Annotated in this window: 53 protein-coding genes (1 of these 53 only partly in view); 23 read left to right on the forward strand and 30 right to left on the reverse strand. The window is 69.8% G+C overall.

Going from position 1 to position 57,063, the window contains the following annotated elements:
- Positions 1-69 precede the first annotated feature (69 nt).
- A complete protein-coding gene (locus tag KRR39_RS10160) occupies positions 70-681 on the forward strand; it encodes an NADPH-dependent F420 reductase (protein ID WP_216941903.1) in 612 nt (203 codons plus the stop codon).
- Between the two features lie 19 nt (positions 682-700).
- On the opposite strand, the gene KRR39_RS10165 is transcribed toward KRR39_RS10160, so the two are convergent.
- Together KRR39_RS10165 and KRR39_RS10170 are read right to left on the reverse strand one after the other, a co-directional pair.
- Entirely contained in the window at positions 701-847 is a 147-nt protein-coding gene (locus KRR39_RS10165) for a response regulator transcription factor (protein WP_254185654.1), read from the reverse strand.
- A complete protein-coding gene (locus KRR39_RS10170; RefSeq protein ID WP_216941905.1) occupies positions 844-1,407 on the reverse strand; it encodes an MEDS domain-containing protein in 564 nt (187 codons plus the stop codon). The genes KRR39_RS10165 and KRR39_RS10170 overlap by 4 nt, the downstream gene beginning before the upstream one ends.
- A 138-nt stretch (positions 1,408-1,545) precedes the next feature.
- Between KRR39_RS10170 and KRR39_RS10175 the strand changes: the two genes are divergently transcribed.
- From KRR39_RS10175 to KRR39_RS10205, 7 genes are all read left to right on the forward strand, one after another.
- On the forward strand, positions 1,546-3,273 hold the full coding sequence (locus KRR39_RS10175) for a DEAD/DEAH box helicase (protein ID WP_254185655.1): 1,728 nt from the start codon (positions 1,546-1,548) through the stop codon (positions 3,271-3,273).
- Between the two features lie 86 nt (positions 3,274-3,359).
- A complete protein-coding gene (locus KRR39_RS10180) occupies positions 3,360-5,639 on the forward strand; it encodes a PP2C family protein-serine/threonine phosphatase (RefSeq protein ID WP_216941906.1) in 2,280 nt (759 codons plus the stop codon).
- 509 nt (positions 5,640-6,148) lie between these two features.
- Positions 6,149-7,570 carry an MFS transporter gene (locus KRR39_RS10185; RefSeq protein WP_216941907.1) on the forward strand — a complete coding sequence of 474 codons (1,422 nt, stop codon included), beginning with the start codon at positions 6,149-6,151 and terminating at the stop codon, positions 7,568-7,570.
- A 133-nt stretch (positions 7,571-7,703) separates the two neighbouring features.
- Positions 7,704-8,174 (forward strand): nuclear transport factor 2 family protein, encoded by a 471-nt coding sequence (locus tag KRR39_RS10190; protein ID WP_216941908.1) that lies wholly within the window; start codon positions 7,704-7,706, stop codon positions 8,172-8,174.
- Between the two features lie 186 nt (positions 8,175-8,360).
- Positions 8,361-9,455: an IS30 family transposase gene (locus KRR39_RS10195; protein ID WP_436972054.1), complete on the forward strand. Its 1,095-nt coding sequence runs from the start codon at positions 8,361-8,363 to the stop codon at positions 9,453-9,455.
- 131 nt (positions 9,456-9,586) lie between these two features.
- Entirely contained in the window at positions 9,587-9,946 is a 360-nt protein-coding gene (locus KRR39_RS10200; protein WP_216941910.1) for a YciI family protein, read from the forward strand.
- 113 nt (positions 9,947-10,059) lie between these two features.
- Complete coding sequence (locus KRR39_RS10205) at positions 10,060-10,623, forward strand: dihydrofolate reductase family protein (RefSeq protein WP_216941911.1); 564 nt, start codon at positions 10,060-10,062, stop codon at positions 10,621-10,623.
- 64 nt (positions 10,624-10,687) lie between these two features.
- On the opposite strand, the gene KRR39_RS10210 is transcribed toward KRR39_RS10205, so the two are convergent.
- Entirely contained in the window at positions 10,688-10,999 is a 312-nt protein-coding gene (locus KRR39_RS10210; protein ID WP_254185656.1) for an ArsR/SmtB family transcription factor, read from the reverse strand.
- A 134-nt stretch (positions 11,000-11,133) separates the two neighbouring features.
- Here KRR39_RS10210 and KRR39_RS10215 point away from each other — a divergent pair, with 134 nt between their 5' ends.
- Positions 11,134-12,333 (forward strand): MFS transporter, encoded by a 1,200-nt coding sequence (locus KRR39_RS10215; protein WP_216941913.1) that lies wholly within the window; start codon positions 11,134-11,136, stop codon positions 12,331-12,333.
- 170 nt (positions 12,334-12,503) lie between these two features.
- Here KRR39_RS10215 and KRR39_RS10220 read toward each other — a convergent pair whose 3' ends face one another.
- The 10 genes from KRR39_RS10220 to KRR39_RS10265 form a co-directional block, all read right to left on the reverse strand.
- Entirely contained in the window at positions 12,504-12,761 is a 258-nt protein-coding gene (locus KRR39_RS10220; protein ID WP_216941914.1) for a hypothetical protein, read from the reverse strand.
- A gap of 216 nt (positions 12,762-12,977) precedes the next feature.
- Positions 12,978-15,032 (reverse strand): CARDB domain-containing protein, encoded by a 2,055-nt coding sequence (locus KRR39_RS10225; RefSeq protein WP_216941915.1) that lies wholly within the window; start codon positions 15,030-15,032, stop codon positions 12,978-12,980.
- 363 nt (positions 15,033-15,395) lie between these two features.
- Positions 15,396-15,749: a hypothetical protein gene (locus tag KRR39_RS10230; protein ID WP_216941916.1), complete on the reverse strand. Its 354-nt coding sequence runs from the start codon at positions 15,747-15,749 to the stop codon at positions 15,396-15,398.
- Entirely contained in the window at positions 15,746-16,159 is a 414-nt protein-coding gene (locus tag KRR39_RS10235) for a hypothetical protein (RefSeq protein WP_216941917.1), read from the reverse strand. The genes KRR39_RS10230 and KRR39_RS10235 overlap by 4 nt, the downstream gene beginning before the upstream one ends.
- Positions 16,160-16,272: 113 nt before the next feature.
- Positions 16,273-17,037 (reverse strand): MIP/aquaporin family protein, encoded by a 765-nt coding sequence (locus KRR39_RS10240; protein WP_216941918.1) that lies wholly within the window; start codon positions 17,035-17,037, stop codon positions 16,273-16,275.
- 198 nt (positions 17,038-17,235) lie between these two features.
- Entirely contained in the window at positions 17,236-18,696 is a 1,461-nt protein-coding gene (locus KRR39_RS10245) for a DUF2252 domain-containing protein (RefSeq protein WP_216941919.1), read from the reverse strand.
- Positions 18,697-19,048: 352 nt separating this feature from the next.
- On the reverse strand, positions 19,049-21,646 hold the full coding sequence (locus KRR39_RS10250) for a putative bifunctional diguanylate cyclase/phosphodiesterase (RefSeq protein WP_216941920.1): 2,598 nt from the start codon (positions 21,644-21,646) through the stop codon (positions 19,049-19,051).
- Between the two features lie 3 nt (positions 21,647-21,649).
- Positions 21,650-23,269 carry a S8 family serine peptidase gene (locus tag KRR39_RS10255; RefSeq protein ID WP_216941921.1) on the reverse strand — a complete coding sequence of 540 codons (1,620 nt, stop codon included), beginning with the start codon at positions 23,267-23,269 and terminating at the stop codon, positions 21,650-21,652.
- Positions 23,270-23,560: 291 nt separating this feature from the next.
- Positions 23,561-23,911: an STAS domain-containing protein gene (locus tag KRR39_RS10260; protein ID WP_216941922.1), complete on the reverse strand. Its 351-nt coding sequence runs from the start codon at positions 23,909-23,911 to the stop codon at positions 23,561-23,563.
- Positions 23,912-24,079: 168 nt separating this feature from the next.
- On the reverse strand, positions 24,080-24,667 hold the full coding sequence (locus KRR39_RS10265) for a hypothetical protein (RefSeq protein WP_216941923.1): 588 nt from the start codon (positions 24,665-24,667) through the stop codon (positions 24,080-24,082).
- Positions 24,668-24,949: 282 nt separating this feature from the next.
- Between KRR39_RS10265 and arr the strand changes: the two genes are divergently transcribed.
- Entirely contained in the window at positions 24,950-25,384 is a 435-nt protein-coding gene (gene arr / locus KRR39_RS10270) for an NAD(+)--rifampin ADP-ribosyltransferase (RefSeq protein WP_216941924.1), read from the forward strand.
- A gap of 264 nt (positions 25,385-25,648) precedes the next feature.
- On the opposite strand, the gene KRR39_RS10275 is transcribed toward arr, so the two are convergent.
- Genes KRR39_RS10275 through KRR39_RS10290 form a run of 4 tightly spaced genes read right to left on the reverse strand, consistent with a single transcriptional unit; the run spans position 25,649 to position 29,225 of the window.
- A complete protein-coding gene (locus tag KRR39_RS10275) occupies positions 25,649-26,536 on the reverse strand; it encodes a TauD/TfdA dioxygenase family protein (RefSeq protein WP_216941925.1) in 888 nt (295 codons plus the stop codon).
- A gap of 24 nt (positions 26,537-26,560) precedes the next feature.
- A complete protein-coding gene (locus KRR39_RS10280; RefSeq protein ID WP_216941926.1) occupies positions 26,561-27,406 on the reverse strand; it encodes an ABC transporter permease in 846 nt (281 codons plus the stop codon).
- Positions 27,403-28,194 (reverse strand): ABC transporter ATP-binding protein, encoded by a 792-nt coding sequence (locus KRR39_RS10285; RefSeq protein WP_216941927.1) that lies wholly within the window; start codon positions 28,192-28,194, stop codon positions 27,403-27,405. Before KRR39_RS10285 ends, KRR39_RS10280 begins: the two co-directional genes overlap by 4 nt.
- On the reverse strand, positions 28,191-29,225 hold the full coding sequence (locus tag KRR39_RS10290; protein WP_216941928.1) for an ABC transporter substrate-binding protein: 1,035 nt from the start codon (positions 29,223-29,225) through the stop codon (positions 28,191-28,193). Before KRR39_RS10290 ends, KRR39_RS10285 begins: the two co-directional genes overlap by 4 nt.
- 271 nt (positions 29,226-29,496) lie before the next feature.
- On the opposite strand from KRR39_RS10290, the gene KRR39_RS10295 reads away from it, so the two are divergent.
- From KRR39_RS10295 to KRR39_RS10310, 4 genes are all read left to right on the forward strand, one after another.
- The gene (locus KRR39_RS10295) at positions 29,497-29,871 is read left to right on the forward strand and encodes a VOC family protein (protein ID WP_216941929.1); all 375 of its coding nucleotides are present in this window, start codon (positions 29,497-29,499) and stop codon (positions 29,869-29,871) included.
- Between the two features lie 78 nt (positions 29,872-29,949).
- Positions 29,950-30,999: an ABC transporter ATP-binding protein gene (locus KRR39_RS10300; protein ID WP_254185657.1), complete on the forward strand. Its 1,050-nt coding sequence runs from the start codon at positions 29,950-29,952 to the stop codon at positions 30,997-30,999.
- Positions 30,996-32,333 carry an ABC transporter permease gene (locus KRR39_RS10305; RefSeq protein ID WP_216941930.1) on the forward strand — a complete coding sequence of 446 codons (1,338 nt, stop codon included), beginning with the start codon at positions 30,996-30,998 and terminating at the stop codon, positions 32,331-32,333. Before KRR39_RS10300 ends, KRR39_RS10305 begins: the two co-directional genes overlap by 4 nt.
- 59 nt (positions 32,334-32,392) lie before the next feature.
- Complete coding sequence (locus KRR39_RS10310; RefSeq protein WP_254185658.1) at positions 32,393-35,143, forward strand: bifunctional YncE family protein/alkaline phosphatase family protein; 2,751 nt, start codon at positions 32,393-32,395, stop codon at positions 35,141-35,143.
- Between the two features lie 118 nt (positions 35,144-35,261).
- Here KRR39_RS10310 and KRR39_RS10315 read toward each other — a convergent pair whose 3' ends face one another.
- Positions 35,262-35,804 (reverse strand): CHAD domain-containing protein, encoded by a 543-nt coding sequence (locus KRR39_RS10315; protein ID WP_302053588.1) that lies wholly within the window; start codon positions 35,802-35,804, stop codon positions 35,262-35,264.
- 117 nt (positions 35,805-35,921) lie between these two features.
- Positions 35,922-36,341, reverse strand: a complete 420-nt coding sequence (locus KRR39_RS10320) for a hypothetical protein (RefSeq protein WP_216941933.1) — start codon at positions 36,339-36,341, stop codon at positions 35,922-35,924.
- A gap of 189 nt (positions 36,342-36,530) precedes the next feature.
- On the opposite strand from KRR39_RS10320, the gene KRR39_RS10325 reads away from it, so the two are divergent.
- Positions 36,531-37,061 (forward strand): DUF4326 domain-containing protein, encoded by a 531-nt coding sequence (locus tag KRR39_RS10325; RefSeq protein ID WP_302053573.1) that lies wholly within the window; start codon positions 36,531-36,533, stop codon positions 37,059-37,061.
- A gap of 197 nt (positions 37,062-37,258) precedes the next feature.
- Here the strand turns inward: KRR39_RS10325 and KRR39_RS10330 are convergent, their stop codons facing one another.
- From KRR39_RS10330 to KRR39_RS10340, 3 genes are read right to left on the reverse strand one after another with little or no spacing between them, the layout of a single operon-like run.
- Complete coding sequence (locus tag KRR39_RS10330) at positions 37,259-38,044, reverse strand: hypothetical protein (protein ID WP_216941935.1); 786 nt, start codon at positions 38,042-38,044, stop codon at positions 37,259-37,261.
- A gap of 4 nt (positions 38,045-38,048) precedes the next feature.
- A complete protein-coding gene (locus tag KRR39_RS10335; protein ID WP_216941936.1) occupies positions 38,049-38,936 on the reverse strand; it encodes a DUF2705 family protein in 888 nt (295 codons plus the stop codon).
- A complete protein-coding gene (locus KRR39_RS10340) occupies positions 38,933-39,898 on the reverse strand; it encodes an ABC transporter ATP-binding protein (RefSeq protein ID WP_216941937.1) in 966 nt (321 codons plus the stop codon). Before KRR39_RS10340 ends, KRR39_RS10335 begins: the two co-directional genes overlap by 4 nt.
- Before the next feature lie 274 nt (positions 39,899-40,172).
- Between KRR39_RS10340 and KRR39_RS10345 the strand changes: the two genes are divergently transcribed.
- Positions 40,173-40,727 (forward strand): STAS domain-containing protein, encoded by a 555-nt coding sequence (locus KRR39_RS10345; RefSeq protein ID WP_216941938.1) that lies wholly within the window; start codon positions 40,173-40,175, stop codon positions 40,725-40,727.
- On the opposite strand, the gene KRR39_RS10350 is transcribed toward KRR39_RS10345, so the two are convergent.
- Positions 40,728-41,099, reverse strand: coding sequence for an ATP-binding protein (locus KRR39_RS10350; RefSeq protein WP_216941939.1), 372 nt, complete (start codon positions 41,097-41,099; stop codon positions 40,728-40,730).
- 192 nt (positions 41,100-41,291) lie between these two features.
- Between KRR39_RS10350 and KRR39_RS10355 the strand changes: the two genes are divergently transcribed.
- On the forward strand, positions 41,292-42,008 hold the full coding sequence (locus KRR39_RS10355; RefSeq protein WP_216941940.1) for a GAF domain-containing protein: 717 nt from the start codon (positions 41,292-41,294) through the stop codon (positions 42,006-42,008).
- Between the two features lie 637 nt (positions 42,009-42,645).
- On the opposite strand, the gene KRR39_RS10360 is transcribed toward KRR39_RS10355, so the two are convergent.
- Entirely contained in the window at positions 42,646-44,358 is a 1,713-nt protein-coding gene (locus KRR39_RS10360) for a GAF domain-containing SpoIIE family protein phosphatase (RefSeq protein ID WP_216941941.1), read from the reverse strand.
- A 399-nt stretch (positions 44,359-44,757) separates the two neighbouring features.
- A complete protein-coding gene (locus tag KRR39_RS10365; protein ID WP_216942525.1) occupies positions 44,758-45,348 on the reverse strand; it encodes an NAD(P)-dependent oxidoreductase in 591 nt (196 codons plus the stop codon).
- 922 nt (positions 45,349-46,270) lie between these two features.
- Here KRR39_RS10365 and KRR39_RS10370 point away from each other — a divergent pair.
- Positions 46,271-47,095: an alpha/beta fold hydrolase gene (locus tag KRR39_RS10370; protein WP_216941942.1), complete on the forward strand. Its 825-nt coding sequence runs from the start codon at positions 46,271-46,273 to the stop codon at positions 47,093-47,095.
- 215 nt (positions 47,096-47,310) lie between these two features.
- Here the strand turns inward: KRR39_RS10370 and KRR39_RS10375 are convergent, their stop codons facing one another.
- Both KRR39_RS10375 and KRR39_RS25615 read right to left on the reverse strand, forming a co-directional pair.
- Complete coding sequence (locus KRR39_RS10375) at positions 47,311-48,012, reverse strand: hypothetical protein (protein ID WP_216941943.1); 702 nt, start codon at positions 48,010-48,012, stop codon at positions 47,311-47,313.
- 433 nt (positions 48,013-48,445) lie between these two features.
- On the reverse strand, positions 48,446-48,580 hold the full coding sequence (locus KRR39_RS25615) for a hypothetical protein (RefSeq protein ID WP_302053574.1): 135 nt from the start codon (positions 48,578-48,580) through the stop codon (positions 48,446-48,448).
- 1,249 nt (positions 48,581-49,829) lie between these two features.
- Between KRR39_RS25615 and KRR39_RS10380 the strand changes: the two genes are divergently transcribed.
- The 4 genes from KRR39_RS10380 (at position 49,830) to KRR39_RS10395 (ending at position 53,865) form a co-directional block, all read left to right on the forward strand.
- A complete protein-coding gene (locus KRR39_RS10380; RefSeq protein WP_216941944.1) occupies positions 49,830-50,348 on the forward strand; it encodes a VanZ family protein in 519 nt (172 codons plus the stop codon).
- A gap of 302 nt (positions 50,349-50,650) precedes the next feature.
- Positions 50,651-51,262, forward strand: a complete 612-nt coding sequence (locus KRR39_RS10385; protein ID WP_216941945.1) for a hypothetical protein — start codon at positions 50,651-50,653, stop codon at positions 51,260-51,262.
- Complete coding sequence (locus KRR39_RS10390; RefSeq protein ID WP_216941946.1) at positions 51,259-52,137, forward strand: CPBP family glutamic-type intramembrane protease; 879 nt, start codon at positions 51,259-51,261, stop codon at positions 52,135-52,137. Before KRR39_RS10385 ends, KRR39_RS10390 begins: the two co-directional genes overlap by 4 nt.
- A 45-nt stretch (positions 52,138-52,182) precedes the next feature.
- The gene (locus tag KRR39_RS10395) at positions 52,183-53,865 is read left to right on the forward strand and encodes an alpha-amylase family protein (RefSeq protein WP_216941947.1); all 1,683 of its coding nucleotides are present in this window, start codon (positions 52,183-52,185) and stop codon (positions 53,863-53,865) included.
- 67 nt (positions 53,866-53,932) lie between these two features.
- On the opposite strand, the gene KRR39_RS10400 is transcribed toward KRR39_RS10395, so the two are convergent.
- From KRR39_RS10400 to KRR39_RS10410, 3 genes are all read right to left on the reverse strand, one after another.
- Complete coding sequence (locus tag KRR39_RS10400) at positions 53,933-54,865, reverse strand: GMC family oxidoreductase (RefSeq protein WP_254185659.1); 933 nt, start codon at positions 54,863-54,865, stop codon at positions 53,933-53,935.
- A 10-nt stretch (positions 54,866-54,875) separates the two neighbouring features.
- Positions 54,876-55,442, reverse strand: coding sequence for a GMC family oxidoreductase N-terminal domain-containing protein (locus KRR39_RS10405; protein WP_216941949.1), 567 nt, complete (start codon positions 55,440-55,442; stop codon positions 54,876-54,878).
- 168 nt (positions 55,443-55,610) lie between these two features.
- Complete coding sequence (locus tag KRR39_RS10410) at positions 55,611-56,555, reverse strand: EamA family transporter (protein ID WP_216941950.1); 945 nt, start codon at positions 56,553-56,555, stop codon at positions 55,611-55,613.
- A gap of 73 nt (positions 56,556-56,628) precedes the next feature.
- On the opposite strand from KRR39_RS10410, the gene KRR39_RS10415 reads away from it, so the two are divergent.
- On the forward strand, positions 56,629-57,063 hold the beginning of the coding sequence (locus KRR39_RS10415) for a LysR family transcriptional regulator (protein WP_216941951.1). 480 nt of this gene lie beyond the right edge of the window; only the first 435 of its 915 coding nucleotides appear in the window; its start codon is at positions 56,629-56,631; its stop codon lies off the right edge, out of view.

Here is a 57,063-nt window from a genome sequence, read left to right on the forward strand (position 1 = left end):
CGGTTGTGCAACCTGAAACGAACGGTGCCTCTCCCGGCACCCGCCCACGCACCACGAAGGGACCTCATCATGACCACCATCAGCATCATCGGCTCGGGGAACATGGCCGCCGCCATCGGCACCCGGGCAGCGAAGCACGGCCACACGGTCGAGCTCTTGAGCCGCAACACCGCCAAGGCTCAGGCGCTCGCCGACCAGATCGGCGAGGGAGCCACCGTCGGCACGTTCGGCGCCACGCCGGCAGGTGACATCGTCATCGTCGCCGTCCCGTACACCAGCGTGGTCGATGCGGTCGCGAAGTACGGCGAGGCGTTGGCCGGCAAGATCCTCGTCGACATCTCCAACCCGTTCAACGCCGACGCCAGTGGACTCGTGACCACCAGCTCGGCTGCCCAGGAGATCGCGGCTGCCGCGCCCGAGAGCGCCCACGTCGTGAAGGCGCTGAACACCATCTTCGGCCACGTCCTTGCGAAGGGCACACCGCTGGACGCGTTCATCGCGGGCGACAGCGCGGAAGCGAAGTCAGCTGTCGCGGAGTTCCTGGAGAGCGTGGGGCTGCGGACCCTCGACGCAGGGGGGCTGCCGGCGGCCGCGATCCTCGAATCGGCCGGCCTCCTGCTGGTGGGGCTGGCGCGCAATGGGGCCGGCTTCGACCTCGCCCTGGGCGCCGAGGTCCACTGAGCAGCGCGGGGCGTCGAGCTCAGACGAGCCGTGTCCGGTGTCGTATGGCGAGCACGGTCAGCTCGACTCGGGAGTGGATGCCGAGCTTCGTGTAGATGTGCTTCAGGTGCGCGTCGACGGTGTGCGGTGACACGAACAACCGCTGGGCGATGTCCTTGTTGATCAATCCCTTGGCGACGAACCCGGCGATCCGCAGCTCGCCCGGGATGAGCGACGGCCACGGGTCCGGCACGTGTGCGTCGGGGGCGCAGCGTTCAGGGGACGTCTGTCGGGGTCGGCCACCTCTGCGTCGTACTCAGCCCGGGTCGCGAAGTGCGGGTTGTCGAGAACCGTTTGATCCAGGAGCACGACGGGGTGGGTCTTGAGCACGGCAACGAGGTGGTCGAGCCCGAAGCGCTGCAGGTCGTACAAGCACAAGAAGACCGCCGGCTTCCGGTCCACGATGTCGTTGAGGGCCGCCTCGTAGACGAAGAAGTCATCGGCCCCATGCGGCTCCAGCAGCACCCCGGGCCACGGCATCTCCCCGGTTGCCCGCAGCAGTCCAGGCCCCCCGGCGGTCACCTCGTCGAGGGTGTCCGAGAGCACCGAGGTCATGTGCTCGACCGAGAACTTTCCGGACTGCAGGTAGACCTCCGCCGCCGGGCGCACGTCGAACCGATGCGTCGGTGGGTCCGCGACGCCGGCCTCGCCGACCGCCTGGGCACGCGCGTTGGTCGGCAATAGCACTGCGAGTCAGGACGGCATTTCGTCGTGCGTCCTCCAGCGACGGTCGCCCGAGCACCGGGTGGACCGGCGCGTCCGGCCGCACAGCGGACGTGGGCGAGCCGGCCCCCTCCGAGAGGGAGACCCCGATAGCGTCCGGGGATGCCCAGTCGTCGCCTCTCCAGCGCTCGTCGACGCAGCGCGTCGCCGGGGCGGGGCGGGACCCGACAGCGACCGTTGCCGTCCGCGGGGCCGGGCGAGCGGCTGTGGGTGCTCGACGTCCCCTACGGGACGCAGGTCGAGGGCGCCACCTGGCACCCGGCCGTCAAGGCCCACCTGTCCGTCGGGCGCGCTGTGCCCGCGCACCTCGCGCCCTACGCCCCCGGGCCGTACACGCTCGGTCGGTTCATCGAGAACACCCTCAACCCCGACAACCCGACGCCCAGCCCCGAGCCGACCGACGCGCTCGAGCCCCGCAGGAGCCAGTTCGAAGCGGCCGATGCCATCGCGGCGCGCGCCGCGGCGGGTGGACGGCAGTTCCTGCTGGCCGACGAGCCCGGCGTAGGCAAGACGATCGCCGCGGTCCTCGGGGCGACGGCGGTGGGCGACCTCCGCGGCGCGCGACGGGTGCTCGTCGTGGCCGACCGGCCAGCCGCGATCACGATCGGCCACTGGTGCCGCACGATCACGGCGCTGGGCGACGGGGGTCTGGAATGGGTCGTGATCACGTGGGACCGGCTGGAGAAGGTCAAGGACCACACGTGGGACGTGATCATCGCGGACGAGGCCCACGCGCTGCGACGTACGACGACGAAGCGGTGGAAGCACTGGGCGCGGATCTCGGGGCACGGTCGGCCGCACGACAAGGCGCCGTTCGTCATCGCGACCACCGCGACCCCCGGACACACGCCCCTGGAGCTGCCGTACCTCGCTCCGGCCTTCGCGCAGGTGCTCGACGAGCCGATGCGAGAGTGGACCTCGGCGGCGCAACCCGGGGCCGTGTTCGCCACCGCACTGGCACGCCACGGCGTCGGGGTGGAGCAGGGGCGCTACGGCGCGACCTGGATCACCGACGCGGCGCGGCGTGCCGCGGACCTCAAGCTGGTGCGCGGCTGGCTCGCCGACGAGCGGCCGCCGGCGATGCTGCACCGCGCCGCGCCGTGGGGACCGGTGCCGATCTCCGGCATGCCGGTGGCGCTCACACCGGCGGAGCGGGCTGCGTACGAGGCCGAGTGGGGGGAGTTCTGTCGTGAGATGGACATCGCGCGACGTGGCCGCAGTGTCGCGAAGGGTCGGGCCGCACTGCTGCGCTTCCGGCAGAAGGCCGGGCTGATCCGTGTCGACTCGACGGTCGCCTGGATCGTCCAGCAGGTCCAGGCCGAGCGCCAGGTGGCGTGCTCGGTCGAGTTCGTCGCGACCGCCGCCGACCCGATCGCCGACCGGCTGCGTGACTCCGGCATCGAGGTGGCCGCGATCTACGGCCGTGACCGGTTCGACCCCGAGGCCGAGCGGCTCCGGTTCCAGACCGGGCTGGCGAAGGTCTGCGTGTTCACCACGGTCGCCTCGATCAGCCTGCACGCCGGCGAGACCCTCGCCGACGGCCGCCGGGCGAGCACCGAGCCGCGGGTGGGCGTCTTCCACCAGGCCCGCTTCTCGGGCATCGCCGGGCGGCAGGTGACCGGCCGCACCCACCGCGACCACCAGGTCTCGCCGTGGCACATCGCGTACGCCGAGGGCACGGTCGAGGAGCAGGTCGGCAAGGTGATGGTGGAGCGGATCGCGGCAGCCTCCGACACGGTGGGAAGCGATACCACCGGTCTCGCCGACCTCGCCCGGCTCCTCGGGGCCGACTGGCTGCCGGCCACGACCCTGACCGAGGGCGGCACCTGACCGGGGCTCCGCTCAGGAAACGGGCATCAACTGTGTGGAGCCACCACGCAGCCGGGAGCGCGTCGGCGCGCGAGCCGTCGAGGACCATGGCGGCCAGCGACGGCTGTGTAACCGTCCCGGTCCGGGTCCGCTTTCCTGCTGTCCGGATGCGGCGTAGCGTCGCCAGTACCGGGTCTGCATCGCTCCCCATCCGGCGGGCATTCGCGGCAACCGCACCGCGGGAGCGGGCCCAGACCCTGCGCGGCTCTCAGGACCCTGGAGTCAGGCCTATGCAAACCCGTGTCGACGTCGAACGGGAGTGGTGGCTCGCGGGTGTGCTGCTGCTGGTGGTCCTGGTGGCACTCGACGTCCTCCTGGGACATCAGATCAACGGCGCCTACGCCGGCGCCGCAGTCCTGACCGCTACGAACGCCGGCGTGCGACGCACCGCGAGCGTCGCAGGGCTGGCCGTGCTGGCGTCGGTCGCCTCAGGGGTGTGGAACGCCAACCTCGGCGGAGCCGAATGGGCGATCCGCTTCGCGGCGTGTGTGCTGATCTGCGGCCTCGCGGTGGCGGTGGCCTCCGTGAACGACCGCCGGCGCAGCCGCCTGGAGCGCACCACGGAACTGGCGCAGCGCGTGCTCGACGCGCTCGCTGTCGAGCTCACCGGGGCCCGCACGGTCAAGGAGGTGGCCGATGGCTTCGTGGGACATGCCGTGGCGACGTTGGGCGCCACCTCGGCGATGGTCCTCACCCTCGACGCAGACGATGTGCTGCGCACCGTCACCTGGCACGGCCGCGGCGGGACGGGCGCGGACCAGTTCCAGGAGGTGCCGCTCTCGGGGAACCTTCCAGGCGCGGTGGCCGCGCGGGAGGGTGCGGACCTGCACTACCGGTCCCGGGCGGAGATCGTGTCCGCATTCCCGGCCCTGGCGGGGTACTACCCCACCGACCGCAGCCTGCACCTGTTGCCACTGCACCGCGACGCGACGACCCACGGGCTACTGGCCCTCACCTTCCCGCCGGACCTGTTCACCCCCGCCGAGGACGGCTTCCTTCACTCGCTCGCCGGGGCGTTGACCAGCGCCATACTCCGGGCCGAAGAGCTCCAGGACCACGACGCCGCCACCCAGCGCATCGCCTTGCTGGCCGAAGCGTCGATGACGCTGTCGCGCAGCCTGGACCTCGAGACGACCCTCGCGGAGGTGGGTCGGTTGCTCGTGCCCCGCTTCGCGGACTGGTGCTTGCTGCAGCTGCTCCGGGACGGGCAGCTGGAGACGGTGACGGTGCAGCACCGCGACCCCGACACCACCGAGTGGGCGCGCTCCCTGACCAGCGCCTTCCCCACCCGCATGGATGCCCCCACCGGCGCCCCCAATGTCGTGCGCACCGGGCAGAGTGAGATCTACCCGTTCCTCCCGGCCGAGCTTGTCGAGGCGAGCGCCGTCAGCCCGGAGCACTTGGCGATCCTGCAGCGGCTGGGCTTCACCAGCGCGATCGTCGCCCCCCTCACCGGGCGCGATGGCGTGGTCGGTGCGCTGACGCTGATCCACGCCGAGTCGGGCCGCCGCTACCAGGACGCGGACGTCGCGTTCCTCGAGGAGATGGCCGACCGGGTGGCGCTCGCCCTCGACACGGCCGCCACGTTCCAGGACCAGTCCCAGCGTCTGGCCGGGGTCACCCTGGTCGCGGAAGCCGCGCAGCGGGCGATCCTGGCGCAACCGCCCGCGCGGATCGGTCCGGTCTCGCTGTCGGTCCGATACCTGTCCGCGGCGGCCGAGGCCCAGGTCGGTGGCGACCTCTACGAAGTCGTGCCCGCAGGCTCTTCGGTGCGCCTGCTGGTCGGTGATGTGCGAGGCAAGGGCCTCTCCGCGGTCCGCACCGCCACCGTCGTGCTCGGTGAGTTCCGTGCCGCGGCCGCCGGACCCGGTGACGTCGCCACCGTGGCCCGCGAGATCGACCGACGGATCCCGCCGTACCTGCTCGACACCGAGGAGTTCGTGACCGCCGTGCTCGTCGACATCGCCCACGACGGCCACTTCCAGGTCGTCTCGTGCGGCCACCCCGCACCCGTGCTGCTGACCGCCCAGGGCGACATCGAGGAGGTTGAGCTCGACTCCTCACCCCCGCTCAGTCTCGGCGTGAATCCGCTGACCGCACACGGCAAGCTCGCCCCCGGCGACCGACTGCTGCTCTTCACCGACGGGATGATCGAGGCCCGCTCCCCCACCGGAGAGTTCATCAACCCCGCCCCGTTCCTCCCCGCCCTCGCCCGAGGAGAGTTCAACTCCGCACTGGACGCCCTCCTGGCGTCCTTGACGCAGGCGGCCGGGCACCGGCTCGACGACGACATCGCCCTGCTTCTCGCCTGTTACGACCCGAACTGAGGCAGGACGCTTCCTGACCTGCCGATGTGCTCGACGCGACACGTCGTGGGGATGTGACCGTGCAGAGAACGGATTGACCTGGTCGCCTGCTCGTTTCCGCTCTTCGCGTCAAGGACGTGGGCATCAGGCAACCCACTGGTCACGGTGTCCATCACGATCCTCAACAGCATCGGCCTCGTGACGTCCTCCTCTTCGTCCTGATGTGGAGGCGTGCTGCTTCACCATCGGACCCACCCACCCGCCGGCCAGCCCCCGCCCGCTTCGTCAGGCGGGGGTCGTCTTGTTGTCGAGGTGCCGCTTTCTCTCGTGACACGAGTGCCTCGACGCCGGCCGGCCGTCTCGGACTGAGAATCTCGACGGCCTCGGAATGCAGTCGTACAGTTTCTGACGCGCCCCCTCGGATGTCGGGCTGCTCCGGCGTCGGAGGGGGTGCGCCAACGTCCCGGGGCTCGTCTCTAGCTCGACGTCGACGTCGAGCGCCTCGCGCTCGTCTCTGGCACGCTTCCGGGGTGAGGACAAGGGACACCGACCGCAGCCGTTGGATCGCCCTGGTCGTGTGCTGCAGTGCGATGTTCATGACGCTGCTGGACGTGAGCGTCACGAACGTGGCGCTCCCCTCGATCGGCGACGACATGGGGGCCGGAGCGTCTCAGCTGCAGTGGATCGTGTCTGGCTACACGCTCGCGTTCGGGCTGGTGCCCGTGCTCGGCGGCAAGCTGGGCGACGACCACGGACGCCGGCTGATGTTCCAGATCGGGGTCGGCGGCTTCGTCGTCACGTCGGCGCTCTCGGGACTCGCCCCCACGGCCGGCTTCCTGATCGCCGCCCGGGTGCTGCAGGGGCTGTTCGGCGGCTTGATCAACCCGCAGACCTCCGGGCTCGTCCAGCAGATGTTCAGCGGCGCCGACCGCGGTCGCGCCTTCGGGGTGCTCGGGACGACGGTCGGGCTCGGCACGGCGATCGGACCTCTCGTCGGCGGTGCCCTGATCGCTCTCGGCGGCCCCACCCTCGGCTGGCGGCTGGTCTTCTTCGTCAACATCCCGGTCGGCCTCGTCGTCATCGCACTCTCGCGGCGGCTGCTGCCCCCGCCCAACGAGACCACCCGCCACCGGCTCGACGTCCTCGGCGCCGCGCTCCTCGGAGGAGCCACCTTCTGCGTCCTCTTCGCTTGCGTGGAGTACGACGCACTGCGGGACGCCCGGCTGGCGTGGCTGGTCGTCCCGGCAGCGGTCCTGCTCGGCCTCTTCGTTGGCCGGGAACGACGGCTCACCCTCGAGGCGCGCGACCCGCTGGTCGACCTGCGGCTGTTCCGGCGACCGTCGTACGTCTCCGGCATCACGCTCGCACTGACGTTCTTCCCTGCCATCGCCGGACTTCCGCTCGTCCTTGCCCTCTTCTACCAGCGCGGGCTCGGCTACACCGCGCTGGAGTCGGCGCTCGGAGTGACGGCGTACGCCGTGGGAAGCGCCGTCTCAGCAGCCCTCTCAGGTCGTGTGGTCACCCGCATCGGGCGCAAGCTGGTGGTGGCGGGCGCGATCACGTTCGGAGTCGGGGCGATCGCCCTGGCGGTGGTGGCCCTGCACATCCCCACCAGCCACGCGACCCTGGCCCTGGCACCGCCCTTGTTCGTGATGGGCTGCGGGCAGGGAATGCTCATCACGCCCAACCAGACGCTGGCGCTCGTGGACGTCGACCCGCTCATGGGGAGCGCCGCTGGGGGCGTTCTCCAGACCGGGCAGCGAATCGGCCTCGCGATCGGCCAGGCTCTCATCGGCGCCGTCTTCTTCACCTCCCTCGCCGATGACAGTGTCGCGTCGTACTCACGTGCACTGGGTCACGCGGTCATCGCAGCGATTTGCTTCGTCTCGATCGCGGTGGCCATTGGTGTTCACGACCTGCGACGAACGAGTCGTCGCGAAGCCCGGACCTGATCGGGTGTCCGGATCAGTCGCCCGGATCAGCCCCGCAGGTAACCCGGTGTGGGTGCGTCTCACCGCCACCGGCAAAGGTACTAGCTGGAGCCGCTGTAGCGTTCGACAGCAGTGATCCCAGGAGGTGCCACCGATGGACGAACGTCCGCCCTTCCCGCCGTTCACGGCCGAGACCGCCGCACAGAAGGCCCGAGCAGCCGAGGATGCCTGGAACACCTGCGACCCGGAGCGGGTCTCGCTCGCCTACACCCACGACAGTCGTTGGCGCAACCGGGACGTGTTCCTGGAAGGTCGCGACGACATCGTGGCGTTCCTGCATCAGAAGTGGGCGCGCGAGCTGGAGTACCGGCTGATCAAGGAGGTCTGGACCTACGGCGACAACCGCATCGCCGTTCGGTTCGTCTACGAGTCACACAACGTCGAAGGCCAGTGGTTCCGGTCGCACGGCAACGAGAACTGGGAGTTCGACGAGCACGGCCTGATGCGCCAGCGGCACGCCAGCATCAACGACATCGCCATCGACGGCGCAGACCGGCTCTTCCACTGGGACCGTCCGGGGCCTCGACCCATGGACCACCCCGACCTGACCGAGCTCGGGCTCTAGGCGCGTTCTGCCGCCGCGATCCGGACGCCGAAAGTTGTGCCGTCTCGAGCCGAACGTCCCGACATGCCGGTGGTCTCAAGGGGTCGACGCAACGCTTCGTGATTCGGTGATCTCGAGGTGGTTGTGGTGGGTCATGGCGATTACGAGAGGTTGACGCCCGAGGCGATCGACCAGGTGTGGTTGCGGATGCGGTCCGGTCAGGCTGCGAAGCCGACGGCACGAGAGCTGGGACTGTGCACCGGGACGGTGCGCGCGTACCTGATCCGCTGTGGCGGGATCAGACCCGAGCCGCGACGACGAGCATCGGGGCGGCTGAGTCTCGCGGAGCGTGAGGAGATCTCCCGTGGTCTGGCGGCCGGACGCTCGGTCCGGGCGATCTCTGTCTCGGTAGGCCGGTCGCCCTCGACGGTCAGTCGCGAGGTCAACACCAACGGTGGCCGGCGCCGGTATCGGGCTGCGCGCGCGGACCTCGCGGCGTGGTCGCGGGCGACCCGGCCCAAGCCGTGCAAGCTGGCCGACAACCCGACGCTGCGTGCCATCGTGGAGGAGAAGCTGGCCCGTCGTTGGTCCCCGCAGCAGATCGATGGCTGGCTGAAGCTGACCTACCCGAAGCGTCCGGAGATGCAGGTGTCGCACGAGAGCATCTACCGCACCCTCTACGTCCAGTCCCGCGGCGCCTTGCGCAAAGAACTGACCCGGTATCTGCGCACCGGCCGGGTGATCCGCCGCCCGAAAGGCGTCCGTCTGCCCGATGGTCGAGGTGGGCGCCCGAACACGCTGCACATCTCACAGCGGCCGGCGGAGGTGAGCGACCGGGCTGTCCCTGGGCACTGGGAAGGCGACCTGGTGTTCGGCAAGAACATGAGTCCGGTGGCTACCTTGGTGGAACGCAAGACCCGGTTCCTGATGCTGATCGGACTGCCCCGCGGTGACCACCGGGCCGACGCCGTCGCGGACGCGCTCGCCGCGGCCATCACCACTCTGCCCACTCAGCTCGCCAAGTCGCTGACCTGGGACCTGGGTCACGAGATGGCCCAGCACCAGCGGTTCACCGTTCAGACCGGAGTGCAGGTCTACTTCTGCGATCCGAAGTCGCCCTGGCAACGCGGCAGCAACGAGAACACCAACGGCCTTCTGCGCCAGTACCTGCCCCGACGCCTCGACTTCCGGACGCTGACCCAAGCCGACCTCGACGCCATCGCACGAGAGCTCAACGAACGCCCTCGACAGACCCTCGACTTCAAGACACCATCGCAAGCATTGGCAGAGGCGTTGCGTTGACCGCCTGAACTCGCACCGATGATCGTGCGATGTCCAGAGATTCCCGTCCTGTGCCTGTCGAATGGGGCTGTCGCCGTTCGTGGTGCAGGAGAGGGTGGACGAAGGGTCCACGCTCCAAGGAGGGAGTAGACGTGACCGAGTTTCTCATCGCGTTCAACGACGAGTGGGTGCCCGACTACGCCGAGGAGCAGATGGCCGAGAGATTCGCGGCTGTCAAGGCGTTGCGGTCAGAGATGAAGGATGCGGGAGTCCTCGTCTTCACCGGTGGCCTGGACGACTCCCCTGCGTTCAGCGTCGACGCGTCGAGTGGCACGCCGGTGTTCACCGATGGTCCGTTCGTCGAGACCAAGGAGCACCTCGGCGGCTTGGCCGTCGTCGAGGTGGCCGACGAGGAGGCAGCGCGACTGTGGGCGGGCAAGATCGCGGTGGCGTGCGGTTGGCCCCAGGAGGTGCGCCGCTTCGGAGCTGCGACGCAGGGTCCGGAGAACTAGCGCCGGAATCCGGCCTGTTCGCGGGTGCGGTCCATCGCGCGCTCATGCCGCGTAGCTTGCGCTCGACGACGCACGGTACGCCCGAATGTTCGACTCACGGAGAGGCAGACGCCATGCGGAGACTGACCTTCGCCATGAACCTGAGCCTGGACGGCTACGTCACCGCGCCCGGCGACGACCTCGGCTGGAGCGTGCCGAGCGACGAGCTGTTCCAGTGGTGGTCCGACCGGGTGGGGGCGACGGGCCTTGCGCTGTACGGGCGCAAGCTGTGGGAGACGATGAGCTCCCACTGGCCGACCGCCGACCAGCAGCCGGGCGCAACACCGGCGCAGATCGAGTACGCCCGCCGATGGCGGGACATGCCGAAGGTGGTGTTCTCCTCGACGACCAGCGCGGTCGACTGGAACGCCCGCCTGGTCACCGGCGACGCTGTCACCGAGATCGCCCGGCTCAAGACGGAAGCTGGCGGTCCCATGGACGTCGGCGGCGCCACCCTCGCCGCTGCGGCCATGCGGGCCGGGCTGATCGACGAGTACGCGATCGTCACCCACCCGGTCCTGGTGGGTGGTGGAACGCCGTTCTTCACGGCCCTGGACAACTGGGTGAACCTGAACCTGCTGGAGACCCGGACGTTTCCCGACGGCGTGCTCCTGACCAGGTACGAGACCAGGCACTGAACACCGTGTCCGCGTCCTGGTGAGAGCGTTGCCCGCGCCGGGCCGTGCGACTCGCAGGTCGAGGTCAGATCTCGACAGAGGTCTGCCCCGGCGCCGTACGGGCACCGAGCACCGAGTCGAGCAAGCCCGGGAACGCTGCATCGAGCTCGTCGCGCCGGAGGCTCAGCAGCCGGCCCCGCCCCTTGGGCACGTTTCGCACGACTCCGGCTTCGCGCAGCACCTTCAGCTGGTGGGACTTGGTCGCCTTCGGCACGGGTCCGCCGGTCGCGCTGCACGCAGCCATGTCCATCGGGCCGTCGACGAGCTGGCGGGCCAGGTCGAGGCGCGTCGGGTCACTCAGGGCGAACAGCACGTCGGTGAGGGCGACCTCACTCATCTCGGGGTGTGGGAGCTCTGGCGCAGCGGGCATGGTTCGACAATAGTTGAACCAACGGCCGAACTCACGTACGGTGCCAACAGTTCCATAACTTTCGAACCATCGTCTGTCGAACCCGCACCCCGAGGACCCCCATGACCGTCGCCGTTGAAGCCCCCGCCCACCGCGGCTCCGCGTCCGGGTTCGCGTTGTCCCTCGTGGCGCTCCTGGCGATGATGGTCGGGGCCAGCGCACCGTCGCCGTTCTACCCCGTGCTCGAGCGGGAGATCGGATTCTCCCCCGCCACGTTGACCGCGATCTTCGCCGTCTACGCCGTCGCGCTGCTGCTCACCTTGCTGGTGACCGGCTCGCTGTCCGACCACCTCGGTCGTCGGCCGGTCGTCTCGGCGGCCTTCGCGCTGCTGGCGCTCAGCATGCTGGTCTTCTGGCACGCCGACTCCGTCACCCTGCTCGTCCTGGCCCGGATCGTGCAGGGGGTCGCCAGCGGCCTCCTCCTCTCGTCGCTCACCGCGACGGTGGTCGATCTCGGGCCCGAGAGCCGCCCCGGCATCGCTGCGACGTTCAACAGCGTCGTCCCGCTAGCCGGCCTCGCGCTGGGTGCGCTGGTCGGCGGCGTGGTCATCGACCAGACGGTCTCGCCCATGGCCGACGTCTTCGGCGCGCTGAGCGGCGTCTACCTCGTGCTGGCCCTCGCCGTCTGGCTCCTGCCGGAGACCTCCCCACGCCACAGCGGTCTCCTGCGATCGTTCCGCCCCACGGTCGGCGTCCCACGCTCAGCCCGACCGGCCTTCGTCCGCAGCGCCCCGGCGCTCTTCGCGGGCTGGGCCACCGGAGGCCTCTACCTCTCGCTCGGGGCTCCGATCGTGGCTCAGGAGCTCGGCGGCACCACGCATCTCCAGCAAGGTTTCGTGGTCACCACGCTTGCCGGGATCGGCGCCCTGTCGAGCTTCTTCGCGCGCAAGCACTCGTCCCGGCACATCACGCTCTACGGCACCACGGCCCTCGCCCTCGGCACCGCGCTCACGCTCGTGGCGCTGGCGGCCGGGTCCTACTGGGGCTTCATCGCCGCTGCCGTGGTCGCCGGATCGGGCTTCGGCACCTCTTTCTTGGGCATCATGCGCTCGATCACACCGGTCGTCGCTCCGCACGAGCGGGGCGAGCTTTTCGCCTCGGTCTTCGTGGTCAGCTATCTGGCCTTCGGGATTCCCGCCGTCGTCGCCGGCATCGCGGCACCCCACATCGGCCTGGCCACCACGACCTACGCGTACGGCGGCCTGGTCGTCGCCCTCTCCGGGGCGGCCGCCCTGCTTCGGAAGTACCGCTCGACCGACTGAGACAGGCGCGGGGTTTCGTCCTCGGCGGCGCCCCGCGCGGACTCGCGCTCACCGGCAGGTGCCGCCGAGCTGGGCACCGTCGAGGAGCTTCCGCTGGTGGGCGCCGACCGATCCGCCGTAGCCATCGAGGACGCTACCGTCGAGCGCGTTCGACTTGTTCACCCCGGACTTCATTCAGTCGTGGACAGCACCTGGATGACGGTCTCGCCGGAGCAGGTGGCGGACTCTCTGATGGACCAACGTCCCCGGAACCCGTTGCCCTGCCACTCGGCCTCGGCGTCGTGGTCCTCTGTCTCGCCCTTCTCTATCGCGAACCCCGCATCGACGACGTCGTGGTTGAGGAAGTCCAGGATGTCCTTGAACGACGAGGAGGAGACGCCGCTGACGATGGTGCCGCCGGCACCGCGGTCCTCGGCCTTGTAGACCACCGTGTCTGGGGGGGAAGGGCCAGTCGGTCGGGAAGCCGTCACCGTAGGGCGTGGCAGCGGCCTTCGCGTCGTCGCGGCAGGTGGAGAGGTCCGCGGCCGCACCAGCGCCGATCTTCTCCTTCTCCTTGTCCGCTTCGGCACCACCGCCGCAAGCGACCAGGGAGGTGCCCATCAGGGCCGTCGCGACGAGCAGGCCGGCCGCACGCAGGTTGCCCCTCACTTGACCGAGACCGACTTCTGCAGCTTGTTGTCGCCTTCGTTCGACTCGGCGATCTTGTTGGCCGGGTCGACCGTCGAGGTGACGGCGTGCGTGCCCCTGGCGGCCTTCCAGGTGACGCTCAGTGTCTTGCTCGTGCCCGGAGCGAGGCTGGCCGTGGTCACCACGCCGACCGCCTTGGTCCCGTCCAGCACCTGGGTGGCCACACCCGTCAGCGTCGTGGTGCCGGTGTTCTTCACGAGCATGGTCGCGGAGACGCTGCCGCTCTTAGCCGCGGCCACCCCGAGCGAGGACAGGGTGGCGTTGGTGACAGCGGGGTCGTACTTCGCGAAGAGCGGCTTGCCCGCACTCTGCCGGGCGATCGTGGCGTAGGCGTCGCGACCGGAGTGGTTCGGGTCGGTGACGCACGCGTTGATGCAGCCGTCAGCGAAGCCGGCCGTGATCCGGCCGTGGCTGTCGACGGTGACGTCGATGAAGTCCAGCAGGTTGCGGTCGTCGCCGCAGGTGGTGCCGCCGGTGCAGATCGAGCCGACCTGGACCGGGTCGCCCGGTGTGGCGTCGCTGGTGACCCAGCTCTTGCCGCCGTCGTACGTCGTGTCCACGTAGAGGTGCCAGACGCCGTGGAAGTTGGCGTTGTCCTGGTAGTTGCCACCGGTCGGGGTGCCGAGGTAGGCGATCGAGGCGCGGTCGTCGTCACCCGCGACCACGGTCGGGAAGACCGCGTTCTGGATGCCGAGGCTCGTGCCGACGGTCTGCCGGTCGGTCCAGGTCTTGCCGCGGTCGCGGCTGACCGCCATGCCGGGCTTGCCGTCCGCGCCGACGTAGCCGAAGTAGACCGTGCCGTTGGCGCCGACGCCGATGGACGGGTCGGAGTCGCCGGGCGTCGCCCCCGGAACCTTGGAGACGTTCCAGGACAGGCCGTTGTCCTGGGAGACAACGGCGGCCTGCGAGTCCCCGCAGCCCTTGTTGGGCAGGTAGGCGGTGCCGTCCGGAGCGACCTTGATGTGTCCGTGCAGGCCACCGCAGTCAAGCAGGCTGTACGTCGGGACGCCCGCCTCGAACGTCGCGCCTCCGGTGTGCGAGGCCGCACAGAACGCGGTGGCAATGTCCTGGCTGCAGTAGTACACGGCGTTCTTGTAGCCCGTCGGGGAGACGGCTCCCAGACCGCCGCTCGAGAACGGGCCGCCACCGATGGTCTGGTGGTCGACCCCCGAGGGGATGCCCCCACCGGTGCTCGGCGACCAGGTCGTGCCGTCGTCGTCGGTGTAGCAGGTCAGCGAGTCGACACCCGACAGCTGCGACTCGAAGGTGCGGCCGGTCTGGTGGTCGGTGAACAGGATCGGGTCGAGGCTCGCGGTGCTGCCCTGCGGGCAGCCGTTCGCGGCGCTCGCCGACACGTCGGACCAGGTGGCCTTGGCCGGGGTGACGCTGTCGTCGAAGCTGGCCTTGAAGGTGGACAGGTAGGCCTGGTACATCGTCGCGCCGGTCGAGAAGTTGGTGCCGATCGACGGCTCCCCGGCGTTGTTCGCGTCCTTGAACGAGCTCGGCGCCGCGTAGTCGGCGAAGCTCGGCGGAGTATCGGTGCCGGGCGCAGGATTGGCCGGCACGGTGGCCAGCGTCGCGGTGGCGGAGTACGACGACCCGAGCGGGGCGTAGGGCACCACGCGCACGGTGTAGTCGCCGGAGTCGGGCGGCAGGCCGACCTGCTCCGGGTCGGCGGACGAGGCCGAGGTGCCGACCACGTTGCCGTCCCGGTCGAGGACGTAGACGTCGAAGTCGGCGGCGGCGTTGGTCCACGCCACCTTGATGTTCAGGGTGTGGGTGGTGCCGTAGCCGGCCGGCGTCGCGACGTGCAGGGTGAAGTCGTCGCACGACTGCGGGACGCTGCAGTCCGGCGTACCGAGCGCGTTGCCGGTCGCGTTCGGGGCGACGAACGGGCCACCGGACCAGGTCGCGCTCGTGCTGGTGTCCGACACCGTGCCCGCCGTCGGTGTGGCCGCGTCCGCGGAGCCGAGGGTCAGGCCAGCGGTCAGCAACCCGATCACCGCGGTCACACCCAGGGCCCTGCTGTGGATCAAGCGCCGCGCTCGGCTCATCGGAGGAACTCCCTTGTCGGTCACGGAACGGGAACCACAGCCTCCACGCACAAGTCCGCGCAAGACCCGGTCCTGATATCTGCCATCCCCAACGACCCCGCGCCGCAGCGGTTACGCCCTCAGGACGAGACCCTTCGGTCCGGTGGGGCCGTCCGCCGTCACGCGGTCCGACGATGCTGGCGATCTCCGCGACGGTCCACACGACCCGGCGAGCGTCAGCCCAGCGTCCGAAGGCCACAACTGGCCCACGACGATCAGGGCGGGGAACACCGCGGTCGGGACGAGGACCCGGGCACGAGGACGCAGTTGGGGCCGGTACCGCTACGCAGACGTCCGATGGCCGGCCCCGGAACAGATTCGCCCGTGCAGGTCACCAGGGGGCTTGTCGGCCGCCATGTCGTCGGCGACGCACCAGAATTCATCCGCCCAGTCGCCAGAGTGCTGCATCCCGCGCAGCACGGGCCAGCGTCGGCTGTGACTCATGGCGGCGACAGCCCTCCGCTTCGCGGCATGGTCACCAGAGGCATGTGCGGCGCCGTACTGGTCGATCCAGGCGCACCCCACGCTCCCGGTGACGCGCGCGGCGACATGGTAGGGCTGCTGGTACGGCGGGACCGCGATCGTGGTGGCGTCGAACCCGTCCGGGGTCTCGACGCCGGTCAGCAACAGAGTCACGGTCGCCGCAACCTGAGGGGGACGCACGACGTCCGCCGGCAGCCTCGCGTCGAACTCGCCGGTGTGGACCTGGCGCAAACGGTCGAGCAGCCCGACGAACGCTGCACGCTCCATGCCCTCCCCCGAACCTCGAGGAAGGTCTCCCCGTGGACGGGCCCTAGCACCGTGTGATCGCGGCGGTGGTAGGCCCACATCTCGGCGGGCTCGCCGAGCAGCGTGACCGGGCCCGGCGGGCTGATGTGCCGACGGCTGGCCAGGTACTCCTCGAACCAGCAGTCCGGCCGCCAGTTGACGCGCAGCTCCCAGTCGTCCTTGGCATAGCGGATCTTGCCGTTCGTGGGATCGCCGTCGACGGTGGTGACGCTCCAGCCGGCAGCATCGAGGATGACGTACGGGCTCGGGTCGCTCATCGGTCCTCCGTCGCCTCGCAGTGGGCTTCCCACAGTACGGAACGCCGAACGCACAGCCAACGAGGCACGTTCTCGCAGATCCGCCCGGCAGAGCCGCGCCGGCGGACGGACCACTACCGGTCGGAACGCTTGACCTCGGTCCCCAGCACCCCCTGGGCTGCCGCGGACCCGCTACGGCCCCCGCCGTACCCGCGGAGCACGAACGCGACGCCGACCGCGATCACTGCGCCGGTCAGCGGCCCCGCGATGTAGACCCAGAAGTCCGAGAAGTCGGCTCCGATCAGGTCAGGACCGAACGTGCGGGCGGGGTTCATCGACGCACCCGAGATCGGGCTCCCCCACAGGCCGGCCAGCGCGATGTAGGAACCCACACCCAGCGCACCGATCACACCGACGTTCTGCGCACCCGAGGCCGTCCCCAAGATGACACTCACCAGTCCCAGGGTGAGGACCGCTTCCATCAGGAACGCGTCGAAGGAGGAGTACCCGGAAGCTGGATAGTTGGATCCGGTCGTCGCGGATATGCCGATGACCGCTTGCAGGAACCAGGCCGCCACCGCTGCTCCGGCGAGCTGGGCCAGGACGTAGCCGGGCACCCGCCTCCACGGGAAGTCTCCTCGCAGCGAGAACGCCACACTCACCGCCGGATTGAGATGGGCGCCTGACACCTTGCCCATGAACAGGATGACCGACAGCACCATCAACGCCGGCGCCACCACGGCCGCAGTCCGACTGATCGTGTTCGGGAAGGCCTGACCCATCATGCCGCCACCGGCGGCGACGAGAACCAGGAAGAAGGTCCCCAACAGCTCGGAGAACAACCGCCGCCACTCCTGGCTCGGATCCTGGAAGTCGGCCATCGGCTGGACGACTTCCACCTCGAACCATCGCTCGAAACGGCCGCCGACTCTGCCAGCATCTTGTTCCTGAGACATCGCCACTCACACCCCAACAGCAGGGACTTCAGCACGGAACCATCGCGAAACTAGGACGGGCACCCGGCCGGCGACACCACCCGGCAGGGATGAGTTCGACGACCAGCGCACAGGTGTCGCGGGCGTAGGCGAGCCAGCGGCTCAGATGTTGCGCTCGGCCGTCAACCGTCCAGACTCGACGGCCTCCAGGAGCGCCGCGTGGTCGCGTTCGTTCTGGTCCGCGTATGCGGACGCGAACCGTGTGACCGCCTTGTCGAAGATGTTCGAGCTGCCCAGGTAGGCGGCGATCGCGATCCGGTCCCCCGAGCGTGCGTGCGCCCTGGCCAGGGTCCACCCGCACATCTCGCCGTACAGCTGCAGTCCGGGCGGGCCCAGACTCTCGATGGGGACGGAGTACTTCCAGTCACGCAGCTGGCGGACGTAGAAGTCACGCGGTTGGCCGTCCAAGCCGACCTCGGTGTGCTGCCATCCCAGGAAGATGTCGCTCGTGGCCTGCATCAGCCGCTGACCGGCGACGACCCGCTGCCCCTGGTCGGTGTACTCGCTGGCTCCCACGAAGCGGCTGAGCACCGACTCTTCGGCCTCCTTGACCTGGAGGAAGAGTGAGTCGGAGGTGTCTTTCCCCAGGAGCAGGATGATCCAGCAGCGGGTCCCGACGCTGCCCACGCCGACGACCTTCCTGGCCATGTCGGCGAACGCGTACGTCTCCAGCAGGAACCGCCGATCGGTCTCCAGCGTGCGCCGGTACTGCGTGAGCAGTCCCCGTACCTGTGCCTCGAACGCCGCGTAGTCCGTCGTCGATGGCAGGAGATCGTCGAGGGGCACCAGCAGGGGCGGGTCCGAGATGATCCTCGGGCGGCCGTGGACGACCCGGGTCAGCTTCGCCACCTCCTGCATGCTGTCCCTGGTCTGCGCCTTGGCGATGCCCTTGTCCACGAACTTGCGTTGTCGCTTCCTCAGCTGCGAGTCGAACTCCCGTCGTAGGTCGTCCATGTCTGCCCGCGCGTACCAGACGTCCAGATTGCTCATCCCGGAGAAGTCCCGCATCGCGGAGCGGTACCGCGCCACCGCCGCCTTGACGATGCGATGGCGATGCTTGTGAGAGAACCCGTTGTCGCGTGCGGCGATCTCGAGGCTGGTCGCGAGCCGCTTCACATCCCATTCCCACGGCCCAGGCAGCGTCTCGTCGAAGTCGTTGACGTCGAAGACCAGCCGGCGCTCCGCGGAACCGAAGATCCCGAAGTTGGACAGGTGCGCGTCTCCGCACGCCTGAACGCCAAGTCCCGAAACGGGTGTCGTGGCGAGGTCGCTGGCCATGGGCAGCGCCGCCCCCCGGAAGAACGTGAACGGCGACACCATCATGCGACCTCGCCGCACCGGCACCAGCTCCGGGACCCGGGAAGCCGCCTGCTCCTCCAGCAGACCGATCGGATCGGCCCGGTCCCGCCCCGGATCGAACACTGCATGACTCTCCCGGGGCGCCCTGTCCCGCGCAGACCTGCCCAGGGCTGCTCGCTGCGCCGGCGTCAGCTCCGCCAACGAGGTGCTCAGCCGGTAGCGCAAGCTCTGCAGAGGCTTGTGCGCCTCGGTCGCCGTGCTCATCATCGGATCCTTCCCAGTGCACTGGGGTCGGCGCGTGCTCAGATCCCGAGATCGTTTCGGCGCTCCCGTCTCGGGGGATCACCCAGCACGGACGAAGCTCCGTTAGTGAGTCGGTCGGCGGGGCCTCCCACCAGCGCGACGCCCCGGTCGTCCTTGGACGAGCACGACTGGATTGGTGCGCGCGGACGCTGCCCGTCGACCAGCCGCGGTCACAGCCGCCAGGTGCCGGTGCACAGGTCGCACCGGTACTCCCCGATGCTGACTTCCGCCAGGTGCGCGTGCCTCCAGATTCTCCGACCGCTCCAGGCGTCGTCCCGCGAGCGCTTCGGTCCGGTCAGTTCAGCGGTGGTTGTCAGGTGCCGGACACCGCACGCAGTGCCGGTGCTACCGGTGCTGCCGGGCCTGGGCGGACGTCGTCGGCGCGGGTGATCAGGGCGTGCGCCTGGTGTCGTGCCAGCCAGCCGAGGAGCTGGTCGGCGGGCATCGGGCGGGCCAGCCCGTAGCCCTGGTACAGGTCGCAGCCCATCTCGGTGACCAGCGACTTGGCGAGGTCGTTCTCGACACCCTCGGCAACGACCCGAAGGCCGAGGTCGTGGGCGAGGTTGACGGTCGCGCGCACGATGGTCGAGTCCGCGGCGTCCTTCTCGACCCGGAACACGAATGACTGGTCGATCTTGACCTCGTGGACCGGGAGCCGGTCCAGGTAGGCCAGGGAGGAGTGCCCGGTGCCGAAGTCGTCGACCGAGAGCCGCACCCCACGAGCCTCCAGCGCGCACAGCACGACGAGACTCCGGTCGAAGTCACGCATCGCGTCGCTCTCGGTGATCTCGATGACCAGGGCTCCCGGTGCGGTGCCCGTGGCGGACAGCTCGGCGTCGACGACCTCGACCAGGGCGAGGTCGGCGATGTCGGCAGGAGTGACGTTCACCGAGACATCGAGGTCGTGGCCTGCCGCGGCCCAGCGGGCGCGGTCGCGCAGGGCCTGTCCCAGGATGCTGTCGGTGAGTGAGCGGAGCAGGCCCGTGCGGTGTGCGACGGCGATGATCTCCGGTGGCGGCACGTACCCGAACTGGGGGTGGTCCCAGCGCAGCAGAGCCTCGAAGCCGGTGACCTGGCCGGTCCCGGTGGCCGCCTGGGGTTGGTACCAGAGCTCCAGCGTCCTCTCGCGGACCGCCACCTTGAGGTCGGCGGCGAGCGCGAGGCGTCGGGCGGTGGAGTGGCCGTCCTCGACCCGGTAGGCCTGGACGCCGCAGCGGGACGCCTTGGCGGCGTACATGGCGACGTCGGCCTGGGCGAGCACGTCCTCGCTCGAGCGCGAGGTGCCGTAGAACTCGGTGACCCCGATGCTGGCCGAGCTGGTCAGCTCCACTCCGAGCAGCGGTACGGGAGCGCACAGCACCTCGTGCAGAGCCCGTGCGTGGACGACCGCGGTCTCGGTGTCCATCCCCGGCAGGAGCACGGCGAACTCGTCTCCGCCCAGACGCGCCACCATCGCGCTAGGGGCCTCCGCGCCGGTGCCGATGAGGCGTTCCCCGGTCACCGTCAGCAGCCGGTCGCCGGCGGTGTGACCCAACGTGTCGTTGACGTCCTTGAAGTCGTCGAGGTCCAGCAACAGCACGGCCGCGGTCTCGCCGCGGAGCATGGCGGCCTCCACGGCGTCGGTGAAGGCGCGCCGGTTCGGAAGCCCGGTCAACGGGTCGTGCATGGCCTCGTGCGCGCGTTCGTCGGCCACGTGCCGCAGCCGGTCCACGACCCGCGCCTTGTCCAGCGCGACGGCCGCGTGGGCGGCGAGGGTCTCGAAGACGCGGAGGTCCTCGACGCTGAACGTCTCCTCCTCGAACGTCCGGTCGGTGACCAGCAGTACCGCCTCCACGCCCTCGGCGGGTCGCAGCGCCACCGCCACGCCGTCGCGGGGGGCGCCGGAGCCTGCGTCGGCGGCCGTCGTCTTCCCGGCCCGGCCGGACTCGTGCTTGAGCAGCACCGACTCCCCACCCACGGCGGCGGACCACCAGGTGTCGGCGCTGACCGCGCGCACGTCGTCGGTGACGACACTGCCGGCCTGCCAGGTGATCCGCCGGCCGGGCTCCTCAGCGGTGGGCAGCAGGACGAGCTGGGCGGTGGTTGCGTGCAGCAGCTCGGCGGCCTCGGACAAGATGTTGGTGACGGCCTGTTCCAGGTCGGAGGTGTGTCCGGTGGACCCGACGAACTGGTAGAGCTGCTGTAGACGGGTGTAGCCGCGCGCCAGCCGGATGTGGACCCGATAGCCGAGCACCAGCAGGACCACCAGGGCCCCGAGCAGCGGCAGCGCCATCGGGCGGGCCACCACCAAGGTGACCACCAGCAAGGCGACGCAGGTGTTCACCAACGCGGCCGGGATTCCGGTGCGGACGGCCTCCCTCAGCACCTCGGAGTCGAAGTGCGAGTCGGTCAGGCTGATCGCCGCGGTGACCGCGGCGGCAGAGATGATGTCGGTGACGAGCACGGCGACCACTGCGGCCAGCCAGGCATGCACACCGATCGGGTCCTCCCCGACCACGAAGATGGCGTGGTAGGTGAGCGACCCGAGGACCGCCTCGAGGGCGAACATCGCGACGTTGAAGCCCAGCTTGAGCCCGCGCAGCTTCGACCACACGAACAGCGCGAGCCCGGCTCCGAGCACGTACGCACTCACGTACTGCTGCGGCGCCAGGAACGTCAGACCGGCCACCGCCGGGATCTCGCGCAGCACGTGGCTGTGCGAGCTGCGCTCGGCCGGCAGGTGGATGACGTGCACCTCCGCCAGGGCGAACAGCGGAAGCAGGATGCACCAGGCCACACCCGGCACCGCGGCGTACGGGTGCGCGATGAAGCCGGGGGCGGCGACCGCGACCGCGGCCGCCGCCATCAGCGCCGCGAGCTGCCACACCCGACGCTCAGGTCGGGCGCGGCCTGCTCGCGTCTGCGAGGCCATCTCTCACTCGGTTCCGGACAGGCTGCGCCAGCTGCGCGCCTGCCACGACTTCTCGCGCCAGCTGCGGGCTGCCCAGCCCCTGTTCCGCCAGCTGCGTGCCTGCCACGAGGCGTCCGACCACGGGTGGGTGGCCCAGTCGAGCCCGCTCCAAGAGGCACCGGTCCACGTGGCCGCGGCCCAGTCGTCCTTGGCCCACGACTTTCCGGCCCACACGCGGCCGTTCCACGCACCGCCGGACCAGGTGTCCCGCTTCGCCGAGGCCGCTGCCCACGCCGTGCTGTTCCACGGCGAGCCGAGCGCGTCGACCTCACCGGACAGCACGTCCCCGTTGGCAGGGTCGATCACGTGCTCGCCGCCGCGGGAGGCCTCCAGGGACCCGGTGCCCGTGCCGTCCGGCAGGCCCGCACCGGCGCTGGCCGAGGGCACTTTCGCCATCAGTGCGGCGGCCACGTCGGTGACACCGGCGCCCATGGCCGGGTCCGGGTGCGCCACCAGCGGGTCGGCGGTCGAGATCAACAACGCCTTGACCTGGTCCGGGGTCAGACCGGGACGGGCCTGCAGCAGCAGTGCGATCTCGCCGGAGGCGACCGCGGTGGCCTGCGAGGTGCCGGACCCGCGGAAGAACCGGCCGGACACGTCCCCGGTGACCAGACCCTCTGGGTGCTCGGTGTCGACGTAGGAGCCGGGCACCCGCAGCGAGACTACCGACTTGCCCGGTGCCAGGACGTCGGGGCGGCGGGTGGCGTTGCCGCCGTTGGTGAAGGCCGCCACCACGTCGTCCGACTGGTCCGAGGTGCCTTCGTTGTCCACGGCACCGACCGCGAGAATGTGCGGGTCGACGGCCGGCATCAGCAGCGAGGCAGCGTCCAGCCCGTCGTTGCCGGCCGCGGTCACCACGACCAGCCCGGCGTTCCAGGCGTTCTCGACCGCGCGTGCCAGCGGGTCGACCTGCCACGGCTGGACCGAGGCGGTGCCGTAGGCCAGGTTGACCACCCGCACGTTCATGCCGTGGTCCTTGCGGTGCTCGGTGACCCAGTCCAGGGCGGCGATCACCTGGGACACGTCCGCGCCACCGTCGGCGGCACCGACCTTCATGTTCAGCAGCTGCGCGTCCGGCGCGACACCGGCGAACCCGGTCGCGTCCGGGTGCTTGGGATCGAAGCCGTCGTCATGGCCGGCGATGATGCCGGCCATGTGGGTGCCGTGCCCGTAGCCGTCCACGTACCGCGTGCCGGTGCTCTGCCCGTCGAAAGACAGGTCGGGGCCGTTCACGACCTTGTCGTTGCCGTCCAAGCCGGCGACCGGCGCGATCCCGGTGTCGATCACCGCGACCGTCACGTCCTTCCCCGTCAGCCCCTTCGCCCAGGCCGCCTGAGCTCCGGACCCGGACGTGACCGCCCACAGCGACCCCTGGTCCCGATCCGCACCCCAGACACCGGCAGCGTCCAACGCGCTCGCGGCCTCGCTCGCGCTGAGGTCACCCCACGCAGTGCCACCGATGCCGGCATCGGTGTGCCCCTTCGACTTCTTGACCGGCTTCGGCTTCGCCACCTTGACCGGCTCCACCTTGACCGGCTTGGGCGGCGGCGGTGTGGCCGCGTCCGCCGGTCCCCCGACGCTCACCCCCAGTGCCGCACACGCCAGCGCAGCGACCGACGCCCGGCTCTTCCACGTGATGCTTCTCCCAGCCTGAGACAGGCCCCCCAGTTGGCTCATGCCCCGAGGATGCGACACGTGGACCCTGTATCGCCACAATTGTCCGTTTTCTTTGCCAAGAAAATGACCGTGGGTGACTGCTCGCCGGTTGGCCACCGCACCTCGCCGTGTAGACGGCTCATGGACCGGCCCCACGGTCGGACCACCGCGCGCGGCCGTGGAGTCAGGCGAGCTGCCGTCGGGCGCTGGCCCGGCGGGTCAGTCGAGGGCCTCGGCCGGCTCGGTGGCGAGCAGGTCCGCCAAGGAGTCGTAGAGGTCGAAGACCCGGGTCAGACCCGTGGTCTTCAGCATCCGCCGCAGCATGCTGCTCGGCCCTACCAGCCGCAACGAACCACCAACAGAGTTCACCTTCTTCAACCCGCCGACCAGGACGCCCAGTCCGGACGAGTCCATGAACGTCACGTCGGTCAGGTCCACCACGATCCGTAGATCCCCGGCCGCCAGACACTCGCTCAGGGCATCGCGCAGACCCCCGACCGTGTACACATCGACCTCGCCGGCCGGCGCGAGAACCCTCAGACCACGCTCGGTGTGCTGCCTGACCACCATCGGCTGCCCTTCCTTCCCACTCACGCACTCCGCGGGACCTCGCGCCCGCAGTCGCCAAGCAGTCCACCGCCCGACCCCACACCCGGAGTGCGGGGGTCGGGCCCGTCACCCTTTTCCCTTCCACCAATCGGGTAAACCGCCGACGCGGCGTCCCCGGCGATGGTGCGCCTACTCGCCTGCCGGGGGCTCGATTGACGCTTCGTCCTCCTTGCACCGACCGGACGCCTGGTTGATCACACAGTCGTTGTAGATCTGCATGTTGGACGGCGAGCAGGAGAGCCGAGGCAGCCGGCTGTACCACGGGCATCGAAGTTCGAATGCATAGCGCGTGGTGGCGGTGGCACCGTTCTTGTTCTTTCTGTACACAGTCGCGATGTACCACTCCCCCCTCGTCGACTTATAGTTCGCCACGTCGCTCACTGCCATTTCGTCGAACTGCGAAAAATAGCGGCTGTACTCGTCCCACGCGAGCGGGCCGCTCGACAGACCGCTCTCTTTGTAGGAATCCGACAACCGCTTCCAGGTGCGCTCCGGCTGAAACGGAGCGCTGCTGTAGTAGGCGCCCAAGAAGGCGCGCGCCTTTCCGATATCGGTTGATTCGACGGGAGAAAAGGTCCCGAACGCAGCGATCAAAACGCTGGCGGCAGCAACGAGAAATGTGAGTACTTTACCCGTGCTTGCCCACCGGGACTTCACCTCGGGCAACGCATTCGAATGGCCACAGTGCGCGCACACAAAGTGTTCCTGGCCGGCCATCTGCTCATCGAAACTGCTCGATTGCGTCCAGGCAACCGATGGTGACTCTCGACCATCTACCTGTCTAGGCCACTGTCGGCCGGCAGCGGTCGGGGGGTTCCGCTAAACACCTCTCCAAGGCCACCACGGTCCGCCCGGATCCGCCCCTCATGCATTTCGCGCGATGACCGCCCATCGAGGAGTAGGGCAAGACGAAAGGCGCGGGTTGCATTACCCAGCCGGCGGTTGGCGTGCGTTGCCGACATCCGCTGGTCCGCGTACGCCTACGACTACTGTCGGCGCATGAGCGTCGAGAGGGAACCCGTGGCCTTCGAGGTGTACGAGGCCGGCGTCTACCTGCACGGCACGAAGGCGGATCTCGCTGTCGGCGAGATGCTGGTGCCCGGCCGCGAGTCGAACTTCGAGGAGGGCCGGGTGATGAACTACGTCTACTTCACCGCGACCCTCGACGCCGCGACCTGGGGCGCCGAGCTCGCTGCGGGTGCGGGCCGCGGTCGTATCTACCTCGTCGAGCCGAGCGGCGAGTTCGAGGACGATCCCAACGTCACGAACAAGAGGTTCCCGGGGAATCCCACGCAATCCTTCCGCACCCGCGAGCCGCTGCGGGTCGTCGGCGAGCTCGTCGACTGGGTCGGTCACTCCCCGGAGAAGCTGCGAGCCATGCGGGACGGACTTGACGCGATGAGGCGGCAGGGCGCAGCGCAGATCGAGGACTGAGCGACGACGAGACGGCCTTGCTCAACCGAGCTCGCGCCGGGGTCGACCCCGGAATCGTTCACACGCACCAGCGGAGCGTCTCAGCGGTGAAGTCCGCCAAAGGGTGGACGCCCTCCAGATCGGGTCTCTGCTGCAGCAGCGCGGACAGGTCGCGCGCCCTTGCAGCCTCCCGGCGCTGCCGCGCCGCATGGTCCTGACTGCTCGCCGGAGGGCTCGTGGACACGGCCGTGGGTTCGCAGCGTGACGACCGGTTGTGGACCACCGTCATGACGCAGGTCTGCCCTTCTCGCCCGGTCCGACCGGCCGGTCCCCCTGCAGGGTGATGCGTCGCATGACCCGGGTCTCGGTGTAGTCGCGGTTGGCGTAGTGCAAGGTGCAGCGGTTGTCCCAGATGCCCACGTCGCCGGCCTGCCAGCGGTGCCGGACGGTGTGCTCCGGCTTGGTGAGGTGGGCGTAGAGCAGGTCCAGGATCGCGCGGCTCTCGGCATCGGAGACCCCCACGACGTGGGAGGTGAAGCCGGGGTTCACGAACAGGCCCTTGCGCCCGGTCTCGGGGTGCACGCGGACGACCGGGTGCTCGACCGGCGACAGCCCGGTGACCTGCCGGCCGTCCCACACGTTGCCCTGGCCGCCGCGCCGCCGCAGGTACGCGCCCCACTCGCGGTCCCCGTCGTGCACGGCAGTGAGCCCGTCGACCAGGTCGCGCACCGGTGCGGACAACGACTCGTAGGCGAGCTGGCTGTCGACCCAGCTGGTGTCCCCGCCGTACGACGGGAGGCGGACCGCCCGCAGGATGGAGCCGAGCGGCGGTCGCTCCATGAAGGTCACGTCGGTGTGCCAGACGTCGGAGAAGGAGAACTCCGGGTCGGCGCTGTCGATGTTGTAGATCTCCGGGTGCTCGACCTCGGTGCTGGTCGCGACCGGGTGCCCGGCGGTCACGTCCCCGAGCCGATGGCCGAGGTCGACCTGGGCCGCGTCGTCGAGGTCCTGCCCGCGGAAGAAGATCACCTTGTGCTCGACCAGCGCCGCCCGCACGGCGGCGACCTGCTGGTCGTCGAGCGTCCGCAGGTCGAGGCCGATCACCTCGGCCCCGAAGGACGGGCCGAGCCTGTCGAGGGTCAGCGTCGTGGGCCGGCTCGGGGACTGGGTCATCAGGACTCTCCTTCGTGGTGGGGGTCAGCGGCGCGTGGGGTCGATGCTGCGGTGGAAGAGCCGGAGCAGGGAGTCGAAGACGATCCCGACGATCGAGATCGTGACGATCCCGCTCAGCACGAGTGGGGTCTGCAGGTTCACCCCGGCGTTGTTGATCAGGTAGCCGAGACCGGCGGTGGCCGCGATCAGCTCGACCGCGACGATGCTGGTCCAGGCTCCGCCCATGGCCAGGCGCATGCCCGTGATGATCGCCGGCAGCGCGCTGCGCAGGCGAACGGTGACGAGGGTCCAGAACGGCGTGGCGCCGAGGCTCCGGGCCGCCTGCTCGAGCTCCTTCGGCACCGCGTCGAGCGCCGAGACGGTGGCGATGATCATGATCGGCACGACGCCGACCAGGATCAGCAGGAACTTCGAGGTCTCGCCGATGCCGAACCACACGATGAACAGCGGGATGAAGGCCAGCGGGGGCAGCGGGCGGGTGATCTCGATGAGCGGGTCTACCAGGTGCCGAAGCAGCGGCACGGAGACCATCAAGCCGCCGACGGCCACCCCGATCAGCACCCCGACGCCCCAGCCGACCGCGATCCGGCCCACGCTGACCAGCGCGTGCTGCCACAGTGTGTTGCCGACCACGGCCGGGTAGCGGGTGCTCATGTACTCCCAGAAGGTCCTCGCGGTCTCCTGGACGGTCGGCAGAAGCACCGCGTCGTCCTTGAGGTAGGCCAGCGCCTCCCACAGCAGCAGGGCCAGCACGATGCCGGCGGCGCCGTACAGGAGGCGCGAGGGCGACGCCGTACGACGGGCGCCGGGCAGCGTGAGCTCGGCAGGCTCCCCGGTGGCACGCGAGGTGGGCACGGTCTGGCTGCTCATGCGTGGCTCTCTTCCAGCGCCTCGCGCACCTGGCGCTTGAGGTGGACGAACTCGAGGGTGTCGGTCAGCTCGAGCTCCCGCGGACGTGGCAGGTCGATGTCGAAGACGGCCCGGGTGCGTCCCGGCGTACCGGACATGACGCAGATCCGGTCGCCGAGCAGGACCGCCTCCTCCACGTCGTGAGTGACGAAGACGACCGTCATCCGGTCGCGCTCCCACAGGTGGAGCAGGAACTTCTGCATCGCGACCCGAGTGATCGCGTCGAGCGCGCCGAACGGCTCGTCCATCAGCAGCACCCGTGGCTGGTTGACCAGCACTCGTGCGAACGCCGCCCGGTGGCGCATGCCGCCGGAGAGCTCGTGCGGGTAGGCGTCCTGGGACCGGCCGAGCCCGACCGTGTCGAGCAGGCCGACCGCGCGACGCCGTACGTCGTCGCCGCGCTCGTGACGGGCCCGCGGTCCGTAGAGGACGTTGTCGAGCGTCGTGAGCCAGGGGAACAACATCGGCGTCTGGAACAGCACCCCGCGCTCCGGACCCGGCCCCTTGACCGGCACGCCGTCGACCGCGAGCTCGCCGCTGTCGGGCTCCGAGAACCCGGCCAGCAGGTTCAGCAACGTGGACTTGCCGCAGCCCGACGGGCCGAGCAGGCAGAGGAACTCACCGGGCCGGACGTCGAGGTCGAAGCCGTCGAGCGCCAGCCTCTCGCGGGCCTTGCGCGACCGGCCGGCGAACGACTTGCGAACGTTGCGGACCGAGACGGCGCCTTGCTCCGTGGCGATCGCGGTCACTTGTCGCACCCGTCCTTCAGCGCCTTGGCGGCGTAGCTGCCGTCGACGTGCGAGGTGATCTGGGCCGAGGTGGGGGCCGTCTTGGTGCGTCCCTGGTCGACCAAGAACTGACCGGTGAGCGCGTAGGCCTTCTCCAGCTCGCCGCCCTTGGCGAGCAGGGCGGTCTGGTCGGAGGCGGAGACGAACGGGATCACCTTGGTGGCGGCGAGCGCCTCGTCCGGCTTGGCCCCGACGATCTTCGCAGCAGTGGTGATGTAGGTGTCGGCGTCCGGGCCCGTGGCGACGGTCTGGGCCTTCATCACCTGGCAGACCACCTGCTGGACGACCTCGGGGTTCTGCTTCGCGAAGTCGTCGGTCACCCCCAGCACGTTGATCGACGGGTAGCCGAGCTTGGCGATCTCCTCCGCGGTCACCACCTGACGCCCGCCGGCGTTGTCCTTCAGGTCGATCGCCTGGGCAATCTCGACGTACCCGGCGTCGATCCTCTTGGCCTTGTACGCCGCGGCGATTGCAGCCTCGCTCGGGAAGCCGACGACCTTCGCCGTGTCCTCGAGGCCCTGGGACTTGAGCCAGCCTCGGATCTCGAAGTCCTCCGAGGAGCCCTGCAGCGCGCCGATCGTCTTCCCGGCCAGGTCGGCGTTCGTCTTGACCGACGCCGGGACGACGAGCTGGGCCGCGTCGTAGTAGAGGCCGTAGATCACTTTCAGCTTGGTGTCGGTACTGATCGCGCCCACGACCGGCGGGTTCCCGACCCCTGCCACGAACGGGAACGCGCCACCGCGCAGCTCGGCCAGGCCGGCAACGCCTGAGTCAATCGGGGTGAGCTTGATCGTGGCGTCGACCTTGTCGGCCAGGCTGGGATTCCCGGCCACCAGGACCTCGGGTCCGATGGTCGCGCTCTGGAAGTAGCCGATGCCGATCTCGGTGTCCCCACCGCTGGCGGAGCTTGCGGAGCTGGTCGAGCTGCACGCGGCGAGCAGGACGAGTGCGGAGCTCGTGACGAGTGAGGCGAGCAGGGGCTTGGTGCGCATGGTTCTCCTTGGGCGGCGGATCGGGGTCGGACAGGTCCCGCCGTCCCGAGCGGCTGGGTCGATTTACCGTGGAAGGCTAAACCCTATTGACTTACAAGACATTGAGGGACACGTCTCGTTATTCGGACTCCCGGGGGCCGGAGGTGGCCACGCGAGCGAGCCATGACCTGGAGCGTGTTCTGCACCAGTACTACCCCGAGGACGAGTGCGTTCCGCGCCACCGTGCCCCAGACTGAAGCGCCCGCCTGTCGTCACACAAAGAGGGGCTGCCGTGCTTGCCACGAGCGACGTGATCGCATTCGCGCCCACCACCGACTTGGCCAGGGCACGGTCCTTCTACGAAACCGCTCTCGGACTTTCCGTCGTTGACGAGAACGCCTACGCGGTCGTGTTCGACGCTCACGGCACGATGCTGCGCGTCACCGCCGTGGCAGAGGTAGCTCACCCCGGCTACACGGTGCTCGGCTGGCAGGTGACTGGCATGAACGAGGTCGTCAGCGGGCTCGAATCCCTCGGCGTCGTGTTCGCCCGATACGAAGGGATGGAGCAGGACGCCCATGGCGTGTGGACGACTCCGAACGGCGATCGCGTCGCATGGTTCACCGATCCCGACGGAAACGTCCTGTCCCTCACCGAGTTCAGGTAGACCTCCAACTCTGCCGCGATCCGGTCGTCCCTGAGGTGCGCGTGGTAGCCCGTACGTAGCCGGCCCCTCGCGCGCCCAATGCCCGCGAGCGGTTCGCCGCCCGTTCATTCTCGGTACCTCCCGCGGTCGAACAACCCTCCTAGCCTCGGCCGGGTCCTAGCGGGAGGAACCCCAATGAAACGGACCCCGGCCGCTCGGGCGCGCGGGATCAGCAAGTACTACGGCAACCTCGTCGCTCTGGACGGCGTCGACCTCGATGTCGAACCGGGGCAGGTCCATGGGCTGGTCGGTCCCAACGGCGCGGGTAAGACGACGCTGCTGGGTCTCCTCCTCGGCGTGGCGACAGCGGACGCGGGCACACTCGAGATTCTCGGCCGGCCGGTGGGACGCCCGCTCGCGATCGCCGACGGAGTCGCCGGCTTCGTCGACGGCCCCGGCCTCTACCCGTCGCTGACTGCCCGACAGAACCTGACCGCGGTCGCCTCGCTCCGCGGCATCCGCTCCGGACGTCCTCACCACGTCGACACCGCCCTCGAGCAGGCCGGGCTGACCGACGTCGCCGACGTGCGCGTGCGCGGCTACTCGCTGGGGATGCGTCAGCGGTTGGGCCTGGCGGCAGCACTGCTCACCCGCCCACACCTGCTCATCCTCGATGAACCCTCGAACGGGCTCGACCCCGACGGCACGCGCCACGTCCATCGGCTCATCAACGAGCTCACGGACGCCGGCGTGGCGGTCGTCCTCTCCAGCCACCGGATGGACGACCTGGCCTCGCTGTGCGCCGAGGTGACGATCCTCGTGACGGGACGAGTCGTCTTCGCGGGCCCGGTCGAGAAGCTGGCTGCGGAGAGCGGTGAGCTGGACTACAGGCTCCAGACCTCCGACCCGGTCCGAGCCCGCGCGATCGCCGCAAGCACGCCGCACATCCGCCTGCACGGACCCGCCCGGGATCGGCCACACTCCGAGGCGCTCGTGCTCAGCGGCCCGGTGCGATCGGTGGACGTCCTGGTGGCCCGGCTCGCCGACGCCGGTGTCGCCCTCCGCGGGCTGGCCCCGGTGATCACCCCGCTCGAGGCCGCGTTCCTCGCCCTCACCGGCGGCCAGGCCGACCCTGACGGTGCGGCATGACCACCACCGCGGTGCCGACCGACGCGCTGGACCGGGCGGCGCCGCTGCTTGCCGGCTGCCGGTTCGAGCTCACCAAGCTGCTCACCCAGTGGCGGATCCGCCTCATCCTGCTGGCCTGCCTGGTCGCACCCGGCTGCTTCGTCGCGGTCATCGGCTCGCAGTCGTCGCTGCCGACGGACACGGTCTTCGGTCGCGCGATGCACGCCACCGGCTGGGCCGGACCGCTGGTGGTCCTTGCGTTCGCGTGCAGCTGGGGCCTGCCCTTGCTGACCTCGCTGGTCGGCGGCGACGTCTTCGCGGTCGAGGACCGGCTCGGCACCTGGCGGCACCTCCTCGTCGCGGTCAGGTCCCCGCGCAGGATCTTCCTTGCCAAGGCGGTCGCCAGCCTCACCGTCATCGTGCTCTTGATGACCGCCCTGTGCGCCTCGGGCGTCGCCGGCGGACTACTCGCGGTCGGGAGCCACCCGCTCACCGGGCTCGACGGCCACACCCTCGCGTCCGCCGAGGCGGCTCGAGTGGTCCTGGTCGCCTGGGTGTGCGTGCTGCCGCCCACGCTCGCGTTCGCCGCCGTCGGCCTGCTCGGCTCGGTCGTGCTCGGTCGCTCGCCGATGGGGTTGCTGGTGCCTGCCCTGCTCGCCCTGGCGATGAACCTCGTGCTGCTGCTGCCGGTCCCGGTCGCCGTCCGGCTCGCGCTGCCGAGCAACGCCTTCCTCGCCTGGCGCGGCCTGTTCACCGAGCCCGCACGGACCGGGCCGCTGCTCATCGGCATCGCCGTCAGCCTCGCCTGGGCCGCGGTCGCGACCGCTCTGGCGTACCTGCTGTTCGTGCGCCGTGACTTCACCGACCTCGCCTACGACGGCGCCGGCCGGCGAGCCCTGGTCACGGCGGTGCTCCCGCTGGCCGCGCTCGTCGCGGTCACCGCCCTCGTCGTCGCCGCTGCCACCTCGGGCGCCGGGTCGGGTATCGGCCGGCACAAGCTCGAGGCCGCCCTGACGACCGCCTACGCCCACCTCTACCGGCTGCAGACCGAGCAGCTGCACCGGCCCGCGGTGACCGAGGCCGACCTGCACGCCAGCGCCGCCTGCGACAAGGGCGGAGACCGGGTGGCCGATCGCGGTCCCGGCAACGACTGGCGGTGCGTCGTGTCCTGGCGGCTGCCCGGCTCGACCGCCGAGGGCTCCGCGATCTACCAGCTCGACGTGACCGCGGAGGGGCGGTACGTCGCGGACGGAGACGGACCGAAGGAGGTGAACGGCTTCTTCTCGGTGCGCACCCCGTCCGGCGACGCACCCAACCCGCTGTGGCAGTTCGACGGCTACGTCGACCTGCTCTGATCCCGATCGTCTCCTGAAGGGAACCACCCACCATGCACGCTGTACGTCAGCGCAGACAAGTGACCGGCGTCCGTCCCGGGCTCCTCGCACAACCCAGGCTGAGGCTCGTCCTCGCCGGCACCGCGGCCCTCGCGGTCGTCGGCAGCGGGGCCGCCTACGGCACAACCACGATCTTCGGCGAGAACGTGGTCGGGCAGGAGTACGCCAACGGCCTGCAGATCTCCTCCGACCAGATCCTCAAGCCGCTCGGTGAGCGGCTGATGACGCCGTACGGCAAGTTCATGGGCAGCACGGTCAGCCCGGACGGCCGCTTCCTGGTGACCACCTCCAACGACCGCTCGGTGTCGCTCCAGGTCTTCGACCTCTCGACCTACCGGCTCATCTGGCGAGCCGGCACCGCCTCGGGCGTCAACCTCCGGCTCACCGACAACACCGTCGGCCAGGAGGGACCGGCGTACTCGCCGGACGGCGCGTACCTGTTCATGCCGAACGCCACCGGCATCAGCCGGTTCCCGGTGAACCCCGACGGCACCCTGGCGGCCCCGACCAAGTTCTCCCTCCCGACCGTCGACGGCAAGCGGGCCCTGACCGGCGGCCTGACGTTCTCCGCCGACGGCAACACCCTGTACGCCGCCGTCAACGGCCAGAACACGGTCGTCGCGATCGACCCGGCCACAGGCCTCACCACGCGCAGCTGGAACGTCGGCATCGCCCCCCGCCAGGTGAAGCTCGTCGGCGACAAGCTGTACGTCACCAACGAGGGCGGTCGACCCGCGACGGCCGGTGAGGCCACCCAGGACTCCTACGGCACCGCGGTGCCCGCCGACCCCACCTTGGGCACCTCCACCCACGGCACGCTCAGCGTCATCGACCCGACCGCCGCGGGCGGTGCCGTCGGCACGATCAAGGTGGGCCTGCACCCGACCGCGATGTACACCAGAGGCACGGTGCTGTACGTCGCCAACACCAACGACGACACCGTCTCGGTCGTGGACACGATCCGGGACCGCGTCGTGCAGACCGTCGCGACCCAGCCGTGGCGCGGGTCGAAGGTCGGCTACGAACCGACCGGCATGACGGTGCAGGGCGGCCGACTGCTGGTCAGTCTCGGCCGCGCCAACGCGATCGCCGTCTACAAGCTCGGGAAGGGCCCGCTCGACCCGGTCAGCTACGTCGGGCTGGTGCCCACCGACTACTACCCCGAGGACGTCTTCACCGTCGGCGGCGGGACCGTGGTCGCGAACCGCCGCGGTATCGACGCGCGCGGACAGAAGATCACGTCCAACCAGGGGTACGGCACCACACCGGCAACGGCGTACGGCACGCACGGCACCACCGCCTCGCTGACCCGGTTCACGCTCCCCAGTGACGGGACCATCCGCGACACGTACACCCCGCAGGTGTTCGCCCAGAACGGCTGGGGTGACGCGGACACCGACGTGAAGCACGCCAGCGGTGGCCGGGCTGTCCCGGCGGTGCCAGTCCCGCGGCGGATCGGCGATCCCTCGACCATCAAGCACGTCTTCCTGGTGGTCAAGGAGAACCGGACCTACGACCAGGTGTACGGCGACATGCCCGAGGGAAACGGCGACGCGACCCTCGCGCAGTTCGGCCAGCAGACGACGCCCAACCAGCACGCGCTGGCCCGCCAGTTCGGCCTGTACGACAACACCTACGACGTCGGCACCAACTCCGCGGAGGGCCACAACTGGCTGATGCAGGGCGACAACCCGGAGTACACCGAGTCCAGCGCCGGCGAGTACACCCGCTCCTACGACACCGAGGAGGACGTCCTGGGTCACCAACGCTCCGGCTTCCTCTGGACCGCGATCCAGGCGGCGAACCGGACGGCCCGCAACTACGGCGAGTTCGAGTACACCGAAGGCAAGCCGTCGGGCTCCTGGCAGCAGTACTACTGCGCGGTGAAGAGCGTGGAGAGCGGCGGTGACCCCGCCCAGCTCACCACCCCGGAGCTGAAGGGCAACTACGGGTCGGTCATCCCCTCGCTGAACGCGATCACCGACCCGCTCGCCCCGCCGTTCGACCTGTCGATCCCGGACGTGTACCGCTCCCAGATCTGGAAGCATGACTTCCAGCGGAACGGTCCGGCCGACTTCCAGATGCTGTGGCTCTCGAGCGACCACACCGGCGGCCCCTCGACCCCCCGTGCCGCCGTGGCCGACGGCGACCTCGCGGTGGGCAACGTGGTCGACACCATCTCGCACAGCAAGTACTGGAAGAACTCCGCGATCTTCGTGGTCGAGGACGACAGCCAGGCCGGTGTCGACCACGTCGACGGCCACCGGGCACCCATCCAGGTGATCAGCCCCTGGGCGGCCCACGGCAAGACGATCTCGACGTACTACTCGCAGATCTCGATGGTCCGCACCATCGAGCAGATCCTCGGCGCGGAGCCGCTGAACCAGAAGGTCGCCGCAGCGACCCCGATGTTCGACGCGTTCCGGTCCAGGGCGGACAACACACCCTTCACCAGGGTGCCCAACCAGATCCCGCTGACCGAGAACGTCAACCCCGCTCCCCTCTGTGGACCGGACTCGCCGGCGGGCGCGCCGGCGGCCCCCACCGTGGGGGCAGCAGACGCTCCGACCGCGAAGGCCTGGGGCACCTGGGCCCAGAAGCAACACTTCACCGGCCGCCAGGCCAAGGCCGACTACGCCCACCCCGAGCTGATGAACCGCTACACGTGGTACCAGACGCACAACTGGAAGACGCCCTACCCCGGCGACCCGAAGGTGTACCTCCCCGAGCAGGTGCCGGGCGGTTACATCCCGTCACCGGAGACCGACTGACACCGGCCACGCGCGCCGTAGTGGGACGGCGGCGCCAGGACGGTTCCTGGACCGAAGACGGCGCTGACGAGTGGGGTGTGGCTGGGCTGCTGATCCCCCGTGACCGCGCGTGAACGGGCTATCGGAGCCAGCGGTGGTGCGAGGGCCGACCGACGGTGGTGGCCCGTCGGGCGATCTCGGCGCGCAGTGCGGCAGGGGTCGATGCCTCACGTCCTTGCAGCCGCCAGAGCAGCGGCTCGTCCCCTCCGTCCAGGAACGCCTGCTCGCCGGCCTCGAACAGCACCCGCTGCGTGAGCAGGCAGTCCTCGTGCTCGACCAGGACGGTCTGCTCCTCGTCGGCGCGGTGGTCGGCGGCGTCCGTCCAGGGCGGGAGATCGGTGAACCTCTCCATGCGCCGGACGAACGCGTCGTACTCCGGGCTGTCGAGGTAGGCGAGCGACGCGTGCATGCTCGCGCGGTAGTGATCCTGCAGATGCACGGCGACCCGGGTCCGCGTCCGGGAGCCGTCGCGGTCCGGGCCCTCGTCCTGGAGCAGGGCGTCGATGCGACTTCGTACGCTCTCGGCGTCACGAGACTCGCTGACCGCCGCCGCGGTGCCCCTCAGCTCCCGCACGAGACGCACCGTAGCGACTCCAGGTGAACAACGGCAACCTGCGCGCAGATGAACATTCGGAGTTACCCGCCCGTACGCGGGACCGGTCCTGGTCGAGCGGGAGGCGGTGGCCCGGCTGGTCCCGCAGAGGAACCGGCGGTCACGGGCTCCCGTCTGACCCGGTGCTCACTGCAGGGCGGCGAGCAGCTCTGCTTTCGACTTCCGCGACAGGCCGGGGATCCCCCGACGACGGGCTTCCGCGCGCAGCTCGGCAACGGTCCAGGTGCCGTCGGGGCCCTTCGCACCGGGCGCGGCATCCACCGAGGCCACCTGCCCCGGGCGTGCTGAAGCCACCTCGATCGGGGCCGGAGGGACCTCGACACGAGACGCCGCCTCCGCGCTGACAGTCGCCTTCCTCTCCTTCTTCAGGCGCTTCTCCGCCAGCTTGAGTCGAGCCTGGAGGTCGGCGGTGACGGCCTCCGCCTTGACCGCGCGCTTCTTCCACTTGTCGCGCTTCGACTCCGCGCTCGCCAGCCGGGACCGGAGCATCTTGACCTCTGCCTTGTCAGGCTTGGCCGAGCTCGACTTGACCTTCTTCGTCGCCATGGGTCTCCTCCGTCGGGAAGGCACCAGGATGCACCATCGAGCAGCAGACCACACCGTGCTGCCACTCGTCGGCCGAGGGGCTCGCTGAAGTTCTCGTGAACCGCAGCAGAGCGGGGGACAAACCTCCGGTGAACGACGAACACAGCGCCACGGTCGTATTCCCCGCGACCCCGGCGTCTGATGCACTTGATGGGAGAGCCCGCGGCGGTTCGAACGTCGTACCTGGCCGTGGAGGGCCCGGGCTGCGGATGCCCCGGCCCAACTGAGCGACGACCTCCGGGAGGTGCTGTGACCGGGCCCAAGCGGATCCAGCTGTCTCGGACGAAGGGATGGCGGAGACCGGAGAGCGCGGTCGTGGTCGCCCGGCCGGGCCGGTGGGGCAACCCGTTCGAGATCGGCACCCGGGTCGCCGCCTACCTCGACCACCGACCAGGCGAGGATCCGCTCTGGCGGTGGGGCGACCTCGGGCAGTACGACGGCGACCACCGCCTGACCCGCGCCGAGTCCGTGGCGGCGTTCCGCGCGTGGGTCAACCGCTCGATCGGGCCGTCCGGCTTCCACCGGTCCTACGAGGCCAAGCTCGAGCTCGCCGGGCGCGACCTCGCCTGCTGGTGCCCCCTCGACGAGCCCTGCCACGCGGACGTGCTGCTGGCGATCGCCAACGACGGTCCGCACGCACCAGTCACTCAGCCCAGCGCGCCGGTGCGCCACCCGTCCTGAGCCGCCTTGGCAGCGGGCTGGTTCCAGTCCTCGTAGTCGGCCGTGCCGGCCGGGCCGCAGGGCGTCTGCGGCTACGACGACTGGATCAGCCACCCGTCGTACGCTCCTGGCAGAGAGTCACCCGGTTACCGGAGGCACCTGCTGAATGTGCGCTCCGGGTCCTGCGACAGCGTGCGAACAGCCGCCCAGGCGTTCCGCTACTGCACAGGGAGCGTGACCGGGTCCGGTGAGCTGAACCCGTCGGTGGCCTTGACCTGGAACGCCACCTCCTTGGTCCCGCTCGGCAGCGGTGTCGTGAAGCGGACCGCGGCGGTCGACTCCTCCTTCAGCTTGAACGGCACGGTCCCGAGGTTGGTGTTCCCCGCCCTCGCGGTGATGGTGCCGGCGCAGCCCTGGCTGCCGGTGCCGCAGGTGACCTGAGGGCCCACGCGTCCATCCCCGTCCGGGGTGACCGACGGGCTGGAGATGGCGAGCACCGAGGGGTAGAACACGCCGGTGGCCGTGTTGCTGGTGGCCGGGTCGAAGCAGCCGTCGAACTCGAAGACCGGGTTGGTGACCTCTCGCCCGTGCTGGTCGGTCAGGTTCAGGAAGCCGGTGAGCTTGCTGGGGCCGGCGGCGGTGTAGCAGTCGTTGCTGTGCACGTTGAGCTCGAACTTGCCGTAGCCCTCCGAGGGCATCGGGACGTTCGGGTCGGTCCAGCTCATCAAGCAGATCCAGTCGCCGCCCGGTCCGACGTCGGCGACGTCGGGGCCGTGCTTGTCACACATGGCTTTGGCGTGCAGGTTCTTGGGCGTGACGCCGGTGCGGCCGAGCAGGTGCGCCTGCTGGACGTACAGGTTGGAGAACACGCCGGGCAGGTTCCGTTCGAGGCGGGCTCGGGTGACGGTGCTCCCGCCGCTGCCGGCGGCTGCGACCGCGGCGACGCCGCCGAGGACTGCGACAGCGAGTACGGCGGCCAGGATGGTGGTCAGGGTGCGGCGCATGGGGTCAGCCTCCAGTGATGTCGCGACGACGGAGCAGGGCGAAGGCCGCGGTCAGCGACACGAGGCTCCACAGGGCACAGACCAGCACGCCTTCGACGAGCGGTCCGGTGAAGCCGGGGGTGGTGAACAGGCCGTGCCAGGACTCGAACGAGGTCGTGAGCAGCAGCGGGCGGATGGCCTCGATGCCGCCGAGGGAACCGACGAGCTGCATCACCATGCCGAGGACGACCGGGGTGGCGATGCCGACCGCCGGGTTGCGGGACCAGACCGACAACAAGATGGCCAGGCAGGTGAACGCGAGCATGGCGGGAAGCGTGGCGGCCCAGGCGCCGGCCACGAGCCGGAGGGCGGTCCCGGAGCCGATGGTCTGCCCGGACAGCCCGGTGAGTGGCTGGTGGCCGACGATGAGCAGGCTCGAGACGATGGTGGACGCGGCCAGGAGCACCAGCACGAGTACGGCGAACCCGCACGCGGTGAGCGTCTTGGCCCAGAAGAGCCGGCCCCGGCTGGTGGAGCGCGTCAGGACGGTCTTCCAGGTGCCGTGCTGGTCCTCGCTGGCGAACACGTCCCCGGCGACGATGGCCGTCAGCAACGGCAGCACCCACTGCGCCGCGAACCCGAGGACGAGCAGCGCGAGCGCGTACCCGTTGTCGGTCGCGAACCGGCCGAACAGGGTGTCCTTGGGCGGCCGGGACTGCCCGTGGATGACGAACACCACGGGGATGGGCCCGAGGACGGCGCCGAGCAGGACGGCCTTGGCGCGGTGCTGGGCGCGCAGCTTGCGGGTCTCCCACCGCAGCGCGGCACCCAGCCCCGGTCGGCGGCGCACCTGGCGGGCAAGGTCTTCACGGGTCAGCGGAGCTGACGGCGGCGTCGCTTGGGTGGTGGTCATCGAACGGCCCCTTCGAGGCTGGTGCTGCCGGTGGCGGCGGCTCGGTGCGCGGTGTCGTCGGTGAGCATGAAGAAGAGCGCCTCCAGGGGCGTCTCGGTCGGGGTGTAGGCGAGCAGATCGATCTCGGCACGGAGCAGGGCGGCGAGGTAGTTCGACACGTCGTGTTGTGGACCGGTCACCGCCAGCGCGTCGTCGGGTCCCCGCCGCACGCTCACCACCGGGTGGGTCGCGGCGAGAGCGAGCGCTCGGTCGTCGTCGGTGGTGCTGACCAGGTGTCCGGGGAGCGGCGCCATCGCTCGCAGGTCCGCGATGGTGCCGTGGAAGGCGACGGTGCCCTTCCGCATGATGGTGACGTTGTCGCAGATCTCCTCGACCTCGTCCATGTGGTGCGAGCTCAACAGCACGGTCAGGCCGCTCGCCGCGAGGCGCTTCACCAGGGCACGCATGTCCCGGATGCCGGCCGGGTCGAGCCCGTTCGCGGGCTCGTCCAGGACCAGGAGGCGCGGTTCGCGCAGCAGGCTCGCGGCGACGCCGAGTCGTTGGCGCATGCCGTAGGAGTAGCCGCCGACCTTCTGGTCGGCCCGGTCGGCGAGGTCGACGATGTCGAGGACCTCGGTCATCAGCCCGGGTCGCGCGCCGCCGTCGAGCAGGGCGAGCCCTTCCAGGTTCTGCCGACCGGTCAGGTACGGGTAGAACTTCGGCGACTCGATGAACCCGGCGACGCCGTCCAGGACCGCGACCCCGGCGTCCTCCCAGGTCCGACCGAACACGCGGACGGTGCCGGAGTCGGGCTTGATGAGCCCGAACAGCATCCGCAGGAACGTGGTCTTCCCCGCGCCGTTCGGGCCGAGCACGCCGTACACCTCGCCCTGAGCGACCTGGACGGAGATGTTGTCGACCGCCCGCAGCGACCCGAAGGCCTTGCTGACGCCTACCGCCTCGACGGCTAGTTCTTCTGTCATGTCGCGAACGCTAGGGACACAACGTGACAGAAGCATGAATCGGGCAGATCACGCTCCACGGGTCAAGTGGGTCCAACGCCCCGCCCACCGATCGAGGACCCGAGCACTGGCTGCGCCGCTCGTGCCCGTGACCCGATCGCCCGTCAGGCTGAGGGCGGCCTCAGCTGTCGGCGGCCGGGCAGGAGGAGTCTTGAGCAGTGCCGGCTGCGAGGACCGCACGGGCGGCTCTGGGTCCCGATACGCCGCGCAATGGCCCGGCTAGCGTTCGTTGTGCATGCAGAAGATGGGGCGTAACGTCACAGGAACCGAGTCTTCTTCGCTTCCCGCATTCAGCGGCGGCATTCCCGGCGAAGCAACGCGGGAGCGGGCCCAGACCCTGCACGTCTCTCAGGAACCCCTGGAACGAGCCCCCATGCAGACCGGTCCCTACTCTCGTTACCTCGGTGGCGCTGAGGTCCAGCCCCAGCCCCCGCCTCTGAGCATCGAGGTCTCCCATCCGAGCCCCGACGTCCGGGTTGTCACCCCGGTCGGAGACGCCGATCTCTGCACCGTCCCCGGCCTGCAGCAGGCCCTGGACGAGGTGACCGGCTCAGACTGTTCCCACGTCATCGTCGACCTCGACCGACTCACCTTCATGGACGCCAGTTTGCTGCGCCTGCTGGTCGAAGTGCGCACCCGGTTATCCGCGACCGGAGGCACCCTCCACGTCAGGTGCAGCACCGCCCATGGACGACGCATCCTGGCCCTCACCGGACTGGACTACATGCTCGACCAGCGCTCACGAGGTCGGGCTGCCCCGCCCCTTTCAGATCGACCCCACCGTCGATGACTAGGCCTTCGCAGTGAACCAGACGGTCTTGCCGGGTTTCCCGGCCATCACACCCCAACCGGTAGCCAGCCCGTCGACAAGGATGAGCCCGCGCCCGTCGAGGGCGTCGCGATCCACCGCCCGCACGACGGGCCACTCGGGTGACTGATCGTGAACCTCCACCCGGACCGTGCCGTTGCCCCAGGCGACATGCAAGCCCACCGGCCCCGATCCGTGGCGCACCGCGTTCGTCACCAGCTCGCTCACCAGCAAGAGGACAACCTCCACGGACTCGTCCGGCAGGCCGATCAACCTCTGGGCGATCAGCGTCCGAGCCCGGGTCACGGAGCGGGCATCCGACGCCAGGACCCAGTCCGCCCGCGCTTGCTCCATACCTCCGCCTTGGAAAAGTCCCCCAACGCTCATTCACGGCGCCGCCGTCCTACGCCCAGGGGATCGAAACTACCCACTTTCGACCTAGACGGCGACCATGCGTCCATAGCCCGGTCCGCCACACGGGTTCTTCGTACGCCCGATGCTTCGATACCACCCCGGTTCCCCCCGACCTAGGAGAAGACCACCAGCGTGAAGCCCATCCCCGAGACCCAGCAGGCCCTGGCGAAACTTGGCAACGGCGGCGACACCGACGTTGAACGCGTCTTGCTGCGGATGGGCCGGAAGGCGAAGCGGATCGTTCCCGAGTGCGTCGGGCTGAGCCTGGCCCTCTTGCAGGACGGGATCACGTTGACGCTCGTCGCGAGCAGCGATGAGGTCGCCGTTCTGGACGCCATCCAGTACCTCGACGGCGGCCCGTGCGTGCAGGCAGCCCACGAGAACCAGACCCTGGACGTGAACGCCGACGACCTCCTCTCCGAAGACAGATGGATGATGTACGCACAGGCCAGCGCAGCGCACGGGATTGCGAGCAGCCTCAGCCTGCCTCTTTTGCACGACGGACGCATGGTCGGGTCGATCAACCTCTACGCCTCGACCCCCGACGCGTTCGAGGGACACCACGACGCCCTTGCCGAGGAGCTGGGATCCTCAGCCGCATCGGCGGTCGCCAACGCAGACCTGTCGTTCGCCACCCGGATGGAGGCCGTCGAGGCACCGCGACGGATCGCCGATCAAGACGACGTCCACATTGCCGTGGGCATCCTCTCGGCCAATCAAGGCGTGGACATCGGCACAGCCCGGGAGCGTCTCCGCCAAGCCGCCGCCAGGGCAGGCATCACCGAGCACCAAGCAGCCCGTGCGGTACGTGGACTCCTGACCCCTGAGCCCGACGCGCCCCCGGCGTGAGCCGGGTACACCTCCGGATAGTGCCGCGCTGCGTGCTCGTGCCGAGCACGGGTCGACCCGACGTACGCGGTGCCTTCTATCGGTTCGATCTCGTCGAGGTTGCGGTCGCTCCACGCCGGCTCGGCGCTGCGGATCACTCCGGGATCGGACGGTCGGAGTACCAGCCCAGTCCGAAACACGTAGGCGAGCCAGCGACACATCGGCCCCTTCCTCCTCGTAAGTTGCTGATGTCGCAGGCGACCGGCCCCGAGGCCTGGTCGCCGCGTAGAAGGCGACGACGGCAGTGGCGGCTGGAGCGACGTCGGGGCAGGGTGGCTGAGCCCTGGAGTCACGGCGTACCCGACCGAACCTCGGAGGTAGTGGATCTGGGCGGTCGAAGTGGCAGACCCGACGAGATCCGGTCCATCGACGTTCCTTCGCGTTCGATCGCAGGCTACGACGTGGAGTTATCGCATCGGTTCACGCAGGATGAACGCCAGATGTCAGGTCCTGGTTCGGGGCGTCCAACACGACGCCCGAACCAACGACGCCCAGACCACGAAGACCCGACCTCTTGACAGAGGGCACCAGCCCACAAGCACCCTCGTGGGCGTAGGCGCAGTCCAGGAAGCGCCACCGACCGTCGGTTGCGGGGCCGCTACTTGCGTCGGGCTGCGACAACCGCGACGTCGTCGTCCCGCGATGGGTCCCGGACCTTCTCCACCATGCTCGCGAGCGCTGCGGTCAGGTCAGCGCCCTTCATACCCATCACCGCCTGAAGGAGACGCTCCTGCCCCTGGGTGATGTCCTCGTCGCGACGCTCGATGAGACCGTCGGTGAACGCGACCACGGTGTCCCCGCCACGGAAAGGGACCGTGGACTGGTGCCGGTCCTGGAAGGCGACGCCGAGAGGAGCGCCATCGGCGATCGGGAGCTGCTCGACGCTCCGGTCGGCACGCAGCAGGAGCGGCGGCGGGTGCCCGGCGTTCGCCACGACGAGTTCGTCACGACCGGGGTCGGCAAGTGCGTAGACCAGCGTGACGAGCTGGTCGGTCGGGTACCGCTCGTACATCAGGTCCAGCTTCGCTACGACGACCTCGGGTGTCGGGTCGATCGCCGCGTAAGCGCGCACGGCCGCGCGCATCTGCGCCATCGCCGCCGCTGCGGCGACACCGCGGCCCATCACATCCCCGACGAACATCACCACCCGGCTGTCCTCGAGCGGGAGGACGTCGTAGAAGTCGCCGCCGACCTCAGTCCGCCCTGAGGGGCTGTAGAAGTGTGCGATGTCCCAGTCAGGCAGTTCGGGCAACGCCTCTGGGAGGACCGCGTGCTGCAACTGCACCGCCGCGGCGGCCGTCTGGCTGTACAGCTCGGCGTTGTCGATGGCCACCGCCGCCCGCTTCGCCAGATCCTCGGCCAATGCCACGTCGTCCATGCTGTACCGCCGGTCGGCCTGCGCAGCGACCCACGTGAGGACGCCAAGGACCCGTCCGCGCACCACCAGCGGGACCGTCAAGGCACTGCGCAACTGCAGGTCACGCGCGATTGCCAGGTGTTCGTCGTCGACGGCGCCGGCCACCAGCATGTCGTCGGTGATGTCCGCGATGAGCTCGCTGCGTCCCGTGCGCATCACCTGCCAGGCACCGTTGGGCGCATCCGGGTCGGCCGGATACCGCTCGGCCAGCTCATGGGCGAGCTGGACCTTGGCCGGGTCCACGTGCGCCACCGCCAGGCGATGCAGGCGTCCGTCGTCCACGAGGTCGATGGCGCTCCAATCCGCGAACGTGGGCACCGCCAGCCAGGCCACGCTGGTCAACGTGGCCTCGTAGTCCAGGCTGCTGGCCAAAACGGTGGCCGCGTCGGCCAGGAACGCCAGTTTCGCGCTCTGGATGGCGGCAATCTCCTGCGCCGCGATCCTGTCGAGCGCCTGAGCACAGGTGTCGGCCAGGATGTCGAGGAACTCCAGCTCCGCGGAGTCCAGCTCGCGCTCCTCGGAGAAAGCCAGTCCCACGGCGCCCAGGGAGCGGGTGCCGTTGTGTAGCGGCAGCACGACGATGGACCTGCTCCCCCGACCGGCCAGGTCCAGAGCCGGGTACCGGTCGTTGATCGCTTGTGCGCCGGTGAGGATGAGACGTTCCCCGGTTCGGATGGCATCGGTGGTGGGTGTGAGTTCGGTGGCCGGATAGTTCGTCCACGCGTCGACATCGCCGGGGCGCCCGCCGCTCAGCCCGACCATTCGCACGCTCCTGCCGTCGTCGGAGAGCAGGGTCAGTACCGCGAGCGGCGCGCCGACAGCATCCGCGCCGTGGGTGACGACGGTCTTCGACACGGCCTCCACGCTGTTGGCCATCACCAGGGCGCTGGTCACCCGCGCCAGCCGTGTCAACCGGTCCTGCAGCAGTCCCCCCCCGATCCTGGTCCGCGCATGGCTGCGCCGGACGGTTCTCGGGGGAGGTCATCGTGTCATCATGCCAGCGCCCGGCCAGAAGGCGACGCAAAACACCCAAGAGCCGCGCCTCGGTGGACGGACGACCAGTCACCTCGACAGCACAGCTCGGTAACCAGACCCCACGTCAGCCCGAAGTCGGCGCGCTGACGGGACGCTCTGCGGTGGTGCCGCTCAGCGGGGTTTCACCGGCGTGACCGCTGGTAGAGGAGCCGCTCGATGTCGCGGTGCCGGTGCCCGTGCCCGCGCTGGCCGCCCCCCCATCGCCACGGCGGCGCCGCCTCCGAACCCGGCAAGCAGTAGTGCTCCGGCCGCAAGACGTCAGTAGGCGATGCCGATGTGCGCGCGGTGGTGGGCCGCCCTCTGGATCTCGTCGACGACCGCGATCGCGAAGTCGGCTCCGGAGATGGTCGACCCGCCGTCGGCGTCGAAGAGAGCGACCTCATCCCCGACGCGGTAGCGCCCCGTGCGCTCACCTGGAGCGAAGGCGCCGTACCCCGCCGCCGGGCTGATGAACACCCAATCGAGGTTCTCGGGTGCCCTCTCGGCCAGCATGACGCGCGTCGCCTCACCCTCGAGCGCCTCCGCCCGGAACTCCTCGGCGATCTCGCCCTCCACGAAGCGCGGTGCGCCCGGGGCGGGGCGCAGCGAGCTGAACCCGCCGATCTGCAGGTAGCGCGCGCCGACCTCCGCGGAGAGTCCAACGAGCTGGGCGTACGCGTCGACCAGCTGGCCGGCCGTGTCCCCCCGCGGCGACAGCGCCGCCACGACCACATCGGCGCCCGGGATCACCTTCGGGGCCACGTCCTGGACGGGGCCCAGCTCGTAGCGGACGCCCGGCACCCGCTCAGAGGGTTCCGACCGACTGATCGAGATGACGGCGTGGCCGCGTGCGGCGGCCTCACCAACGATGTTTCCCCCCGGTGTATCCGGTCCCTCCGACGACGACGATCGTGGCCATGCTCCGGCTCCTTACAACGAGTTGGTCGTGCGTTCAACGATGCGTGCGCGCCAGACCTTCCCAGTTACCAGAAGGCGACGCGGCGGGAGACCAGGTCCGGCGGGCGCGGGCGAAAATGGCCGGATGGACGAGGGACGGGCTCAGGGGCCGCTGCCGGTGCTGCTCGGCGGCGGCGTCCTGCTGCGCTGGGTGGGTAGGTCCCGGGGACGCGAGCCGGAGGCGGTCCGCGCGACGACGGCCCGGGTGTGGACGCCGGGGACGACCTCCGCCTGCGCAGACCGGCGCAGACCATCCGAACCAGGTGTGCGGCCCGGTCAGCGGCCCTTCGTTGGTCAGGGACACGGCACGGGGTCCAGATGCTGCATCCGGGGCCAGCGCAGCATGTGTGGTCGCGCACCGGTAGAGCCACGCGGCCGGGCTACGCAGCTGCCGCGACCCGGATGACTCCTCCACGAGCACTCCGGGCCGCGGCGCAGCCCCCGTCGGGTGCCCGCACTCGGAGTATGGCGGCGGGCACCCGGAGAGCGACGGCTGCGTAAGCGCCGCTCATGGTGACAGCTGCCCGATCAGACCCCACCACGTGCCCTCTCGGGCGTCTGCCAGACGAACGGTGGCAGCGACTCGTCAAGAGTTCCTGGGTCCTCGGCCCTCGTCGTCCGCTCGTCGAGCTGGGTCCGTCGCCAGGACGCGTCAAGCGGCACCCGGCGCTGACTCTGCGCGGCCCGATGCGTTCGCCGCCGCAGCCTCGTTATCGGCGGCCTACCCACTTCTTGACAGAGGGCGCCAGCCCACAAGCACACTGGTGGGCGTGGGCGTAGTCCATGAACTGCACGCGATCGGCGGTGTCACATGGGTGCCAAAGCGGTTTCGACGATGAGCACGTACTTCCGGGTCTGTGACGGAGTGCGTGTCAGGTTCGCGGACAACGGGTCACACTCCGCGCTCACCATGCTCCTGCTGGCGCCGTGGCCGGAGAGCCTGTGGGCCTTCCGGCGCATCTGGGATCGCGTGGCGGAGGTGGGGCGGGTGGTGGCCATCGACATGCCAGGTTTCGGCCACTCGGATGGTCGCCCGGAGTTGATCGCCCCGGACGGCTCCGGAGCGTTCCTGGCCCGGTTGATCGAGGAATGGGGCCTGGGAGCCCCGCACGTCGTCGGCCCGGACGTGGGCACGGCCGCGGCACTGTTCCTGGCCGCGCAGGCTCCGGAGCGAGTCACCAGCCTGACCGTCGGCGGCGGCGCGGTCCGCTTCCCGATCGAGGCGGGCGGCGCGCTGAAGGAGATCATCGAAGCGCCGACCCTGGACGACGTGCGCGCGCTCGACTCCCGGAAGCACATCGGCTCCGCCGTCGAGCCCGTGGCACCGAGCACCAGCGAACCGGAGGTCCACGAGGACTATGTCAGCGCCTACGACCTCGGTCGTTTCGCAGAGTCGGCGCGGTTCGTGCGGACCTACCCGGAGCAGAACCCCGTGCTCCACGGTCTGCTGCCCTCCATCAACACGCCGACCCAGATCGTGGCCGGCCGGCACGACGAGCTTGTGCCGTGGTCGAACAGCGACTACCTGGACGAGCTCCTTCCCCACAGCGCGATGCATCCGCTTGAGGCCGGCCACTTCGCGTGGGAGGAGGCAGCCGAGGAATACGGCAGGTTGGTCACCGACTGGGTCGCCGGCGGGTACCTACGCGTCCCGGGCTAGGCAGTCCCTGGCCCTGCGGTGGTGTTTCTCGGCCTCGGCCCTGAGGGTGTCGGGGAAGTGGAAGGTGCTCACGAGCGTGGCCCCGGACGACTGCCGCACGGTCTCCGTTGGGGCGCCGGCCTCGTGCATCACCGTGGACCCGCGCCACGGGCCCCCCTTGCCTGAGGCCAAGTAGAACCCGGAGCTGGATTCCTCAGTGCACAAGGACGCACGTCTCATCGCCCTGACCGGGCGGGCGGCCGAGCCGGTGCGCCCTGTGCCGGGACGGCCGGGGCCGGCGGCCGCCGCGACATGCGCAGCACCCCGATGACGGCGCCGATGAGCCACAGCGCGAAAGCCACGGACGCGATGCCCCCGCTCCAGTAGCCGAACAGGCACAGCAGCACGACGACGTAGGACACCCAGACGGCCCACGTCGGCAGGGCGCGCGCTTGCTGGCCGATCCGTGTGGTCACGGCGACCAGAACCGCCCCGCCGATCAGCCCGGTGAGCCCGGTCATGGCTCCCGCGATACCGAGCGCGCGAGCGGTGTCCGGGTTGGGGGTGAACTCGTCCGACAGCGCCGCGACCGCGCTAGACACGTCAAGTGACACCGCGGTGATCATCAACCCGCCGAGCAGCGCAGCTGCGGGCACGGTCGCGTGCGCGAGCGGGTCGCCGCCGGACAGCTGGTCCAGCACCTGACGCAGCCCCGTGGCAAACCAGAGCAGCAGCCCGACACCCACCGCGAGTACGGGGACCCCGATGCCGGCGGCGACCTGCCGCCCGCCGTCGTTGAGCCTCTCGAGGATGGAGGCGTCCGACATGCTTGCCGCGTCTACGCCGACCAAATAGGTCAGCGTCAGCCCGATCACAGACAGCGCGAGTGAAGCCGCGCCCGCCCATCCCGCACGCCGGAGAGCTCGTGACTCGTCCATGGCGCCTCCCTTGCCGCCCGCCTCCCTTGTCGCGCCCACGGCTGGGCCGGGTCACTGGGAACGCCAAGCTCTGGGACGCGGCGCCAAGTATGACCAGTCCGAGTGTGCTCCCGCGCCGCGACGCCGGCAACGGACCGCGGCGGACCTCTTGCCCTGCGTGCTCGGCGAGCGCGGTGCCGCAGGGCCGCATCGACGCCTCGTGCTGCTCCACGTGGCTGTGCCCCTGATACCGCTGCTCTCCATATTTCGCAGGCTACCGCCCCTCGTGGACGCCCGTGGAGCTCTCCATCCTGCTGGGGAAAGCGTGCGGATCTGCCGCTGTCCGCGCGCTCATGCAGATGAGCGGACGTGCAGCACTCCGGGCGGCGCAGGTTCCATCCTCGGGGGGCTCGCGGAATGTCCAGCGCATCGCTGACCTTGGGGTGCGCCTGGCCTACAGCAAGCCGGACATGCCCTTGCCGCGCCCGAGTTCTTCCGGTCGCGCAGTTCCGCCCCGTCGCCGTTGCAGCACCGAGGCCCAGCCGATGAACAGCCCAAGTACGACGACGACCACCGCGACAGCAATCATGGGAACTCTTTTGAGTGGGTGAGACCCACCCTCCTCCTGGTACCAGCCGACTCGATATAGCCCGCACGCACTGATCGCTGCGGCCGTCAGCGACGGACGACGTGCACGCAGTCACCGGCCGCGGTGACGAGCAGGGTGGCTTCGGAGCCGCGGTACACCCAGCGGTAGCAGCGGTCCTCGGGCAGGGCCTTCAGCTTGGTGGTGAGGTATCCGTCCCGGTTGCTGCGGACCGTCCGGATGTTGTTGTACGTGCCGGACAGGGTCCGTCGCTGCAGGACGACCGGTTCGCCGCCGAAGGGGACGTACTTGTCGATCCGGGCGCCGGTCGAGAGCCGGTCGGCGCCATCGCCTGCCGGGTCAGCCGGCCCTTGACGGTCACGGTCGCACCGCGGCGCACCGGCTCGGGGGAGACGTTCGTCGTGAGTCGGGAGCCGCGGAACAACGAGAAGACGGACTTCTCCGTGAACGGCGCACCCTTGGTGGTGGTGGAGGTGGCGCCCACCATGTAGGTGTTGTACGGGGTCGCGACGATGTCCCACGGTCCGGCACACGCACTCGTGGTCGCCGGGGTGCCGTAGTCGTCGTTGGCCTCGAATGACCAGGGCTTGCTCAGCGGGTGGTCGTAGACGTCCGGCTGACCGGTCGCGACCGGACCAGGGCCGGAGCCGATGTAGTCAGAAGACGTGCTGACCGCGCAGGCCCGCGCCTTCTCACCGACCTGACCGCTGCGACGGAACCGGAGCTGCAAGTAGCTCGACGAGCGCGGAAAAGGTGGTTGCGGTGGCGATGAGCGCCACTCCCGCTGCTACTGCACGCCGAGTCGTGCGAACCATCGTGGTCCCCCGTTCTGTCCGAAAAGAACGGAACGTCCGGCTCCTCGGCGTGTCCAGGATGCGGGTGATGCCGCACGGGAGATACCGCCCCGGAGTGGGCGGCGCGATGGGAGGAGTCTTCAACACCGGCCGAAGCCAGGTCATCCGTATCGGGTGAGGCGTCCCCGGGGCCTCGCGCCGGAGGATGGAGGACGGCTCGGTGTTCGAGGAGGATCAGGCGTGTTCTACACCATCGTGTTCGCGGGTCTGGCGGTCCTGCTCGTCATCGCAGTGATGGTCCAGAAGTCGCGTAGGAAGTAGACGAGGACAGCCGCAGCACGTGGTCGTGTGACGCGGCGACCTGGGTCCTCGCCGGTGTGGCTCCGACGGTCACAGCTCGCGCGCCCCTCGGGACGGGCGCATGTAGGGTCCGGCTCGTGCTGTCCACGATCCTTGTCGAGTATCCGTGGATCACGACGGTTGCTCTCGTGGTACTGGTCGTTCTCGGTCCCTTGGTCGGAGCCTGGCTGGTTCCGAACGTGCCAATGACGCGTGTGCTGCTCACCGTGTCAATCGGCGCGGTTGCTCTGCTCACCCTGGTTCCCACGAGCCGCGACCTCGCGGTCGGCTGCGCGACGGAATGGGACCTGCCTACCCTCGGCGCCGTTGAGCTGATGGCAAACCTGACCTTGTTCGCCCCGATCGTCCTGCTGGCCGGCGTCTTGACCCGACGGCCACTCGTGGCCCTGGTCGTCGCGAGCGGCGCTTCCGCGGTTGTCGAGGCGGTTCAGGCGTTCGCCACCGTGCTCGGAAGGAGCTGCTCGACCAACGACTGGCTCTCCAACACGCTCGGTTCGCTGCTCGGGGCTGGGTTGGCCGCAGCTGCCCTGCGCCTCGCCGACCCGCTGACCTCAGTTGGTCAGGAGGGAGCCCCCAGTGGCCGGATCGGGTCATGACCAGATCCCCTACACCGCGGCCAGCTTGGGCCATTGCGTCCTCCGACCACTGGCCAGAACACTGATGTCGCGGGGGCAGAATCCCTGTACTGCGTCAGGTCACGAGCGCCAGCGCACGTACGTGGGGTGTGCCTCGCCTCGAGATCCCGCCGAGCCGCGAGGAGGCCGGCATGCAGCCGCGACCGAGCAGATGGATTCGTGCAGGTCTCGTGTGTCTGCCCAGCTACGGCTTGTTGACGTTCTGGACGACGCTTGACCCGCAGCCGGACCCGAGCAGGCGGTACGCCGCCTGGGCCCGGTATGTGACCACCGACCAGTACGTGCTCACGCACGTGGTGGGAAGCGGACTCGGCACCATCCTCGGCATCTTCGGTGTGTTCGCGCTCGCTGCTCACCTCGCCTCGACCCACGCCAGGAACATCAGCCTGCTGGCCATGGTCATCACGGTGCTCGGCCAGACCCTCTTCCTGATGGTCATCGGGATCTCGGCCGTCGCCGCCCCGCTGGAGGGACAGGCCTACCGCGCCGGCATCTACGCACTGCGCGACCTACCAAGCACGACAGCCTCAGTGGCTCAAGGCCTCATCGGGTTGCTGGTGATCACGCTCAGCTTCCTCGGCAACAGCCTGCTCGGCGTGGCCATCTGGCGGTCCAGGATCCTTCCCCGGTGGACCGCGGCTGTCTGGACGGTGGCGGCCGTGCTGATGTATCCACTCGGTCTCGTCGTCGCCGCCGCGATGACCGGCAGCACGCCGCGCACCGTCCTGGTGGGCGCGTTGCTCGTCACGGCCAGCGGAGGATGGATCGCCTGGTGCGTTCAGCAGGGCTCCTCCCCGGCGGGTCGGACTCCCCGCTTGGACCCGGCCATCGTGGACCTCGCCGCAGGGTCGAGCCGCAGGGGAACCGGCCGATGAGCGCCCCCACACCCCCGCAGCACTCACCGACCGAACGTCACGCCCCCGTCGCCCGCTGGATCATCGAGCACCCGGTCAGCGCATTCCTGGTCGGTGCCTACGGGCTGGGAATCCCCCTGCTGACGGTTCGGACCGTGACTTCGTTCGCGACCACCGCCCTCGGTTACGCATTCACGTACGTGGCGCTGCTGGGGTCGGCGCTGGTGGTCACCTGGGTGATCGGCGGACGCGCCGGCATCGGCCGGTTCCTGGCGCGGTTCCTGCAGTGGCGGTTCGGCCTGCGTAGGTGGGCATTCATCCTGCTGGCACTCCCGGTACTCACCGGCGCCATCGCAGCAGTCACCGGCACGTGGCAGCTGCCCGCAGGAGGATGGGCCGCGCTGATCTCCGGATACCTGTTGCAGACGTTCCTCTACGGTGCGCTGGAAGTGAACCTGGCCGAGGAAGGCGCCTGGGCCGGCCACGTGCAGACCTGTCTCGCAGCCCGACACGGGCTGCTGAAGGGAGCGATGCTGACTGCACCGCTGTTCGTGATCATGCACCTGCCGCTGCAGTTCGCGCCGGGATGGACGTGGGGCAGCGTTGCCGTCGGGCTGATCGCGCTGGCAGTCATCGCACCCTTCTTCAGGTACCTGATCGGCGAGACCCTCGAGGCCACGGGCGGTAGCCTCCTCGCGGCCGGCGTCCTCCATGCTGCCTTCAACGCCTCGGGTGAGCTCGGCTTCCCCGGCGACTGGCAGTTCCTCGTTGCCCTCGTCCTCCTCACGCCGGCCCTTGCAGGACTCCGCAGGCACCGACGTCGGCGCACCCACGCAGGGTCGCAACGCTCCGACGACGCCTTGACCCATCCGGCGTCCTTGACCGAACCCGACTAACCCCGCACGTTGGCCGCGATCAGGACACCCGCCGTACGGTGAGGCATGCGGATCAGCGAGACGAGCGATGTGTGGTGGAAGACGGCGGTCATCTACTGCCTCGACGTCGAGACGTTCATGGATTGGAACGACGACGGGGTCGGCGACTTCCAGGGGGCTGCGGAGCGCCTCGACTACCTCGCCGAGCTCGGGGTCACCTGCCTGTGGCTGATGCCGTTCTACCCGACGGCGGACCGCGACGACGGCTACGACATCACCGACTACTACGGCGTCGACCCGCGGTTCGGGACGGCCGGCGACTTCGTGGAGCTGGTGCACACCGCTCGTGACCGCGGCATGCGGGTGATCGTCGACCTGGTCGTGAACCACACCTCGGACCGGCACCCCTGGTTCAAGGCCTCCAGGTCGAGCACCACCTCGCCGTACCGCGACTTCTACGTGTGGCGCGACGACGAGCCGCCTGACACCACGAAGGAGGTCGTCTTCCCGGACCAGGAGACGAGCATCTGGGAGTACGACGAGAAGTCGGCGCAGTGGTACCTGCACCGCTTCTACCGCTGCCAGCCGGACCTGAACATCACCAACCCCCAGGTGCGCGACGAGATCGTGAAGGTCCTCGGCTACTGGCTCGAGCTCGGCATCTCCGGCTTCCGCGTGGACGCCGTCCCGTTCATGCTCCAGACCGACGGCGTCGACGCGGCCGAGCTCGAGCGGTTCCCCGACCCGCACGAGTACCTCCGCTCGTTGCGGTCCTTCGTCGGGCGTCGTACGGGCGATGGCATCCTGCTCGGCGAGGTCAACCTGCCGCACAAGGACCAGAAGACCTTCTTCGGCGGCCGGGACGGCGACGAGCTCACGATGCAGTTCGACTTCATCGGCATGCAGAACACCTACCTCGCGCTCGCGCGTCAGGATGCGAGACCTCTCGTGCGCGCCTTGCAGAAGCGGCCGGCGACCTCGCGGCAGTCGCAGTGGGCGACGTTCCTGCGCAACCACGACGAGCTGACCCTCGACAAGCTGTCGGACGCCGAGCGGCAGGAGGTCTTCGCCGCCTTCGGACCGGACCCGGCCATGCAGCTCTACGGACGCGGGCTGCGGCGCCGGCTCCCGACCATGCTCGAAGGGGACCCGCGACGCATCCGGATGGCCTACAGCCTCATGTTCTCGCTTCCCGGCACCCCGGTGCTCTTCTACGGCGAGGAGATCGGGATGGGCGAGAACCTCGACGTCGAGGGTCGGCTCGCCGTGCGCACCCCGATGCAGTGGAGCGACCAGCCCAACGGCGGGTTCTCCGGTGCCCGGAGCTCGCGACTCCCCCGCCCCATGGTGGATGGCGCCTTCGGTCCCGAGCACGTCAACGTCGCCCAGCAACGCACCGACCCCTCGTCGCTGCTGGAATTCATCGCCCTGCTGATCCGCCGCTACCGTGAGTCCCCGGAGCTCGGGTGGGCCGACTTCAAGGTCCTCGACCAGCCGCACCGCCACGTGCTCGCGCATGAGTCGGCATGGGACGACCGTCGCATCGTCGCCGTGCACAACCTCAGCCCCGAGAGCTGCATCGTGCCCCTGCACCTCGAGGGCTGCGACCGCTCCGCCCATCTCATCGACCTGCTCCAGTCGACCCAGGACACCTCCATCGACGACGCAGGACGGTGCGAGGTGGCGCTGGACGGCTACGGCTACCGCTGGCTGCGACTCGGCTCGCACACCAGCAAGCGACTGGCCTAGGACGGGGCGTCCCAGGTCGACGAGGGGTCACGTCGGCAAAGCCCGCCGGGGCGCCGCCGAGCGTAGGTCAGCACGAGCCGGCGAGCAGCCATGCGGCGATCCGGTCGCCCACCACCATCGTGGTCAGGTTGGTGTTGGCGGACGGCAAGACGGGCATCACGGAGGCGTCGGCGACCCAGACGCCCTGCACGCCGTGCACCGCTCCGGTCGCGTCGACGACGGCGCCCTCGGCCGGACGCGGGCCCATCGCGCAGGTGCCGACCGGGTGGTGGTAGCTGCCGACCCGGGACCGGATCGACGCGGCCAGGCTGTCCTCGTCGTCGGCGACCGCCGGCCCCGGGGTGAGCTCCTCGCCCGCGACGAGGTCCGCGAGCGGTCGGGTGCCGGCCAGCCTGCGGGCGTGCCGGGTGGCCTCCACCATCCGGGCCAGGTCGTCGGCGGTGCGCAGGTGCGCGACATCGATGCGCGGCGGGTCGGCCGGGTTCGTGGACCGCAGCCGGACGTTGCCTCGCGAGCTGGGCGACAGCAGTCCGGTGACCACCCCGAAGACGCCGCCGGTCGGCGAGCTTGGGTCATCGAAGGGACCCGCGGCGAACAGGTGCAGGTCGGGCGGCCCCTCAGGGGCGGCGGAGCTCGATCGCATGGTCAGCATCGTCTGGAACCGTGGACCGGTGAAGCCGGGCGACGTCGGCAGGTCGACCGCCACCAGCGGATGGTCTGCGAGACCGGTGCCGACGCCGGGCAGGTCCGCCTGAGGTTCGATCCCGTGCTCCGCCAGTTGCACGGCCGGCCCGATCCCGGACCGCATCAGGATCGCCGGACTGCAGTAGGCCCCCGCGGACAGCAGCACCCGGTCCGCCTCGACCAGCTCACCGTCGGCGAGTCGGACCCCGACCGCTTCGGTGCCGGAGAGCTCGACCCGGTCCACCAGCGTCCGGGCCCGGACGGTCAGGTTCGGCCGTCCTCGAGCGGGCGCGAGGTGGGTGAGCGCCGTGCTCATCCGCAGCCCGTCACGCACGTTGCGCGGCAACGGGCCGACCCCGATCGCGCGGGGGGTGGTTGTGGTCGAGCACCAGCGGATGACCGATCGCCCGCGCGCTGTCGACGAAGGCTCGGTGCACGGGTGCGAGCTCGTCGTACGCCGTGCGGCGCACCGGCACCGGGCCGCACCGCCCATGCCAACCGTCATGGTCGTCGGCGTCGTTCTCCAGGTCCCGCAGCCACGGCAGCAGCTCGTCGAACGACCAGCCCGGGTTGCCCGCCGTGACCCAGCGGTCGAAGTCCTGGGGCCAGGCGCGCATCAGGAACGCCCCGTTGGTGGCGGAGCAGCCGCCCATCAACCGCCCCCTGGGCAACGAGGTGACGCGTCCCGCCTCGTCGGGCTCGGAGACGAAGCCCCAGTCGTGGTCCGTGGTCGGGGCCGAGGAGTCCGCCACGTCGGCCGGGAGGTCCTCGAGACCGCCGTAGTCCGGGCCGGCCTCCACGAGCAGCACGTTCAACCGACCCGTGCTGCTGAGCCTGGCCGCGGCCACACAGCCCGCCGACCCACCGCCCACGACCACCACGTCGAACGTCATGACGCCTCCAACACACGACCTCACGCTCAACGTACTCCGGCGCGTGCGCGGGGTGCTGCGGTCACTTCCGGCGAACCTCTCCGACAAGCTGCCCCGACGAGACACCCTGTCCCGCGGAGTGATTGCCGTGCGATGGCAGACGACGTCGGGGCGGCGGCGGCTCCCGGTTCAGCGCAGCAGTGGCTGCCGTGACGGCACCGGGTCCGCGGTGTCAGGCGCCACCGGAGCCGCCGACCTGTGAGCCGAGCCGGGCAACCTCTTGAGGAAGCCTTGTGCGACCAGTACGCCGAGGAGGAGCAGCGCGCCGCCCGTCACCTGGGCTGTGTTCGGCACTTCGCCGCGAAGCGGCCAGGCGCTCGCCGCGGCGACGACCGGCGCCAGCAGCACCCACGGCACGACCGCCGAGGACGGGTTGCGCGCCAGCAGGGTGTTGAAGAGGCCGTACCCCACCAACGAGGCGAGCCCGGCGGTGTAGACCGTGGAGAACGCTGCGTGCCAACCGAAAGCCCGGAACCCGTCACCGACCGCGCCGGGTCCGTCCAGGAGAACGGAGAGCACAAGCAACGGCACGGGGACCACCAGGGCGGACCAGACCGTGAGGGAGAGTCCCCCGCCGGTGAGCCGTGCCGCCCGCGAGACGACGTTTCCGATCGCCCAGGACAGGGCGGCCGCCAGGCAGAGCAGCAACGCCGTCGCCGGCACGTGCCCACCGCGACCGAGACCGACAACCATCAGGCCGACGACACCGACGAGCACGCCGGCGACCTGGCCACCCGAAGGCCGCTCGCGAAGCACCCCCGCCGCGATCAACACGGTGAGCACCACCTGCGCCTGTAGCACCAGGGCCGCCAACCCCGGGGGCATGCCCGCGTGCATGGACGCGTAGAGGAATCCGAACTGGCCCACGCTCATGAAGACCCCGACCGCGACGACGGTCCGCCACGGCGCCTGCGGGCGACGTACGAGCAGACAGGCCGGTACGGCGACCAGCGCGAAGCGGATCGACGCGAACAGCAGCGGTGGCACGTCTCCCATGCCCCAGTCGATGACGACGAAGTTGAAGCCCCAGATGCAGGCGACCAGGGCGGCAAGAAGCGTGTCGCGGCGGCTCATGCAGCTATCGTCGCCGGTGACATTGTGAAGCACCAGCGACTGAGTTTACCGCTGAAGCGGTAGCGTTGCTTCCATGATCGACCTTGACGCCCTCACCTCCCTCCGAGCGGTCGACTCGCACGGTTCGGTGGTCGCAGCCGCGGAGGCGCTCGGGTTCACGCCGAGCGCGGTCTCGCAGCAGATCAAGCGGCTCGAGCGCTCCAGCGGCGTTCCCCTGCTCGAGCGGGTCGGGCGCGGTGTGATGCTGACGCGCCACGGTCGTCACCTCGTCGACCACGGCGGTCGGCTGCTCGCCGAGCTCGAGCAGCTCGAGGCCGGCCTGCACCGCCAGGCCGCGACCGTGGCCGGCGAGGTCCGGCTCACGGCCTTCTCCACGGCGATGCGAGGGCTGGTGGCCGCCAGTGTGCCGGCGGTCCTGGCCGACCACCCGCAGCTCGAGGTGGCGTTGAGCGAGCGGGAGCCGTGGGACACTATCGACCTCGTCGCCCGAGGAGAGTCCGACCTCGGC

Origin of the sequence: Nocardioides panacis (genome assembly GCF_019039255.1) — a bacterium.
GTDB lineage: Bacteria > Actinomycetota > Actinomycetes > Propionibacteriales > Nocardioidaceae > Nocardioides_B > Nocardioides_B panacis.

What these genes read in the sequence shown, in the direction of transcription:
- KRR39_RS10375 (WP_216941943.1), bottom strand. Translation starts at nt 48,012, where the DNA reads ATGGACGAGTCACGAGCTCTCCGGCGTGCGGGATGGGCGGGCGCGGCT.
- KRR39_RS10210 (WP_254185656.1), bottom strand. Translation starts at nt 10,999, where the DNA reads ATGAGTGAGGTCGCCCTCACCGACGTGCTGTTCGCCCTGAGTGACCCG.
- KRR39_RS10250 (WP_216941920.1), bottom strand. Translation starts at nt 21,646, where the DNA reads ATGGCCTCGCAGACGCGAGCAGGCCGCGCCCGACCTGAGCGTCGGGTG.
- KRR39_RS10330 (WP_216941935.1), bottom strand. Translation starts at nt 38,044, where the DNA reads ATGCGCCGCACCCTGACCACCATCCTGGCCGCCGTACTCGCTGTCGCA.
- KRR39_RS10180 (WP_216941906.1), top strand. Translation starts at nt 3,360, where the DNA reads ATGGCGGCCAGCGACGGCTGTGTAACCGTCCCGGTCCGGGTCCGCTTT.
- KRR39_RS10410 (WP_216941950.1), bottom strand. Translation starts at nt 56,555, where the DNA reads ATGAGCCGCCGCGACACGCTTCTTGCCGCCCTGGTCGCCTGCATCTGG.
- KRR39_RS10400 (WP_254185659.1), bottom strand. Translation starts at nt 54,865, where the DNA reads ATGAGCACGGCGCTCACCCACCTCGCGCCCGCTCGAGGACGGCCGAAC.
- arr (WP_216941924.1), top strand. Translation starts at nt 24,950, where the DNA reads ATGAGCGTCGAGAGGGAACCCGTGGCCTTCGAGGTGTACGAGGCCGGC.
- KRR39_RS10280 (WP_216941926.1), bottom strand. Translation starts at nt 27,406, where the DNA reads ATGAGCAGCCAGACCGTGCCCACCTCGCGTGCCACCGGGGAGCCTGCC.
- KRR39_RS10335 (WP_216941936.1), bottom strand. Translation starts at nt 38,936, where the DNA reads ATGACCACCACCCAAGCGACGCCGCCGTCAGCTCCGCTGACCCGTGAA.
- KRR39_RS10320 (WP_216941933.1), bottom strand. Translation starts at nt 36,341, where the DNA reads ATGGCGACGAAGAAGGTCAAGTCGAGCTCGGCCAAGCCTGACAAGGCA.
- KRR39_RS10350 (WP_216941939.1), bottom strand. Translation starts at nt 41,099, where the DNA reads ATGGAGCAAGCGCGGGCGGACTGGGTCCTGGCGTCGGATGCCCGCTCC.
- KRR39_RS10290 (WP_216941928.1), bottom strand. Translation starts at nt 29,225, where the DNA reads ATGCGCACCAAGCCCCTGCTCGCCTCACTCGTCACGAGCTCCGCACTC.
- KRR39_RS10305 (WP_216941930.1), top strand. Translation starts at nt 30,996, where the DNA reads ATGACCACCACCGCGGTGCCGACCGACGCGCTGGACCGGGCGGCGCCG.
- KRR39_RS10370 (WP_216941942.1), top strand. Translation starts at nt 46,271, where the DNA reads ATGAGCACGTACTTCCGGGTCTGTGACGGAGTGCGTGTCAGGTTCGCG.
- KRR39_RS10405 (WP_216941949.1), bottom strand. Translation starts at nt 55,442, where the DNA reads ATGACGTTCGACGTGGTGGTCGTGGGCGGTGGGTCGGCGGGCTGTGTG.
- KRR39_RS10195 (WP_436972054.1), top strand. Translation starts at nt 8,361, where the DNA reads ATGCGGTCCGGTCAGGCTGCGAAGCCGACGGCACGAGAGCTGGGACTG.
- KRR39_RS10395 (WP_216941947.1), top strand. Translation starts at nt 52,183, where the DNA reads ATGCGGATCAGCGAGACGAGCGATGTGTGGTGGAAGACGGCGGTCATC.
- KRR39_RS10190 (WP_216941908.1), top strand. Translation starts at nt 7,704, where the DNA reads ATGGACGAACGTCCGCCCTTCCCGCCGTTCACGGCCGAGACCGCCGCA.
- KRR39_RS10205 (WP_216941911.1), top strand. Translation starts at nt 10,060, where the DNA reads ATGCGGAGACTGACCTTCGCCATGAACCTGAGCCTGGACGGCTACGTC.
- KRR39_RS10245 (WP_216941919.1), bottom strand. Translation starts at nt 18,696, where the DNA reads ATGAGCACGGCGACCGAGGCGCACAAGCCTCTGCAGAGCTTGCGCTAC.
- KRR39_RS10345 (WP_216941938.1), top strand. Translation starts at nt 40,173, where the DNA reads ATGCAGAAGATGGGGCGTAACGTCACAGGAACCGAGTCTTCTTCGCTT.
- KRR39_RS25615 (WP_302053574.1), bottom strand. Translation starts at nt 48,580, where the DNA reads ATGATTGCTGTCGCGGTGGTCGTCGTCGTACTTGGGCTGTTCATCGGC.
- KRR39_RS10275 (WP_216941925.1), bottom strand. Translation starts at nt 26,536, where the DNA reads ATGACCCAGTCCCCGAGCCGGCCCACGACGCTGACCCTCGACAGGCTC.
- KRR39_RS10260 (WP_216941922.1), bottom strand. Translation starts at nt 23,911, where the DNA reads ATGGTGGTCAGGCAGCACACCGAGCGTGGTCTGAGGGTTCTCGCGCCG.
- KRR39_RS10325 (WP_302053573.1), top strand. Translation starts at nt 36,531, where the DNA reads ATGGGAGAGCCCGCGGCGGTTCGAACGTCGTACCTGGCCGTGGAGGGC.
- KRR39_RS10160 (WP_216941903.1), top strand. Translation starts at nt 70, where the DNA reads ATGACCACCATCAGCATCATCGGCTCGGGGAACATGGCCGCCGCCATC.
- KRR39_RS10175 (WP_254185655.1), top strand. Translation starts at nt 1,546, where the DNA reads ATGCCCAGTCGTCGCCTCTCCAGCGCTCGTCGACGCAGCGCGTCGCCG.
- KRR39_RS10235 (WP_216941917.1), bottom strand. Translation starts at nt 16,159, where the DNA reads ATGAGCGACCCGAGCCCGTACGTCATCCTCGATGCTGCCGGCTGGAGC.
- KRR39_RS10215 (WP_216941913.1), top strand. Translation starts at nt 11,134, where the DNA reads ATGACCGTCGCCGTTGAAGCCCCCGCCCACCGCGGCTCCGCGTCCGGG.
- KRR39_RS10265 (WP_216941923.1), bottom strand. Translation starts at nt 24,667, where the DNA reads ATGGCCGGCCAGGAACACTTTGTGTGCGCGCACTGTGGCCATTCGAAT.
- KRR39_RS10300 (WP_254185657.1), top strand. Translation starts at nt 29,950, where the DNA reads ATGCCCGCGAGCGGTTCGCCGCCCGTTCATTCTCGGTACCTCCCGCGG.
- KRR39_RS10390 (WP_216941946.1), top strand. Translation starts at nt 51,259, where the DNA reads ATGAGCGCCCCCACACCCCCGCAGCACTCACCGACCGAACGTCACGCC.
- KRR39_RS10340 (WP_216941937.1), bottom strand. Translation starts at nt 39,898, where the DNA reads ATGACAGAAGAACTAGCCGTCGAGGCGGTAGGCGTCAGCAAGGCCTTC.